The organism is Pseudomonas lalkuanensis (assembly GCF_008807375.1).
Taxonomy (GTDB): Bacteria; Pseudomonadota; Gammaproteobacteria; order Pseudomonadales; family Pseudomonadaceae; genus Metapseudomonas; species Metapseudomonas lalkuanensis.
In genome coordinates this window covers 1,783,368-1,839,198 of the sequence record NZ_CP043311.1, presented here as the reverse complement: position 1 = coordinate 1,839,198, position 55,831 = coordinate 1,783,368, and the positions used below count along the sequence as shown (strand labels likewise).

Genomic DNA, 55,831 nt, shown 5'->3' with positions numbered 1-55,831 from the left:
TCAGCTGTGGCGCAGAAACTGAGGTCGGCCCCTTCGGCGATGATCCGCTGGTAGCGCACCAGCCGCGCGAAGCCTTCCTTGAGGGTTCGGCTGGACATCAGCGCATACCCCACCACGTGGAAAGATGCCGGGCGCACCACCTTGGCCATGTTCAGGCCGATGGCCGGATTGCCGGACAGCTCGACCGCTCGCAGCCACAGCCGGGTCATGCCGTCCTGGGGGAAGCGGGCATCGGGATCGCTCAGTGCCTGATAGTCGAGGCCAAGTTCGGGAAACAGGTTGCGGCAGTCCACTCCACCCATTTCCAGTGCCTGGACGATTCCCAGGGCCCAGCTCGAAGAAGTCGTGCGTTCGCTCATGGCGCCTTCTTGTTCTGAAGTTCGAGGCCGCCGCCAGCAGGGCGACGTGCCGGCAAGGATACTAAAGTGGCGCCCATTGTCACTGGCCTCAGGAGACACCCGTCCTACACTGCTCCAGACAACAAGAACCTGGAGCAGCCACCATGCCCGCCGAGTCCGTCCAACGCTTCCAAAGCTTCGCCGAGTTCTACCCCTACTACCTGCAGGAGCACAGCAACGACACCTGCCGCCGCCTCCACTACGTGGGCAGTCTGCTGGTGCTTGGCATCCTCGGTTACGCCCTGGCGACCCAGCAGTGGCTCTGGCTGCTGGCCATACCTTTCGCCGGCTACGGCTTTGCCTGGGTCGGGCATTTCGCCTTCGAGAAGAACAAGCCCGCCACCTTCAAGTATCCGTTCTACAGCTTCATGGGCGACTGGGTGATGCTCAAGGATGCGCTGACCGGTCGCATCCGCTTCTGAGAACGAAGGGACTGGTGCCAGCTTGGCCGCCGGTCCCTCGCTTGGTTATGATCCCGCGCCAGCCGAAGCCATGGCCCAGGACTTGCAGCGTTCCCCCAACGCCGCAACCCGGCGTCAAGAAAGCACCAGGGACAGACCCAAGCCATGAAGCCCACCTTGCTCGACCCCTCCACCGCGACGCCCGTGCTGCGTGAGTACTACTCCCGCGTGCTGGCCTACATGGCCGTCGCCGCCAGCATCGCCGCCGGCACCTACGTCCAGCATTTTGGCTTCGACATCCTCTGGATGGTCCCCTACGCCCTGCTCTACCCGCACCTGGCCCACCACCTGAGCCTGCGCTTCCCCGGGCAGCGTACCGACCGCATCCTCCTCGGCGTGGACACCTTCCATGCCGGCGCCTCCGTCGTCCTGCTGGGATTCTCGGTGGTCCCCACGCTGATGGTGGTGCTGACCCTGTGCTTCAGCGCCATGATCCTCGGTGGCCTGCGCCAGATGACCCTGGTGCTGGGCGGTGCGCTGATCAGCATGGCCGTCGTCGGCCTGGCCCTGCAGCCCGCATTCAAGGCGGGCACGCCGGCGCTGGTGACCGTCGTCAGCGTGCTCTTCACCACCCTCTACATCTGCATTACCGCCTTCTTCGTGCACCAGCAGGGCCTGCGCCTGGCCCAGGCCCGCAGCGAGATCAAGCGCGAGCAGGAAAAGGCCGCCCGACTGGCCCGCAACCTCGCCAAATATCTGTCGCCCCAGGTCTGGGAAATGATCTTCAGCGGCAAAAAGAGCGTGCGCCTGGAAACCCAGCGCAAGAAGCTCAGCGTGTTCTTCTCCGACATCAAGGGCTTTACCGAGCTGTCCGAGGAACTGGAAGCCGAAGCCCTGACCGACCTGCTCAACAACTACCTCAACGACATGTCGAAGATCGCCCTGAAATACGGCGGCACCATCGACAAGTTCGTCGGCGACAGCGTGATGGTGTTCTTCGGCGACCCCGCCACCCAGGGCGCCAAGAAGGACGCGGTAGCCGCCGTCTCCATGGCGGTGGCCATGCGCAAGCACATGAAGGTGCTGCGCCAGCAATGGCGCGCCCAGGGCATCACCAAGCCCCTGGAAATCCGCATGGGCATCAACACCGGCTACTGCACTGTGGGCAACTTCGGCGCGGACACGCGCATGGACTACACCATCATCGGCCGCGAAGTGAACCTGGCCAGCCGCCTGGAAAGCGCTTCGGACGCCGGCGAAATCCTCATCTCCCACGAGACCTATTCGCTGGTGAAGGATGTGATCATGTGCCGCGACAAGGGCCAGATAAACGTCAAGGGCTTCACCCGCCCGGTGCAGATCTACCAGGTGGTGGACTTCCGCCGCGACCTGGGCGCCGCCTCCAGCTACGTCGAACACGAGCTGCCAGGCTTCTCGATGTACCTGGATACCAACAGCATCCAGAACTACGACAAGACCAAGGTCATCCAGGCCCTGCAACAGGCCGCCGAGAAGCTGCGGGACAAGATCATTCCCTGACGGGGACGGGACACTCTTGCAGGCCCGTCGAGTCAAAGCTCGGCGATTGGATTGAGCGCCACACAAGGCTCCCCATCCAGCAACGGCTGGTGCGCCAGGAACTCCAGCGCCGAAGCCCGCCAGGACAACCGCCCCGCCCACTCCGCGCAACGCTCACGGTCCAGTTCCAGCGCGGCCAGGCAGGCACGTTGCAGGTCATCGTCCAGGCAACCGGTGACGCCCGGTTCCAGCACATCCAGCGGACCGGCCACAGGGAAGGCCGCCACCGGCGTACCACAGGCCAGCGCCTCGAGCATCACCAGGCCATAGGTATCGGTCAGCGAAGGGAACACCAGCACGCTGGCCTGGGCGTAGAAGCGTGCCAGCTCCTCGCCCTGGCGATAGCCGAAGAACTGCGCAGCGGGATAGCGCACCTCCAGCTCCGCACGAAGCGGACCATCACCCACCAGCCACTTTTCCCCCGGCAGATCCAGGTCGAGGAAGGCCTCCAGGTTCTTCTCCGTGGCCAGGCGGCCGACACAGAGGAACACCGGCCGCTCGGGCCTGGTCAGCGCCAGCGGGCGGAATAGCGCCGTGTCCACCCCCTTGCGCCACAGGTTGAGCCAGACCAGTCCGTGGCTGGCGAAGGTCTCGCGCATGCGCTCGGTGGTCACCAGCACCGCCTGGCTGGGACGGTGGAACAGGCGCAGGAAGGCATAACCCCAGGACAGGGGCACCCAGGGCCAGCGGCCATGGATGTATTCGGGGAAGCGGGTGTGGATGGCGCTTGAAAAGGCCAGCCCACGCTTCACCAACCAGCGACGCGCGGCCCAACCGAGCGGACCTTCGGTCGCAAGGTGGACGCAGTCCGGCTGGAACGACTCGATCATCGGACCGATCCGCCAGAGGTCCCAGGCCAGCGGTATCTCCGGGTAGCTCGGGCAAGGCCGGCAGCGGAAGCCCTGGGGCGACAACAGCAGCACCTGGTGACCCAGGGCCTCGAGTTCGGCCATCAGCGCCTGCAGGCTGGTGACCACGCCATTTACCTGGGGCGACCAGGCATCGCTGACGATCAGTATCCTCATGCCGCCGGCTCGACCAGCTCCACGGCCCGGGCTTCCATCTCGCGCGCCTGGGCATCGGCCAGGCGATAGAGCTCGATGCTGCCATCCCAGTGCTCGATCAGGGCCGTGCAGGATTCCACCCAGTCGCCGCAATTGAGGTATTCCACGCCGCCGACCTTGCGGATCTCCGCGTGGTGGATGTGGCCGCAGACCACGCCATCGAGGCCGCGCTTGACGCATTCGTGGGCGATGGCTTCCTCGAAGTCGCTGATGAAGTTCACCGCGCTCTTCACCTTGTGCTTGAGGTAAGCCGACAGCGACCAGTAGCCGTAGCCCCAGCGCTCGCGCCAGTGGTTGAGCCAGCGATTGAGGGTCAGGGTGAACTCGTAGGCGGAGTCGCCGAGGAAGGCCAGCCACTTGTGGTAGCGGGTGATCACGTCGAACTGGTCGCCGTGGATCACCAGCATGCGGCGGCCATCGGCGGTTTCGTGGATCGCCTCGTCCACCAGCTGGATATTGCCCAGCATCAGCGCCGAGTAGCGGCGCAGGAATTCATCGTGGTTACCGGTGACGTAGATCACCTCGGTGCCGCGCTTGCTCATGGTCAGCAGGCGGCGGATCACGTTGGTGTGCGCCTGGGGCCAGTAGATACCGCCGCGAAGCTTCCAGCCATCGATGATGTCGCCCACCAGGTAGATGCGGTCGGCATGGTACTGCTTGAGGAACCGCGCCAGGTGCTCGGCCTGGCAGTCGCGGGTGCCCAGGTGGACGTCGGAAATCCACAGGGTGCGCACATGCTGCTTGCGGGGCTTGGTCTTGGTGACGGGTTCCAGGCGTTCGACGCTGCTCATGGGCGACCTCCGGCGGGGTTTATCCGATGGTGAGCCCTTGGGGTGAATCGAGAATGAACGTGAGGTTGCAGGCCTGTGACAGCGCACGGCGTGCCGCCGGGAGTAGAATGGCCGCCTGCCCCGAGGTGAGCGCCATGCATTCGATCCTGTCCCTGCGCCAGTACAACCATGACCTGCTGGTCCACAGCCACAGCCACGCCCAGTTGGTGTTCGGCCTGAGTGGCAGCCTGGATTTCGAAGTGGACGGCCGTGGCGCGCGGGTGCAGCGGCAGACCCTGGCGGTGGTGCCGCCTGAAGCGCAGCACGCCTGCGGCAGCCCCGGTGGGAGTCTTTGCCTGGTCGTGGACGTGCCCGACGACGACTGGCTGCGACTCACCCTTGGCCGGCATTTCGACGCTGGCCGGCGCCTGTTGGAACGCCCCGGTGCGCTGAACCTGAACCCGGCGCAGAGCCAGCTGGTCAGTTGGATCGCCGCCAGTCCCCTGGCCGATGAGGTGATTTCCGGGCAATCCGCCGGACTGCTGCTGGCCAGCCTGGCCGTCCCCGGCACCCAGGTAGAAGACAACGGCGCCCTGCCCCTTGCGGCACTGGACGCCCATATCGACCAACACGCCGCCCGCCCCCTGCAAGTGGCCGACCTGGCACGCCTCAGCGGTCTTTCGGTGGCGCGCTTTCACGCCCGCTTCCTGGCCGAAACCGGGCAGACCCCCATGGACTACGTGCGCGCCCGGCGCCTGCGGCTCGGCCGCCAGTTGCTGCTGGAAAGCCGACTGGCCGTGGGAGAGATCGCCGCCAGGGTCGGCTACAGCTCCCAGAGCGCCTTCACTGCCGCCCTTTCCCGAGAGTTCGGGATCACCCCGCGCGCCCTGCGCAATGGCCGCGAGTAACGCGACAAAGCCCGCGAGCCTGGCGACAGACAAGGCAGTTCGTCCTCACTAGACTGGTGGCGGTCGTTATCAGGGAGAACCTTATGTCCACCATCGAATGGGGCGACTTCGAGCGCGTCGAACTGCGCGTCGGCACCATCCTTTCCGCCGCCCCCAACGCCAAGGCGATCAAACCGGCCTATGTGCTGGAAGTGGACCTGGGCGAACTCGGGGTGAAAACCTCCAGCGCGCAGATCACCGCCCACTACCAGGCCGGAGACCTGGTGGGCCGCCAGGTGCTGTGCGTGTGCAACTTCGCCCCCAAGCGCATCGCCGGCATCCGCTCGGAAGTGCTGGTCACCGGAGTCCATGACGACGAGGACAAGGTGGTACTGGCCGGCTTCGACAAGCCGCTGCCCAACGGGGCTCGCCTGGCATGAAGGAGCGCAACGCGCTGCTGGCGATCCACCTGGGTGCCCTGCTGTTCGGGCTCTCGGGCATCTTCGGCAAGCTCGCCAATACCGCGCCGATGATCATCACCTTCGGTCGCGGGCTGTTCGCTGTGATTGCGCTTGCGCTCTTCGCCCAGCTCATCACCCGGAGCAAGAGCCGGAATCCCAACCTGCGCCAACTGACCATGCTGGCGCTCGGCGGCCTGCTGCTAGGGGCTCACTGGATCACCTTCTTCCACGCCGTGCAGGTGGCTGGCGTCGCCATCGCCACTCTCGGCTTCGCCAGCTTCCCGGCCTTCACCCTGCTGCTGGAGGGCCTGCTGTTCCGCGAACGCATCCGCGCCCAGGAAATCCTGATCGTCGGTCTGGTCAGCTTCGGCCTGGTGCTGGTAACGCCCAGCTTCGACTGGGGCAGCGAGGCCACCCAGGGTCTGCTGTCGGCCATCCTTTCGGGCCTTCTGTTCTCCCTGCTCTCACTGCTCAACCGCGTCAGTGTGAAGGGCCTGGACCCGGTGAAGGCCGCGCTCTGCCAGAACCTCACCATCGTGCTCTGCCTGGCGCCGTTCAGTTGGCCGCTGCTGCACGAGGTGAAACCCATGGACTGGTTCTGGATCGCCCTGCTCGGGGTGTTCTGCACGGGCCTGGCCCATAGCCTGTTCGTGGCCAGCCTGAAGGTGCTGAAGGCACGCACCACGGCGGTGATCTTCGCCCTGGAGCCGGTCTATGGCATCGCCTTCGCCTGGTGGCTGTTCGACGAGCAACCCGGCCTGCGCATGCTGGCGGGCGGCGCGCTGATCATCTTCGCCATCGCCCTGTCGGCGCGCAAGGGTGCGCCGGCCGAAGCCAAGGCAGCCCCTGCGACGCCATGACTCAGTGGGAGCGAATTCATTCACGAAACGGCAGAAAGGGCTGGCGCAGGAGGTTCACGAACAAGCTCGCTCCTGCAAGGTCTGCCTCGGGATCGCGAAACGGGACAAACGAGCAGCGCCCTCTGCCTGCCTTCATCGGACTCGCGCTCCCTGCCCCGTTCCGCGAAACACGCTCAGGCCGCCTGGCCCATCTCAGGCAGCCAACCACCCGCCTCCTGCTCCAGCAACCAGTGGCAGTAGCGCTCCACCCCCTGCTGCACATCCAGCAGCGGCTGACGGTAACCGGCCTGGCGCAGGAGGCTGATGTCGGCCTGGGTGAAGCACTGGTACTTGCCACGCAGGGCATCGGGGAAGTCGCTGTATTCCAGCAAGCCCTCCTCGCGCATGGCCACAAGGCTCAACGGCGGCAGGCCGTCGTGGGCGCGCAGGGCGTTGACCATGCTCCACGCCACGTCATTAAACGGCTGGGCGCGGCCCGTGCCGAGGTTGAAGATGCCGGAGCGCTGCGGCTGGTCGAGGAAATGCAGGTTGACCCGCGCCACGTCCTCCACCGAGACGAAATCCCGCAGATGTTCACCACCGGCGTAGCCGTCATAGCCACCGAACAGGCTGACCTTGCCGTCGGCGCGGTACTGCCGGAAGCAATGGAACGCCACCGAGGCCATCCGCGCCTTGTGGCTCTCACGCGGGCCGTAGACGTTGAAGTAGCGCAGTCCCACCACCTGGCTGCGCGCGCCGGGCAGCAGGCGGCGTACGCGCTGGTCGAAAAGGAACTTGGAGTAGCCGTAGACATTCAGCGGCCGTTCCGCCTCGCGCTCCTCGCGAAACACCCGGTTGCCGCCATAGACCGCCGCCGATGACGCATAGATGAAGGGCACGCCCTGGGTCAGGCAGGCGTCCAGCAGCTCGCAGCTGTAGCGGTAGTTATTGTCCATCATGAAGCGCCCGTCGCCCTCCATGGTGCTGGAGCAGGCCCCCTGGTGAAACACCGCGCGCGGCCGGCCGAGGCGGCCTGCGCGCAGTTGCGGGAGCAGGTCGCGCTTGTCCAGGTAATCGGCGATTTCGGCGTCGGCGAGGTTGCGGAATTTGTCGCCTTCGGTCAGATCGTCCACGGCGATGATATCGGTCTCGCCGCGGGCGTTGAGGGCCTGGACCAGGTTGCTGCCGATGAAGCCGGCGGCACCAGTGACAATGATGCTCATGACGGACTTCCTCCAGAAGGTGGAAACCCCGTCAAGCTATGCCTCGGCCCCTGCTCACCTGTTGATCTGTAGCAAAAGACGACGGATCAGGAGCGATCGTTGTGGCCCAGGTCCCGCGCCGGGTCGATCTGGTCACGAACCCGCTGCTTGAGGACCTTGGCCTCGGGAAAACCGCCATCGGCCTTGCGTTCCCAGATCTGCACGCCCTCGCAGGTGATGCGGAACACCCCGCCGGTGCCCGGCTCCAGGCTCACCTTGCCGAGGTCGTCGCTGAAGGTGCTGAGCAGCTCCTGGGCCAGCCAGGCGGCGCGCAGCAGCCACTGGCACTGGGTGCAATAGGTGATGACGATTTCGGGCTTGCTGGCTGACATGTTGGGCTCGGCGACAGGTTGGGCGCCCTATAATAGCCGGCTTCGGATCTTCGCCTGACCAGGGATGCGTTATGCGCCGCCTTCTGCTTTGCCTGCTGTTCCTTCCCCTCCTCTGTTTCGCGCAACCCGAACCCCGCATCGGCCTGGTGCTGTCCGGCGGTGCCGCGCGCGGCCTGGCCCATATCGGGGTGCTCAAGGCGCTGGAGGAACAGGGCATCAAGGTCGACGCCATCGCCGGCACCAGCATGGGCGCGGTGATCGGCGGGCTCTACGCGGCGGGTTACAAGGTGGAAGAGCTGGAAAAGATCGCCATCCACCTGGACTGGCAGCAGGCACTCTCCGACAACCCGCCACGGCAGGAGGTCCCCTTCCGCCGCAAACAGGACGACCGTGATTTCCTGGTCAAGCAGCGCCTGAGCTTCCGCGACGACGGCAGCCTGGGCCTGCCGCTGGGCGTGATCCAGGGGCAGAACCTCGCCCTGCTGCTGGAAAGCCTGCTGGTACACACCAGCGACACCCGCGACTTCGACAAGCTGGCCATTCCCTTCCGCGCAGTGGCCACCGACATCGCCACCGGCGAAAAGGTGGTGTTCCGCAAGGGCCACCTGCCCCAGGCGATCCGCGCCAGCATGTCGATTCCCGCCGTGTTCGCGCCGGTGGAAGTGAATGGCCGCCTGCTGGTGGACGGCGGCATGGTGGACAACATCCCGGTGGACGTGGCGCGAGAGATGGGCGTCGATCGGGTGATCGTGGTCGACATCGGCACGCCGCTACGCTCGCGCAAGGAACTGGCCACCGTGGTGGATGTGCTCAACCAGTCGGTCACCCTGATGACCCGCACCAATTCCGAGGCCCAGCTGGCCACCCTCAAGCCCACCGACCTGCTGATCCAGCCGCCGCTGGCCGGCTACGGCGCCACCGACTTCGGCCGCTCCCGCGAGATGATCGACGCCGGTTATCGCGCCGCGCAGATTCTCGCTCCTCGCCTGGCCGAACTGCGCCCGTTGTCCAGCAGCCGTGACCTGGCCCTGGACAGCGCGCGCCTGCCCAGCGAACGCACGCCGGTGATCCGCGGCATCCTCATCGAGAACGACTCGAAGGTCAGCGACGCCGTCATCCGCCGCTACATCCGCCAGCCCCTGGGCGCACCGCTGGACCTGGAGCGCCTGCAGAGCGACATGAGCACGCTCTACGGCCTGGACTACTTCGAGCAGGTGCATTACCGCGTGGTCCGCCGCAAGGATGGCAACGCCCTGGTGATCAATGCCCGAGGCAAGCGCGCCGGCACCGACTACCTGCGCCTGGGGCTGAACCTTTCCGACGACATGCGCGGCGATAGCGCCTTCAACCTGGGCGCCAGCTACCGCAAGAACGGCATCAACGAACTGGGCGCCGAATGGCTGACGCGCCTGCAGCTGGGCGATCACCAGGAGCTCTACAGCGAGTTCTACCAGCCGCTGGATGCCGGCTCACGCTACTTCGTCGCTCCCTACCTGTTCGGCGAAGCGCAGAACATCGAGGCCATCCTCGACAACGACCCAATCGCCGAATACCGCCTGGAACGCTACGGCTACGGCCTCAACCTCGGCCGGCAGATCGCCAACAACGGCGAAATCCGCTTCGGCGTCGGCCAGGCCTGGGGGTCGGCCGACGTGCGGGTGGGCGAACGCGACCTGCCCAGCTTCGACTTCTCCGAGGGCTACTACGAGCTGAAGTACTCCTTCGACACCCTGGACAACGTCGATTACCCCCATGCGGGCGAGGACATCGGCCTCAGCCTGCGCCAGTACGATCCGGGCCTCGGCTCGGACGACCGTTACCGGCAGTGGCAGCTGAGCCTGGACAAGGCCTTGAGCTCGGGGCCGGACACCTTCGTCCTCGGCGGCCGCTATGGGCGCACCATCGACGATGCCGAAGTGGTCACCTCGAGTTTCCTGCTGGGCGGCGCGCGCCAGCTTTCGGGCTTCCGCCAGGATTCCATCAGCGGCCAGAACATCAGCCTGGCAAGGGCGGTCTATTACCGCCGCCTGACCCGCCGTTCGTTCCTGCCGCTGGACTTCCCGGTGTACCTCGGCGGCAGCCTGGAACGTGGCCGCGCCTGGAACAACGACGACAGCTTCGACAGCGGCTACATCAACGCCGCCAGCGTCTTCATCAGCTTCGATACCCCCCTGGGGCCACTGGACTTCAGCTACGGCCTGAACGACGAGGCGGAGCGCGCGCTCTACCTCAACCTGGGCCGCGTCTTCTGATGGACTTCCGCAGGATGGTGCGGAGCGCAGCCACGACCTACCAGAGCAGGTCGTGCAAAACGGAAATAACCAAATGAATTTTCAGTATTAAAAGGACATATGCCGTTCCGCTATAGTCGGACGCCCAAACTGCCCAGAAGGAACGCCCTGTGAAACGACTGTTCTCCGCCTCCCTCCTTGCCGCCGGCCTCGCCCTGGCCAGCGCCGCCCACGCCGCGCCCACGCTGCTCAACGTCTCCTACGACGTGATGCGCGACTTCTACAAGGACTACAACGCTGCCTTCCAGAAGCACTGGAAAGCGGAAAAAGGCGAGAACATCACCCTGCAGATGTCCCACGGCGGTTCCAGCAAGCAGGCCCGCGCGGTGATCGACGGCCTGCCCGCCGATGTCATCACCATGAACCAGGCCACCGACATCAACGCCCTGGCCGACAACGGCGGCCTGGTGCCACAGGACTGGGCAACCCGCCTGCCGAACAACAGTGCCCCCTTCACCTCCGCCACCGTATTCATCGTGCGCAAGGGCAACCCCAAGGGTCTGAAGGACTGGCCGGACCTGCTCAAGGATGGCGTTCAGGTAGTGGTCCCGAACCCCAAGACTTCCGGCAACGGCCGCTACACCTATCTCTCCGCTTGGGGCTACGTCCTGAAGAACGGCGGTGACGAGAACAAGGCCAGGGAATTCGTCGGCAAGCTGTTCAAGCAGGCGCCGGTGCTGGATACCGGTGGCCGTGCCGCTACCACCACCTTCATCCAGAACCAGATCGGCGACGTCCTGGTGACCTTCGAGAATGAGGCCGAAATGATCGCCCGCGAATTCGGTCGCGGCGGTTTCGAAGTGGTCTACCCCAGCGTTTCCGCCGAGGCCGAGCCTCCGGTGGCCGTGGTCGACAAGGTGGTGGACAAGAAAGGCACCCGCGCCGCCGCCGAGGCCTACCTCAAGTACCTGTGGAGCGACGAGGGCCAGACCATCGCCGCCAACAACTACCTGCGCCCGCGCAATCCGGAAATCCTCGCCAAATACGCCGACCGCTTCCCCAAGGTAGAATTCCTTTCCGTGGAGAAGACCTTCGGTAACTGGCGCGACGTACAGAAGACCCACTTCAACGACGGCGGCATCTTCGACCAGGTCTACACCGCGCAGTAATCGCTCCCTGACCTGCCCGCATCAGCGGGCAGGTTTCCATCCCAGGCCTTTCAATGCCTCCAGCAGCAGATCCCCGCTCATCGCCGGCACTTTTCGGCCATCGGCACAGGTCATCTCATACCCGGCCAGCAACGCATTGACGATGGCTTCCTCCACCGCTTCCGCGGCTGCCGCGAACAACGGCGAGATGTGATCGTTGTTGACCATGGCGAGTGGCGTGCTGAAGGGCAGGTCCTTGCGCGCGTAGTCCGCCGGCGGCAAGTCCCGGTTTCCGGTGGCAAAGGCCAGGAAGATGTCGCCGCTGGAGTCCTCCGTGCCACCGCCGGTGCGGGCGATGCCGATGGAGGCGCGCTGGGCCAGGCGCTGGCACTGGTGCGGCAACAGTGGCGCGTCGGTGGCGAGGATCACCACGATGGAGCCCATGCCGGGGGTGTCGCGCTCGGCGAAGGGCGACTCGATCCCCTGCAACAGCCGCCCCACCGGGTAGCCGTCCACACGCAGCTCACGACGCACGCCGTGGTTGGCCTGGACCAGGGCGCCCACCGTCCAGCCGCCCTGCTCCGCCGCCAACTGCCGCGACGAGGTGCCGATGCCGCCCTTGAACTCATGGCAGATCATGCCGGTTCCGCCACCAACCGGCCCCTCGGCCACCGGGCCTGTGCCAGCTTCGGCCAGCGCCGCCTGCACCTGGGCCGCACCGACGTGCTGACCCCAGATGTCATTCAACAGACCGTCAAAGGTCTCCATCACCACCGGCATGCACCAGTAGACCGAATCTCCGGCGTCGTCCCTTTCCGCCGCTACCAGCGCATCGCGCACCACGCCGACGCTGTGGGTATTGGTGATGGCGATGGGCGTGGTCAACAGACCCGCCTCGCGGATCCATTCCAGTCCGGTGGCATCACCATTCCCGTTGAGTACGTGACAGCCGGCGAAGCAGGGCTGCTCGCGCGCCGAACCGTCCCGGGGCTGCACCACCGTCACACCGGTGCGGACCGGCTTTCCGTCACGCCCCTCGCAGATCGTGCTGTGCCCGACCCGAACCCCCGGCACATCCGTGATGGCGTTGAACTCACCCGGCGTACCGAGTCCGATGCTGATACCAAGTTGACGCGCGCGCATGGCGACTCCTGTGACTCAGAGTTTCTGGAAGGCAGGGCTGAGCTTGCCGTAGATACCGTAGAGAAGGATCGATACGGCCAGTAGCCCGAAGATGATCGAAAGGTCCTGCAGGGAGGCTTCCAATACGAGGTTGAGCAGCAGATAGCCCGCACCGGTGACCGCGAGCACGGCGGGTAACGGCCAGAGCGGCATGCGGTAGCTGTGCTCCACGTCGCGCCGCAGCGCGCGGCTGAACAGCGCGCAGAGGGCAATGATCAGATAGACCATGAGAATCAGCAGCACGGTGAAGGACGTCATTTCCGCAAGGTTGGAACTGAAGCTGAGAAGCGCCGAGGGGATCGCCAGGAACAGCGTGGCCAGCCATGGCGACTCCCAGCGGGGGTGGATACGGGTGAAGGCACGGTTCAGGGCCGGCATCCACAGCTCGTCGCGGCCGCTGCTGAAGATCACGCGGCCGATCTGGATGACGATGGCGATGATGGCGTTGAACACCGAGAGGAAAATACCGGCGCTGACCAGTCGGGACAGCGTCTCGTTGCCGTGGCTCGACAGCAGGTAACCGATGGGGTCGGGACTGGCGATCATCGCCTGGAGCGAGGGTGCGCCGATGAGAATGGCGGTCAGCGGAATCAGCTCGATGGCCACCACCAGCAGCAATGACCAGAGAACCGCCCGGGGAACGCCACGACCGCCGCACTTCATGTCCTCGGCCATGAGCACCGCGCCACCGAAACCGTTGTAGGAAAACAGAGCCGTGCCGACGGCCCCCAGTACCAGCGCCATCGGGGCAACCCCCATCACGCCGTTCTCCACGCTCTGCGGATGCAGCAGCACGCTGGCGGGCTGCGTTGCATTGCCGAAGCCCAGCGCGACTATGACCAGCAAGGCCGCCACTTCCAGCAGCAAGCAGGCCCCGGTGACCCAGGCATTGAGCTTGATATTGAGGATCCCCAGCAGATAGCTGGCCGCCACGACCAGCAGGGCCACGTGCTGTGAGTCGAGATCGGTTCCGAGGGCGACGTTCAGGTAGGTCGCCGCTCCCGTGGCCAGCACCGGCGGAATGAACAACAGCATCGCCAGCACCATGAGGAAAGTCGCGTAGCCCGCCATGCCGCCGAACACGCGCTTGGCATAGACGTACTCGCCACCAGCGGACTTGTGGGCACGCCCCAGTTCCGCGTAGCACCAGGCAAACATCAGGGCCAGCAAGGCAGCCAGCACGAACGACAGGAACGCGCCACTGCCGGCCTGCTGGATGGCAAAGGGGGCGATGACGAAAACCGAGCTGGCGGGGGTAACGCTGGAAACCGTGATGGCGACGACATCGGCGGTGCTCAGCCTGGGCTTGAGCACCCCATTCTCCGGGGTGGAAGCGGTCATATCCTGATCCTCTGGTTGTTATTGGCAGTTGAGGCAGTAGGAAACGGCGACGTGTGTCGCCTCTTGGGGACGCTGTGGTTGTGGGGCGATTCTCGGCAGAGCGCCACGCAGCGCCAATCACCCTATTGGAGTACGCCACTTGACGATGACCGCCCCGGATCAGCCAAGCTTGGGTCCCCCTGCCCCACGAAATCGGAGAACCGGATGGACAGCCTGTTCAGGGAAGCGGCCCTGCATGCCAGCCTGGGTCGAGCCATCGAGCAGATCGGCGCCGACCGCTTCTGGAAGCAGCTGATCCTGCTGCTGCACCACTGCCTGCCGTTCGACAATGCCCTGGCCACCTTCTACCCCACCGGCGGCGCGCCACAGCCCCTGGAGGAGTTCGACACGGAACCCCAGGCCGGCCCGGCGTCCATGCCCATCTACCTGGATGGCCTCTACCTGCTCGATCCCTTCTACCAGGCCTGCCGCGAAGGCTTGCCCAGCGGCTTCTACCGGCTGGAAGAGATCGCCCCGGATCACTTTCGCCAGAGCGAGTACTACCTGAGCTACTTCCACGACAACGTGCTGGAAGACGAAGTGCAGTTCATCCACCAGTTGCCAGGCCTGGGCAACCTGTCGCTGTCGCTGGGGATGCGCCGGCGCTTCGCCACCGAGGAGTGCGGGATGCTGGGGTTGCTGTCGAGCTGGGTGCTGGCGCTGATGGGGCAGCACTGGCAGCGGTGCATGCAGGTGTCGCAATCACCACGCCGGAATGACATGGCCTCGCAGGTGCGCGACGCCCTGAGCCATTTCGGCGCGGGCGTGTTGTCGGAGCGGGAACTGGAAATCGCCCGGCTGATCCTGCGGGGCTACTCCTCCAAGGCGATGGCCGAGCGGCTGGCCATCTCACCGGAAACGGTGAAGGTCCATCGCCGCCATCTTTACGCCAAGCTGGACATCTCGTCCCAGCCGGAGCTGTTCTCGCTGTTCATCCAGGCCCTTGGCCACGATCCGCAGAATCCCTGATCCACTGGCGCCTTTCCCCACGGGCGCCGAGGCCAGCGCCCGCCTTCCCCCGCCAGCACAAATTGGAACGATCGTCATCCGATATTCATTTGACCCTAATAATTATTTACAAATAACATCGCCGCCCCTGCGGTAATGATTCTCGGTTCTGAGCCGCAGCAACCCGCGTTTCTTCCGACGCGGGACGGGGATGGCGATTTCATAGAACAAGAGACAAAGCATGGAATTCTTTCACCTGGTCACTGCTCTGCTGAAGCAGGAGGCCAACCTCGAACTGGTTCGCCTGGCGATCGTCTACATGCACCTGATCGCATGCTGCGTGGCAGTTGGCCTGGTGGTCACCAGCGACCTCGCCATGGCCAGACAACTGCTGCGAGGCGACGACTCGGCACATTGCCGGCCGTCCCACCTGGAATCCCTGCAACGCACCATTTCCCTGGCCCTGCTGGTGCTCTGGGTGACGGGCGCCGCCATCATCCTGCTGGACATGTCCGTGAAAGGCTGGACCTACCTGCTCAATCCCAAGTTGCAGGCCAAGGTCATGATCGTTGCACTGCTGACCCTCAATGGCATGCTGCTGCATCGCGCCGTACTGCCCGCCCTGGCACGTGCAGGCTCGCTGCTGGCGCTGCAGCCCGCGATGCGCAGCCTGACAATGTTCGCCGGCACGGTTTCGGCGGTGTCCTGGTTCTACGCCGCGTTGCTCGGCGTGGGACGGCCACTGGCCTGGAAGTACAGCCTGGCCGAACTGATGGCGGCCTATCCGCTGCTGATCATCGCCGGCTACGGAGCCATGCGTTTACTGGTCGCGCTGGCCCGCAAGCGCAGCCGGGCAGAAACCATCACCACCTCCCTCCCCGACCACCAGTAACTCTCTCGCCTTGGGGCGCTCATGCGCCCCGGCAACTATCGGAACGTCTCCGCCCACTCGGCAAATTGCATGCATTGGCCGAAGGTCAGCACGTCGGGCGTGTCGGCCAGGCAATCGATGGACGTCCGGCTCTTCTCGCTGGCCACGTAATCGCTCACGCACTCGCGCTCGTTACGCTTCAGGCCCTTGTAGAAGTCGTCCATCTTGTACATGGCCTTGTCGAGCTGGTCCTGGCTGATCTTCTGCTTGCGCACCGCATCGCGACCGAGCTTCTGCGTGTCGTTTATCAGCGTAGGCATGCGCACGATGGCGGCGGAGCACTGCTGCGTGCCCTTCTCGTGGAGCTGGCTGGTGTTGGACGCAGGCACCTGCGACGGGGCTTCCGCCATGGCCTCGGGCTGCGCAAGCGGTGCGGCAGTGAGGCTCTCGACCCGCTGATGATCGCTCTCCACCGCGTGGCTCTGTGGCGGTGGCGTGTCGGTGAAATGCACCTTCCCATCGGCATCGCGCCATTGGTAGACCTGGGCGGCAAGGGACTGGGACAACAGCAACGCAAGAGCGGCAAACGCGAAACGGGGCAGCATCCGTGACCTCCGAGATAGCGGAATGCCAGCACGTTACAGAAGGCCAACGGCAGGGGCAACCGGAGGCATTCCAATTGAATTTGGGAAACCGCCTCCTGAGGACCTGATCAAGAGTCGCCGGCTCTGCCTATGACGCTTCGAATCCCCGGGTCAACCGGATGAAGCCGATCCAGTAGGGTGTGCCGCGCTTCTTGAAGGGGGGCGGAATTGATCCCGGAATCGGTGCGCGCAGCACACCCTACGATCCACACCGAGCTGAAGAGGACGGCTTTGTGCTCGGGGCCACTGAAAGTCCACGTCTACGAACGTGGATCTTTACTCGCGAAGCGGGCCGCAGGCCCGCCCCGTCATGGAAGCATCAGCGGAAATGCCGTCCCAGGCCGGCTGGAACGCCGCTGGAATCTGTAGGCTGCCAGGGCCCCTGGGGACTGTTGGAATAGCTCCAGCCGTTGTCCCAGCGGTAGTAGACGCGCTCGCGGTAGAAGACATTGCGCTGGCCCTCGAGCACATAGACACCGAGGCCGGTGTCCCAGTAGCAGTTGCCGCCCGGCGGCGGCGCAAAGCGCGGGTGGGCCTTCATGCGCGGAGCCTGCTTGGGTGGTTGCGGCTCGGCTGGCGGCATCGGGCGATTCTGCGGCGGCGGGGTCTGGACCGCTGGCGGCTTGCGGGAAGGTTCCCAGTCCGGTTCACCGGGTTCCTGGTACGGACCCTGGCCGGCACAGCCGGCCAGGGTCAGGAGGAGGCAGATCAGGGGCAGGCCGAAGCGGGTGCTCGGCGCTGCCGGGAGTGCGGTGTGGGCTGTCATTTCTTGTCCGGGCTGTCGATGGTCAGTCGTTGGGTATCCGACGAACCAGTAGACAGCGGCGAACTGCTTCCTATCCATTCGCCTGCGGTCGCATTGCCACTACGTGAGATCCGGGCGACCAGCTGCACCTGCGGGAAGTTGGAGAGCTTGAGTTGCGGCATCATGGCGTCCGCGTCGCTCAGGCTGACTTCCACCGGCAGGTCGGCGACGGTCATGCGCTTGACCGCCAGCGGCATGGGCGGGCCGGAGGTGGCGCGGGCGAAGATGAATACGCTGTCGTCAGGCTGCACCTTGTCTTTCAGGTCCGCAGCCAGGTCCACCCGGACCTTGAGCTGGGCACCGGCCGGTGCAGGGGCGGCCTTGGGTTCTTCGACCGCCACACCACTTTCCTTGAGCTTCTCGCGGGCCTTGTCGATCCCACCCTGCAGGGCGCCACGGGAAGGATCATCCACCGGTAGCTGGCCGATCAGGCGCTCCCAATAGGTGATCGCATCCTGGTAGCGGCCTTCCTCGAAGCCGGCGATGCCCAACAGGCCAAGGCTGGTGATTTCGTTGGGGTCGGCTTTCAGCGCTTCCTCGGTCAGGGCCTTGACCTCGGGGGTCAGTTTCTTCTGGCTGGCGAAGTACAGCGCCTGTGCCCACTGGCCCAGCAATTCGGGCTCGCGGCCACCACGCTTGACCGCCTGTTCATAGGCGCGGGCGGCGTCGGCGGCACGGTCCTGGGCCATGTAGGTACGCCCAAGGAAGTACCAGCCCTCGGCGGATTCCGGCTGTGCCTCGACCACACGCTCGAGGCGCGAGGTCATTTCCTCGATGCTGCGCGGTTGCTCGCGCAGTTCGCGTGCCAGTTCCACCTTGTCGCTGGCGCCCCAGTGCAGGTAAAGGCCGAAACCCAGCGCCGGCACGATGATGGCGGCCAGCAGCGGCAGGGCCTTGCCCAGGCGCGAGGTACGACCATTGTCGGCGCCCTCGGTATCGGCCAGCAGTTCACGGGCAGCCTCGGCGCGGCCGGCATCGAACTGCTCGGCGGTGAGGGTGCCGGCGGCACGCTGGCTTTCCAGCTCGTCCAGGCGCTCCTGATAGAGGGCGACGTTGAGGGAGGTACGGTCTTCCTCGGTCTGGGCCTTGCGGCCACGCAGCACGGGGATCAGCAGGAAGGCCAGGGCGACCAGCAGGAGCAGGCCGGCGGCGAGCCAGAAATCGATCATGAGTCTTTCTTGTCCTGGTTCTCGGAGTTCAGCAGGGCGTCGAGGCGCGCCTGCTCATCGGCGGATAGCAGTACCTGGGCCGGACTGTTCTCGACCCGGCGGCGACGCACGACGATGATGCCCAGCACCACCAGGCCGCCCACCAGCAGGCCCGCAGGGCCGTACCAGAGCAGCAGCGTGCGGGCGTTGACCGGCGGCTTGTAACGCACGAAATCGCCATAGCGGGCCACCAGGAAGTCGACGATCTCGTCGTTGCTCTTGCCCTCTTCCAGCATGCGGAAGATTTCCCGGCGCAGGTCGGTGGCAATGGGTGCGTTGGAGTCGGCGATGTTCTGGTTCTGGCACTTCGGGCAGCGCAGTTCCTCGGTCAGGACGCGGAAGCGCTCGCGCTCGGCCTCGTCCTTGAACTCGTAGGTATCGATGGCGGCGCGGGCGATGCCGGTCAGGGCCAGGCCCAGCAACGCGGCGGCGATCAGGCGCTTCATTTGCCGGCCTCATCCACCAGCGACTGGTACAACGGCGCCAGCTGCTCGCGCCAGACGGTGTCGTCGATCACGCCGACGAACTTGTGGCGGATGATGCCGTCCTTGTCGATCAGGAAGGTCTCCGGTGCGCCGTAGACGCCCAGGTTCAGACCGAGGCTGCCCTGCTCGTCGCGGATGTCCAGCTGGTAGGGGTTGTGGAACTCCTTCAGCCATTTCAGCGCGGCGGCGTTGTCGTCCTTGTAGTTGACGCCGTAGATGGTCACGCCCATCTGCGACAGCTTGTTCAGCACCGGGTGCTCGACACGGCAGGACACGCACCAGGTGCCCCAGACGTTGACCAGCGCGGGCTTGCCCTTGAGGTCGGCCTCGGTGAGGGTGCGCTCGCCGGTGACGTTGGGCAGCGAGAAGGCTGGGAACGGCTTGCCGATCAGCGCCGAGGGCAACTCCGCCGGATCGAGGAACAGCCCGCGGTAGAGGAACACCGCGATGGCGAGGAAGCCCACCAGGGGCAGGACGAGGATCAGACGCTTCATGCTTGGGCTCCAGCCATGCCCAGCGCCTCGCGGACGCGGGTCTTAACCTTCACCCGGTAGCGCCGGTCGAAGGCCGCCAGCAGGCCGCCGAGGCCCATCAGCAGGCCGCCGAACCAGATCCAGCGGACGAAGGGTTTTACGTGTACGCGTACGGCCCAGGCACCGTTGTCCAGCGGCTCTCCGAGGGCGACGTAGAGGTCGCGAGTGAAACCGGCCTGGATACCGGCCTCGGTCATCACGGATTGCTGCACGGTGTAAAGGCGCTTTTCCGGATGCAGCACAGAGATCTGCTTGTCGCCGTCGAAGACGATCAGCGTGCCCTTGTCGGAGGTGAAGTTCGGGCCCTCATGGTGCACCGCGCCTTCGAAGAGGAAGCGGTAGCCCCCCAGTTCAACCGACTCACCCGGCGCCAGGCGCAGGTCACGCTCGGCGCTGTACTGGCTGGAAAGCACCACGCCCAGGGCGCAGACGGCGATACCGGCGTGGGCCAGCTGCATGCCCCAGTAGCTGCGGGTCAGGCCAGCGGCGCCCTTGAGCATGCCCTTGTGACGGGTCTTGTCGATGAAGTCGCGGACACCGGCCAGCACCACCCAGGCGGACAGGGCCCCCACGGCCAGCACGGCCCAGTGGAAGTCGCCGAAGAGGAAGGTGGCCAGGCCGCCGAGCAGGAGGCTGCCGATCAGGACCGGGCCGAGCATGCCCAGCAGCCACTTCAGCGGCGTGTCCTTCCAGCGCACCAGCACGCCGACGGCCAGGGCCAGCATCAGCACGGCCATCAATGGCAGGAACAGGGCGTTGAAGTACGGCGGGCCGACCGACAGCTTGGCGCCGGACAAGGCATCCAGCACCAGCGGGTAGAGGGTGCCCAGCAGGATCATCGAGGCCGCCACCACCAGCACCAGGTTGTTCACCAGCAGCAGGGTCTCGCGGGACCAGAGGGCGAAGCCCACCTGGCTCTTGACCACCGGTGCACGCACGGCGAACAGCGCCAGGGAACCGCCCACCACCAGCAGCAGGAAAGCCAGGATGAACACGCCGCGCTCCGGATCGGAAGCGAAAGCGTGCACCGACGTCAGTACGCCGGAACGGACCAGGAAGGTACCCAGCAGGCTCAGGGAAAAGGCCGCGATGGCCAGCAGCACGGTCCAGCTCTTGAACACGCCGCGCTTCTCGGTCACCGCCAGGGAGTGGATCAGCGCGGTACCGACCAGCCAGGGCATGAAGGAAGCGTTTTCCACCGGGTCCCAGAACCACCAGCCGCCCCAGCCAAGTTCGTAATAGGCCCACCACGAGCCGAGCACGATGCCGACGCTGAGGAAGGCCCAGGCGATGATGGTCCACGGCCGCGACCAGCGCGCCCAGGCGGCGTCGAGGCGGCCGCCGAGCAGTGCGGCGATGGCGAAGGCGAAGGCCACCGAGAAGCCCACGTAGCCCATGTAGAGCATCGGCGGGTGGACGATCAGGCCGAAGTCCTGCAGCAGCGGGTTGAGGTCGTTGCCGTCGGCCGGCATGTTCGGCAGCAGGCGGTTGAACGGGTTGGAGGTGATGATCAGAAACAGCAGGAAGCCGATGCTGATCATGCCCATCACGGCCAGCACTCGGGCCAGCATCACTTCCGGCAACTGCCGGGAGAAGATCGACACGGCGAAGGTCCAGCCGCCGAGGATCAGCGCCCAGAGCAGCAGCGAACCCTCGTGGGCGCCCCACACGGCGCTGAACTTGTAGTACCAGGGCAGCGCACTGTTGGAGTTGCTGGCCACATAGGCGACGGAGAAATCGTCCGCCATGAAGGCGTAGGTCAGGCAGCCGAAGGCGAAGGCCAGGAAGGCGAACTGCCCCCAGGCGGCCGGCTGGGCCAGGCTCATCCACTGGCGATCACCGCGCCAGGCGCCGATCAGCGGCAAGGTCGCCTGCACGACGGCCATGCACAAGGCAAGAATCAGGGCCAGGTGGCCGAGTTCGGGAATCATCGAATCAACCCTCTTTCTTGGGGAGCTGGCCGCTTTCCTTGAGGGCCTTGGTCACTTCCGGCGGCATGTAGTTCTCGTCGTGCTTGGCCAGCACTTCGTCAGCCACCAGCACGCCGTCGCCATTCAGCTTGCCGAGGGCGACGATGCCCTGCCCTTCGCGGAACAGGTCGGGAAGGATGCCGTGATAGCGAATGGTCACGCTCTTGGCGAAGTCGGTCACCACGAACTGCACGTCCAGCGAATTGCCGCTGCGCTGCACCGAGCCCTTCTCCACCATGCCACCGGCGCGGATGCGGGTGTCCTGGGGGGCTTCGCCGTTGGCGATCTGGGTGGGGGTGTAGAACAGGTTGATGTTCTGCTGCAGCGCGGACAACGCCAGCGCCACCGCGACTCCCACACCGGCCAGGATGGCCAGGATGATGTACAGGCGCTTCTTGCGAACCGGATTCACTTCGACTCCTCCCGGCGCAGACGGCGCGCCTCGTCTTGCAGGTAACGGCGCCGCGCGATCAGCGGCATGGCGACGTTGATGGCCAGAACCACCAGGCTGATGCCATAGGCGGTCCAGACATACAGGCCATGGTTGCCCATGGCGAGAAAATCGGTGAAGGAAGAAAAACTCATCAGACCTTACCCACTTGTGCCTGAATCTCGGCCTTGGCCCAGCTGGCGCGGGACTCGCGCTTGAGCACTTCCAGGCGCATGCGCATCAGCGTCACGGCGCCGAAGAAGCAGTAGAAGCCGAGCACCATGATCAGCAGCGGCACCCACATTTCCGGCGGCATGGCCGGTTTCTCGGTGATCTTGAAGGTGGCCGGCTGGTGCAGGGTGTTCCACCACTCTACCGAGTACTTGATGATCGGGATGTTGATCACCCCGACTATGGCCAGCACCGCACAGGCCTTGGCGGCGCTGTCACGATTGCTGATCGCCTGGCCGAGGGCAATCACACCGAAGTACAGGAAAAGGAGGATGAGCATCGACGTCAGTCGGGCATCCCACACCCACCAGGCGCCCCAGGTCGGCTTGCCCCAGATGGCGCCTGTGACCAGCGCCACGAAGGTCATCCAGGCGCCGATGGGCGCAGCGGCCTGCAGGGCGACGTCGGCGATTTTCATCTTCCAGACCAGGCCGACCACCCCGCACACGGCGAGCATGATGTAGCAGGACTGGGCGAGGAAAGCCGCCGGCACGTGGATGTAGATGATGCGGAAGCTGTTGCCCTGCTGGTAGTCCGGCGGCGCGAAGGCCAGGCCCCAGACCAGGCCGACGGCGATCAGGATCACCGCGCCCCAGGCAAGCCAGGGCAGCCAGCGGCCGCTGATCCCGTAGAACCATTTCGGCGACCCGAGCTTGTGGAACCACGTCCAGTTCATCGGGGCCACCTGCTCGGCGCTTGAGCCTGTTCGGACATCGGCAGTTTTCTCATCAGGACAACTCTGTTTCTTATTCACCGACGCTGATGGTCAGGCCGGCGGCAATGGCAAAGGGTGTCAGGGTCACCGCCAGGGCGGTGAGACTCGCCAGCCACAACAGGTGGCCGGCGGTCGGCAGTCCTTGCAGGGCCGCCTGCAACGCCCCGCTGCCGAGAATCAGCACCGGGATGTACAGCGGCAGGATCAGCAGCGCCAGCAGCAGGCCACCGCGCTTGAGCCCCACGGTCAGTGCGGCGCCGACGGCGCCCAGCAGGCTCAACACCGGGGTACCGAGCAGCAGAGAGAGCAGCAGCACCGGCAGGCAACGCGCCGGCAAACCGAGCATCAGCGCCAGCAACGGCGCCAGCAATACGAGGGCCAATCCGGAAAAAAGCCAGTGTGCCAGCACCTTGGCCAGGACCAGAAGCGGCAGGGGGTGCGGCGAAACGACCCACTGTTCGAGGGAGCCGTCCTCGAAATCACTGCGGAAAAGCCCGTCCAGCGAGAGCAGCACGGCCAACAGGGCCGCCACCCAGACCAGGCCGGGGGAAAGGCTTTGCAACAATTGGGTCTCGGGGCCGACGGCCAGCGGGAACAATGCGACCACTATGGCGAAGAACACCAGCGGGTTGGCCAATTCCGCCGGACGGCGCACCAGCAGGCGTGCTTCGCGGGCGACCAGCAGGGTGAAGACATTACTCATGCGCGGCGTTGCCCCAGGTCGAGTTCGCGATATCCGGCGGGCACCTGCCCCATGGTGTGGTGGGTGGTGAAGACCACCAGTCCGCCCTGTTCGCAGTGCGCCGCAAGATGCGCCTCAAGCTGGGCGACACCCTGCTTGTCGAGGGCGGTGAAGGGTTCGTCGAGAATCCACAGGGGCGGCGCGTCCAGGTACAGGCGTGCCAGGGCGACACGGCGCTGCTGGCCAGCGGACAGGGTGTGACAGGGCACGTCTTCGAAGCCACGCAGGCCCACGGCTTCCAGCGCCTCCCAGATGGCGTCGCGTTCGGCGGGCTGGTGCAGGGCACAGAGCCAGCGCAGGTTTTCCTCCGGGGTCAGCAATCCCTTGATGCCAGCGGCATGGCCGATCCACAGGAGATTGCGCGCCAGTTCGCTGCGCTGGCTGGCCAACGGCTTGCCGTTCAGGCGGACTTCCCCGGCGGTGGGCTGCATCAGGCCGCAGAGCAGGCGCAGCAGGCTGGTCTTGCCGCTACCGTTGGGCCCGGCCACCTGGAGCATCTCGCCCCGGGCCAGTTGCAGGTCCAGCCGCTCGAACAGCAGACGCCAGTCCCGCTCGCAGGCGAGGGCCACGGTCTCGAGATAGGGACTGGTCACGGCATGGGTACCCGGGGTGTATTCAAGTCAGGGAGGTGCCGGCCGCTATACTGGAGAACTCCAAGGCTCGCAGCCGGCCCGGACGGGGCGGCATTATACATGCCAACCCCCACCCCCGAAGCGAGCTTTTTCGACAGGTTGTAACCCCTTCCATGACCGAAATCAGCGGTACGCGCCCTCTCCCTCCGACCCAGCCCGCCGTCCGCCCCGCGCAGAACCCCGTGGACATGGCGCTCAAGCTGCTGCAACCACTGGACGGCCTGCTCTCTGCCGGGGAAAGCGCCGATGCCGAAGTCATTGCGCTGAAGGAAACGGCACAGAGCTTCCAGGTCCTGCTCAAGCTGACCCTGGGCAACGGCAGCCAGGCCACCCTGGAGGCCAGCAGCCCGCGCCCGCTGGTCCAGGGCAGCCTGCTCAGCGTAACCGCCCTGTCCGATACCCGCCTGACCATGGCTCTCAAGGGCGGCGAACGCGCCCTTGGCAGCCTCGACCTCGACCTGTTGCCGGTGGGAACCCTGGTCCAGGGCAAGGTGGTGTCCAGCGAGCTGGCCGCCCAGGGCAAGGCCCAGGCGGTGGTCTACAAGGTGCTGGTCAATGTGCTCAATACCCCGCTGGCCGGTAGCCAGCTCAGCATCGAAAGCCCTCGCCCACTGGCCATCGGCAGCCTGCTCAGCGCGCAGGTGCAGGGCAGCCAGATGCTGCAGTTCCTGCCTCTTGCATCACAGCTCGATCAACTCGAACTCACCCAGCAACTGACCGGACAACAGAACCGCCAGGGCTCCCTCGATGCCCTGGTCGGTGCATTGCAGTCCACCAGCCGTGAGAACCTGCCGGACAGCCTGCGCGCAGCCATGGACAAGCTGCTCGGCGCCCTGCCCGACATCCGTCAGCTCGGTGATTCCAAGGCCCTGGCCGCCGCCCTGGAGAACTGCGGCGCGCTGCTGGAATCGCGCCTGCTGGCGGGCCAGGCCGGCGCCCTGCCCCAGGACTTCAAGGCCAATCTGCTGCGCCTGATCGCCCAGTTGCTACCGGCCCTGCCGACGCCCACCAGCCTGCCCACCACCGGCACCAGCAATGCCATGGCCCAGGCCCTGCCGGCCTTCATCCGCAGCGCCCTGGGCGCCCTCAGCCAGGCCACCGCACGCCAGCAGGCCCTCAGCTTCCCCCTGCCCTCGCGCCTGGCGCAGACGGCCGAAGAAGAAGGCGACCTGGAAACCCTGCTCAAACTGGCCGCGGCCGCGGTCTCCCGGCTGCAGACCCACCAGCTCTCCAGCCTCGCCCAGACCCAGGTGACGCCCGAAGGCAACCTGCTGACCACCTGGCAACTCGAAGTGCCGATGCGCAATCAACAGGAGATCGTGCCGCTGCAGATCAAGCTCCAGCAGGAGCAGGAAGGAAAGCAGGAGAAGAGCGAGCGCAAGGAAAGCCTCTGGCGCATCGAACTGGCCTTCGACCTGGAGCCGCTGGGGCCGCTGCAGGTCCAGGCGCAACTGGTCCAGGGCAGCCTGTCCAGCCAGCTCTGGGCGGAGCGCGCCGACACCGCCGGACTGATCGATCGCGAACTGCCGAACCTGCGCGACCGCCTGACGGCGGCCGGTCTCACCGTCGGCGAGCTGGCCTGCAACCAGGGCAAACCACCGCGCGGGCAACGCACATCACTTGAACAGCGCTGGGTGGACGAGACCGCATGAGCAAGAAACCCCGTCAGGCCATCGCCCTCTCCTACGACGGCGCCAGCACTCCCAACCTGACCGCCAAGGGTGACGACGAACTGGCCGAAGCCATCCTCGCCATCGCCCGCGAGTACGAAGTGCCCATCTACGAAAACGCCGAACTGGTGCGCCTGCTGGCACGGCTGGAACTGGGCGACGCCATTCCCGAAGCGCTCTACCGCACCATCGCGGAGATCATCGCCTTCGCCTGGTACCTCAAGGGCAAGTGCCCGGCCGGCTTCGACCCGGACGCCGAACGCGACGTCTCCCCGGCCCCGCCGCTGCTCACGGGGCCGGGCGGCTGAACACCAGCCGTTCGCCCTCCAGGCCCTTGCCTTGCGGGAAGTCCAGCAACTGCCAGGCGAAATAGCCTTCGCGGAAGTAGAAGACCTGCCGGTAACCCCAGCTCACGGCCATTTTCACCGCATGGGCGCCGTGGAGGCAGACTTCGCTGTCGCAATAGATCACCAGCGGCATCTGCCGCGGCCATTGCGGCTGGGCAAGGTCATTGAAATGATCGAGCAGGTCAAGGTGCAAGGCACCGTGGATATGGCCCCAGGTCCATTCGCGTGTGGGCCGCACGTCGATGAAAATTGCCCCGCGTTCATACAGGTAACGTGCCTGCAGCACGTTCACCGTCATTGCGCCCTCTACTTCCATGGGGGCCTCCTGGGCTTGCAGATAGGGCACCAGGCAGAAGAACAGAATCGGAAGTAGACGCATCGCCGGACCTCCCCGGAGAGAAGCCCCGGAATTTAAGCTTAGGTCAGTCCGCATGCCCGGACCCGGTGTATCCAGAGCGGTCCGACGACGGGCTAAGAACACTCCGCGCTAAACCACTTCCAGACAACTCCGAAATAGCTGGAACCCGCGTCCCAAGCGGCCTCCAGCCGATGAGCGGCCTTTTACAGCAGCCACTGCGGACCCATAATTTTTGACGTCATGCGATTGTCGCCGTGCATGACCCGACCCCATCGAAGGAGACAAATTCAAGGGCACCGTACCGGAAGTGCAGTCGCTCGCGTGCAAGCTGGATTCCACGGGCAGGGTGCGCCCCTTGTTGAATAGGAGTGTTCGACGTGTCCAACCTGCCAGAACAAAACAGCGTCCCCCCCATGCCCGACCTGATCCTGCCGACCCAGGAAGACGGTCCCGCCCCCGCCACCGCAGCCCTCAACCCCAACCTGCCGCTACCGGTCCCGGGACGCATCACCTTGCCGCCTATCCGCAGCGTGCGCGCTGGCTGCTGGCTGCTGAACTACAAGCCGAGCGGCGCCCCGCTGGTGTCCTACGACGGGACGCTGCGCGTGGAAAGCCACAGCGACGGGCGCACAGCCAGCGGCGACCTGTACCAGCGGCCGGTGATCTTCCTGCCGATCCCCATCCCCACACCCTTCCCGGTGCTCCAGGGGCAGCCGGTCCTCACCCACGACCTGCCGCTCAAGCCGATCCTCCTCGCCGGGCCCAATCCGGCATCGGGCATCCCGATCCTGGCGCGCTCGCGCTACCGCTATTACATCCGGGTGACTGCGCTGCCGGAGTACTTCTACCTCGGCAACAGCTTCGGCCTCACCTTCCAGCTCTACCGCTTCACCGCACCGAACAGCTGGGCGCTGGACTCCACCCTCACCGCACAGATGACGCGAATGACCGCACCGGCTGGCTATCCCTCGCCATCCGACTACGCCGAAGGCGACGTGAAGAATGCCGCCAACACGGTGGTCGGACGCCTGACCATGGGCTGGCTGTCGAGCTACTTCCGCCGCTGCAGCATCGAGATCGACACAGTGTCCGGCTCCGAACGGCCCACCAACAGCGGCATCGGCCACACCTGGGCGACCGTGATGGACGCCATCGGCTGGCAGACTGCGGTGAACCTCAGCGACACCAACGTCGCCGAACCCTCCGGCAACTCCTGGTCCGACGCCGAGATGCACGCCGCGATGCTGGCGCGCCGCGCGGTGGTGAACCTCGACAATGAATGGCGCTATCACATCCTCGCGGTGAAGAACATCGACTCCACGCCGCGCGGGATCATGTACGACGCCAGTGGCACCGACTCCAACAACGTGCCCCGCGAAGGGGTCGGCATCTCCTCGCACTGGATCATCGACCCCGGCTGGGGCACGGTCAGCGGCCAGCGTTTCGGTACAGCGGCGGCGCCTTACTTCCGCACCGCCGTGCATGAACTGGGGCACGCCATGGGGCTCTATCACAACTTCGCCGACCACGGCTTCATGTGCACCAGCGACGTGATCGCCAGCGCCGGCACCCCGGCCACGCCCTTCCCCAACAACATCCAGTGGTCCTTCCACCCGGACAACCTCAAGCAACTGCGCCACTACCCCGACCCCTTCGTGCGTCCCGGTTCGGTGGCCTTCGGCGGTGCGTCCACCGGCACCCCGAGCATCACCCCGACCGACCTCGAAGCCGAAGTATTCGGCCTGGCGGTGGAGGTCACGCCGCTGCTCGGCGAAGTACCGCTGGGTGCCCCCGTGCGTGTTGGCGTGGCCCTGGTCAACCGAGGGGAGCAACCCATCCGGGTACCCGCGACCCTGAGCCTGAAGAGCGACTTCGTCAGCGGCAGCGTCGCAGACCCGGCAGGCAGCGTGCGCAGCTTCCGCACCATGGTGCACTGCATCGAAGACCGCCCATTCCGCGTACTGCAACCCGGCGAGCGCCTGGAAGACTCCATGACCCTCCTGCGCGGGGCCGAAGGCGCACTCTTCGGTGTGCCGGGCATCCATGACGTCCGGGTCGAGGTGCACTGGGAGATCGACGGCATGGTCGCCCACGCGGCCGGCAGCACGACCGTGATGGTCACCGCTGCGGTGGACGCCCGCCACGCAGAAGCCGCGCACAAGGTGCTCGCCACGCCCGACCTGCACCTCGTGCTCGCACTGGGTGGAGACCACCTCGACGAAGGCCTGGCGGCACTGGACGCGGCCCTCGGTTCGGCGGTGCTGAGGCCCCACTTCGCTGCGGTTGCCGCCAAGCGGCTGGCGCGGCGCTTCCTCAAGCGCAAGCCCGACGCCAAGGCCGCCGCGGCACTGCTCGAGCACGACGTCGTGATGAGCGATGCCGAGCGCGACAGGCTGGCCTCACTGATCGATGACGCGGGCGGCGCCGCCACCAAGGACCTGGCAAAAGCGCTCAAGGGCAAGGCCAAGCCGGCCACACTGGCACGCGCCAAGTAACGCGTAGCGGAAACCTGGCGCGTCGGTCTGGGCCGGCGCGCCAGCCTTTACGGAGTCACACGAATGACAGAGCTGGATACGCGACTGATAGGCCAATGGCGAAGGAGCACGGAGGCCGCCGCTGCGAAAGGCTACGCGAGCCACCTTCACTTCCAGGCCAACGGACTCTATTTCGGGCAGGCCTCCCCTCCCGACACCTTCACCTGGTGGGACGGCGGCACCTGGGCCATCCACGCACCAGGCAGGCTCGCGCTCTCCACCGCCAATGACGCCGTGGTCGCCTACAGCTACCAGCTGGACCACGACATCCTCACCATCACCGATGCCTCGGGTTGCCGCATCACCTATCACCGCGACGCCTGAGACGCCGGCCTGAATCATTGCCAGGAGGGCGATATGCCAGGCCCCTACCCCACCACGATCTTCTTCGATCTGGGCGACACGCTGGTCACCACGGTGGGTGGCGTGCGCCAACGCTACGCCGACACCCTCGACTGCCTGCAGATCCTCAAGGCGCGCGGCTACCGCCTGGGCCTTTTGAGCAACCAGGCGGCCGGCACCACGGTCGCTGCCGTCCAGGCGCAACTCGACCAACTGCACCTGGGCCGATACATCGAACCCGGCCTCATCACCCTGTCGACCGAAATCCCCGGCAATGTCGGCAAACCGGCACAACCCGTCTTCGACCTGGCCCGGCAAAAGGCGAAGCATGACGCTGCCAGTGAACGCGCAATCTTCATCAGTGAATCTGCCTCGGACGTGCTCGCTGCACGTGGCTATGGATGGCGCGCGATACTGAAGCGCAATGGCAGCGCCTGTGTGCCTGGCGACGGCGAATGTGCCACCGGCCTCGCTGGACTGCTGCATCTGCTGCCATCCCTGGCTGATGCCTCAGGCGGCAACTTCGACCTGGCGCCGCCGCCCCGCCTCGTGGATGGGCTCTGGGCCGTTCCGGTGGACATCGCCCGAATCGAGGCGGCGCTCACTTTTGACGCGGCGACCCAACAGGCCAGCGGCGACGCAACCATCGAATTCCGTTTGGGCTTCAATGCCGGCTGCCCCATCTTCGACCTGCGCCAGACGCCCACCGGCGCCTGGCTGGACGGCGCTCCCGTCCCGCTCGCCGACGTGGCCGCACACGATTTCGGCGGCGGCCCCGACGCCAGCCTGCGCGTGCTCGCCCGAGTGCTGGAAGCCGGCAGCACCCACAGCCTGCGCCTGACCTACACGGTCGGCATGCCGCAAGCGTCGACTGCGGGTTCCTACGCGCCGCAGATCACCTGGAGCGCAGGTCCCCGACTGGTATTCAACTTCGGCTTCACCGACCTCGGCGCCGGCCGCTACCTCGAAGCGTTCGTCCCGGCCAACCTGATCTATGACCAGTTCGAGCTGCTGCTCGATCTGCAGGTACTGAACACGCCCGTCGCCCACACGCCCATCAGCAACGGTACGGTCAGCACCCTCGGCAGCAATCACTGGAGCATCGCCTTTCCGGCACGCGGCACGGCCTTCTCGCCCTTGCTGGAACTGCGCCCGAGCGACAGCCTGCAGAGCGCCACGGTCAATACCGTGCTGCCGGTCTCGGGCAGCGCCGTGGCGGTGACGGCCTGGAAACTCGCCAGCAGCGCGGTGAACGTCGCCGCCCAGGCCAGCACCATTGCCGGATTCCTCACGGACAACGAGAGCAGCTCCGGGCGCTACGTCCATGGCGGGCGCTTCACCGCCTTCATCCATCAGGGCGGCATGGAGTACGACGGAGGCACCACCAGCGGCACCGGCCCGCTGCGCCACGAGGCGTACCACAGCTGGTGGGCACGCGGCCTGAAGCCGGCGAGCCAGCCCGACGCCTGGTTCGACGAAGCCTGGACGGTCTACAACGACAACGGCGCCGGGGGCGTGCAGCCTCTCGACTTCACAGCCCCTGCCCAGGCCTTGCGCCCCCGCAACCCCTGGGTCAGGGTCACCCACCTCGACGCTTATGGCGCCGGTGAACGCCTCTGGAAAGGCATTGCCGCATTGACCGGGGCGGCCGCCTTGCGCGACCAGATGCGCGCCTTCTACCTGGCTCGCCACGCGCGCCCGGTGCGCAGCGAAGACATCGAATGCCACCTCCTGGCGCGCACCGGACAGCCGGACTGCGTGGACGCCTTTCACCGCTTCGTCTACGGCTTGGCCGACCCAGCGCCGCTACCCGACCTCTGGCTGCGCGATGACGCGGCCGATCCCGGCGCCAACGATTGGCCCGGCCGTTTCTGGGACTCACCCGACCTCTGGGTGCGCAACCGGGACGACGACGGACTGGAGCACCAGAACCTGGAATACGGCCAGGACAACTGGATCCACGCGCGCGTGCGCAATCGCAGTGCTACCGCCACCGCGCGCCACCTGGTGGTCAGCTTCAACATCAAGCAATACGCCGGCAGCCAGTTCACCTATCCGTCCGACTTCCTGCCTGCCGTGACGGCAGCCGCCGCCTTCGACCTCGGTCCCGGCGAGAGCCGCATCCTCAAGGCGCGCCTGCCACGCTCGGCGATTCCCCCCACCGGCAGCCATCCCTGCCTGCTGGCCAGCGTCTTCACCCGCTTCGACCGCCCGCAGGCGGGGCGCCATGTCTGGGAGCAGAACAACCTGGCGCAGAAGAACCTGACGGTGGTCGACCTGGCACCCAATGCCTGGATCGTACTGCCCCTGCTGGCGATCAACCTGCGACCGCGACTCTCGCGCACCGTCCAGCTTGAGCTGGTGCGGCCGAAGGGGCTCGAAACACTGGCGGCGGGACTGTTGCTGGAGAAACGCGCGCTGCCAACCGCAGTCCGGGGCAGTGCCAGGATGCTGCCGGTAGCGCCGCCGCACCAGGACGCCTCGCGCCTGGATTGCGCCTGCAGCCATCAGGACAACGGGACGGCCTTGGCCGCGACGATGCTCACCAGCCGCGCGCCGGAACGTCTCGCCGAACAGTTTCCGGGGGCACTGGAACTCGCCTTCGCTCATGGCGAGCGGACAGGGTTTCCGGTACTCCTGCGGCCGTCGGAAGCGCTACGTGTCGGATTGCGGGTGCAGGTCCCGGGCAACGCGAAGCGCGGCTCACGCTTTACCGTCGATCTGCTGCAGCGGGAAAACGGCAGGATCGTCGGCGGCGTGGCGATGGAGGTGCGGGTGATCCAGGGATAGATTGGCGCCCCGTGAATGGGGCGCCCGGACGAGACGAACGCAACGCGTCCGGGGATGGCTCAGTCGTGATCTTTCCGGGCCTGGTGCAGCTTGCTCACCAGTTCGGCTTCGGCCTTGGTCAGGCCGCAGGATTGGGTGAGGTCGTCGACGCTGGCGCCGAGTCCCACCAGACGCGCGGCCTGGGAGAAGGAAAGATTGCTGGGGTCGCGTTGTTCGAGCTGGCTGAGCTTGTCCGGCAGGGGCGCAACCACGCGGCGCAGTTCGTGGAGTTCTTCGCCCATGCGTACGCTGCCTGCCAGGTAAGCCTCGAGGCAACGCGCCAGCTCCTTGAACTTCTGGTCACGCACCGCATCGCGCGCGGCCTGCGCCTCGACCTCCTGGCGCAAGCGCTGGGCCAGCCGGTGACAGGTCCAGCCCAGGACCGCGCAGGCCAGGGCGAGGGCCGCCGCGAGCAGTGCAATCCAGATCAACTCAGATGCTCTCCAGCTCGGACCACTCTTCCTCGCTCATCATCTTGTCCAGTTCGACGAGGATCAGCAGTTCGCCGTTCTTGTTGCAGACGCCCTGGATGAACTTGGCGGACTCTTCGTTGCCGACGTTCGGCGCGGTCTCGATCTCGGACTGACGCAGGTAGACCACCTCGGCCACGCTGTCGACCAGGATGCCCACCACCTGCTTGTCCGCCTCGATGATGACGATACGGGTGTTATCGGTCACCGGCGCCGGGCCGAGGCCGAAGCGCTGGCGGGTGTCGATCACGGTCACCACATTGCCGCGCAGGTTGATGATGCCGAGCACGTAGCTCGGCGCCCCCGGCACCGGCGCGATTTCGGTGTAGCGCAGGACTTCCTGCACCTGCATCACGTTGATGCCGTAGGTTTCGTTGTCCAGGCGGAAAGTCACCCATTGCAGGATGGGATCTTCGGCACCTTGAGCGGACGATTTCTTCATGTTCCCTAGCCTCTCTTGAGCCACCCTGGGCGGCGTTCGCGGGTTGACCCGCTGTCTTATTCACAGGGCCCCGCAGCCTGCAGGACCTCTCCCCTCAATTCAGCGACATGCGCTTGATGGCGCCGCTGGCGATCAGCTCGGCAAGGGCCGAGACATCCAGCAACGCGCACATGTGTTCGATCACGGTACCGGCCAGCCAGGGTCTCTGGCTACGCTGGCTGCGCCATTTGATCTCATTCGGGTCCAGGCGGATGGAGCGGCTGACCTGATGCACCGCCAGTCCCCACTCGTAGCCCTGTACCGAAATGACGTACTGCAGGCCCTCGCGGAAGTCGTCGCGATAACGCTCGGGCATCACCCAGCGCGCGGTATCCAGCACCTTCAGGTTGCCCGCCTGGCAGGGCAGTATGCCGAGAAACCAGTCCGGTTGGCCGAACAGCGGCGTCAGTTCCTGGCCGGCCAGGGCATAGATGGACCCCAGGGACACCAGGGGCACGGCCAGGGTCAGGCCGGCGACGTCGAACAGCAGGCACTCGAAGGGCTCCTCGCCCCAGGCGGGACGGCCTTCGGCAATGAGCAACGGCACATCGGCCTGCGATGCATTGGAAACGCCAAGCTCCACCAGCGGCTCGACGCGCGCCTGCACCGGCAGCGCCTCGGGCTCAACAGGCGCCGGCGCCAGGAGCTCGGGCTCCAGCACCAGCAGCGGTTCCACTTCCGGCTCGACGGCCAGCGCCACCGGCGCGGCCAATAGCTCGGGTGCCGGCAGGGTCGCCTCGGCCAGCACGCGGGTCAGGCGAGCATCACGAACCTGCTCCTCCAGCACCGCGGCTTCGAATTCGTCCCGGCTGATGCTTTCGGCCAACTCGACCGAGGCCTCGTGCAACAGCGCATCCAGGTAGGACTGCAGGGCCAGTTGCGGGCGGGTGGCGGTGGCGACGGGACGACTCATGTTGGGAACCCACGGGATTGATCTGTAGAGCCTATCGGCAGGCGGCGCCCTTCACTTGAGCCCCGGCGATCGACGACACGCGGCATGTCAGGCCACCTGGGCAGCCAGTTGCTGGCTGAGCAGGTGCTTGAGCAGGGCGCGGTAGGCAATCACGCCACGGCTGTTGGCATCGTACTGGGACGGCGTGACGCCAGCGCGACTGGCATCCCGCAGGCGAGTGTCCACCGGGATGTAGGCCTGCCAGAGGTTTTCCGGGTAGTTGTTGCGCAGCACCTTGAGGGTGTTGAGCGACGCCTGGGTCCGGCGGTCGAACAGGGTCGGCACGATGGTGTAGGGCAGCGCCTGCTTGCGCGAACGGTTGACCATGGAGAGGGTGCTGACCATGCGCTCCAGGCCCTTCACCGCGAGGAACTCGGTCTGTACCGGGATCACCAGCTGCTGGCTGCCCGCCAGGGCATTGACCATGAGCACGCCGAGCAACGGCGGGCTGTCGATGATGGCGTGGTCGAACTGCTGCCAGAGCTGCGCCAGGCTCTTGGCGATCACCAGGCCAAGGCCGTTCTGTCCCGGCGACTGACGCTCCAGGGTGGCCAGTGCGGTGCTGGAGGGCAGCAGGGAGATGCGTTCGTGGCTGGTCTGCAGCAGCAGTTCGCGCGGCAGGCCATCGGGCACGCCGCCCTGGTGCAGGAACAGGTCGAAGCAGCTGTGTTCCAGCGTGTCCGGGTCATGCCCGAAATAGCTGGTCATCGACCCGTGGGGGTCGAGGTCGACCACCACGACGCGCTTGCCGGCATCCGCCAGCAGGCCCGCGAGGGCGATGGATGTGGTGGTTTTGCCGACTCCACCTTTTTGGTTGGCTACTGCCCAGACTCTCATCTTCTTCATCCTCCCGGCTGCGCTGGTGCACCGAGACTCTTCACCGGCCCTGGGGGGCGGGCGACAGGGAATTGACGGCCCCCGTTCCAGGGGCCGGTGCTGCCGCTGCTGGTGCAGGTTGCGTGCCAGCCCGTTTCAACGCGGCATCCGCTTTTGCATGGGCGCTGCCGACACCGCTCACGCTGCGGCGCACATCGAGGTTGCGGGAAATCACCAGCACCACGCGGCGATTGCGCGAGCGCCCTTCGGCGGTGGCATTGTCCGCCACCGGCTGGAATTCACCATAGCCCACCGCCGCCAGGCGGCTGGGTGCCACGCCGTCCATCGCCAACATCCGCACGATGCTGGCGGCCCGGGCGGTGGACAGCTCCCAGTTGGACGGGAATTGCGAAGTGGCGATGGGCAGGTTGTCGGTGAAGCCTTCCACATGCACCGGGTTGTCGTAAGGCGCCAGAATCCTGGCGACCTTCTCGATCAGGCTGAACGCGACGTCATTGGGAACCGCATCGCCGCTGGGAAACAGCAGGCTGGAGTTCATCTCGATCTCCACCCAGAGTTCATTGCCGCGCACGTTCACCTGGTCGGAACTGATCAGCTCGCCAAAGGCGTCACGCATGCTCTGGGCGATCTCCTGCAAAGGATCGGCGCCCGGATCGTCGATCGACGACTGGGTGCGTTCGCTCTCCTCCACCATGGAACGATCCGACTCGGTGGTGCGCGGCTTCTCCTCGCCCACCGGGATCGGCTTGATCGAACGGTCCGGCTGGTTGAACACGCCCACCAGGGTTTCGGAAAGGATCTTGTACTTGCCTTCGTTGATCGAGGAGATGGAGTACATCACCACGAAGAAGGCGAACAGCAGGGTGATGAAGTCCGCGTAGGACACCAGCCAGCGTTCGTGATTCTCGTGTTCTTCCTGATGCCGCCTGCGCGCCATGGCCCGCTCCTCAATCCATGAAGCCTTGCAGCTTGAGTTCGATGGAGCGCGGGTTCTCGCCTTCGGCGATGGACAGGATGCCCTCCAGCAGCATCTCGCGGTAACGCGACTGGCGTATGGCGATGGATTTCAGCTTGTTGCCGATGGGCAGCAGCAGCAGGTTGGCGAAGCCGACACCGTAGATGGTGGCGACGAAGGCCACGGCGATGCCGCCGCCGAGCTGGCTGGGATCGGCCAGGTTGCCCATGACGTGGATCAGCCCCATGACGGCACCGATGATGCCGATGGTGGGCGCGTAGCCGCCCATGCTCTCGAACACTTTGGCGGCCTGCAGGTCGCGGCCTTCCTGGGTGAAGAGGTCGACTTCGAGGATGCTGCGGATGGACTCCGGCTCGGCGCCATCCACCAGCAGTTGCAGGCCTTTGCGAGCGAAGGGATCGGGTTCGCCGTCCGCCACCGGTTCCAGGCCCAACAGGCCCTCCTTGCGCGCGGTCATGCTCCAGTTCACCACGCTGGTGATGCCACCGGCGAGGTCCACCCGGGGCGGGAAGAGAATCCAGCGGATGATGGCCAGGGCACGCTTGAAGATGCTCATGGGCGTCTGCAGGAATGCAGCGCCCAGGGTGCCGCCCAGGACGATCAGCGCCGCCGGCCCGTTGAGCAGGGCCGCGGCGTGGCCGCCTTCGAGGTAATTGCCGCCGATGATGGCGACGAAGGCCAGGATTACCCCGATGAGGCTCAGTACATCCATTACCTGGGTTTCTCCATCACATGCACGCCTCGACCAGATGGCGACCGATATCGTCCAGGCCATAGACGGCGTCGGCCAGGTTGGCCTTCACCACCGCCATGGGCATGCCGTAGATCACGCAGCTGGCTTCGTCCTGGGCCCAGACCTGGCTGCCGCCCTGCTTCAGCAGGCGCGCACCTTCACGTCCGTCGGCGCCCATCCCGGTCAGCACCACGGCCAGGACCTTGTCATTGTAGGACTTGGCCGCCGAGCCGAAGGTGATGTCCACGCAGGGCTTGTAGTTGAGGCGCTCGTCGCCGGGCAGAATGCGGACCACGCCACGGGCATCGACCATCATCTGCTTGCCGCCGGGCGCCAGCAGGGCCAGGCCCGGGCGCAGCACGTCGCCATCCTCGGCTTCCTTGACGGAAATCCGGCAGAGCTTGTCCAGGCGCTCGGCGAAGGCCTTGGTGAAAGCCGCCGGCATGTGCTGGATCAGCACCAGGGGCGCCGGGAAATTGGCCGGCAGTTGGGTAAGCACGCGTTGCAGGGCAACCGGCCCGCCGGTAGAGGTGCCGATGGCGACCAGCCGGTAGGCCTTACGCTTTGGGGCGGCGGAGCTGGCCGGGGCAGCCGGCGCAGCGTGGCTCGGCTGGGCCGGCACATGGGCCGGACGCACCGGGGCACTGCTGGCCGGAGCCGGGCCCGGCTGGGCCGAGTGCGCCGGGGCGCTGAAACTGCTGTAGCGGCGGTTGCTGCGGGCGATGCTGTGCACCTTCTCGCAGAGCAACTGCTTGACCTTCTCGGGGGTGCGCGAGATGTCCTCGAAGTTCTTCGGCAGGAAGTCCACCGCACCGGCATCCAGGGCGTCGAGGGTGACGCGGGCGCCTTCGTGGGTCAGCGAGGAGAACATCAGGACCGGCGTCGGGCAGCGCTGCATGATGTGCCGCACCGCGGTGATGCCGTCCATCATCGGCATCTCGTAGTCCATGGTAATGACGTCGGGCTTGAGCGCCAGCGCCTGGTCAATGGCTTCACGCCCATTGGTGGCGGTACCCACCACCTGGATATTGAGGTCGGAAGAGAGGATTTCCGAGACGCGGCGGCGGAAGAACCCGGAGTCATCCACCACCAGAACCTTGACTGCCATAAGAAAAAAGCTCCTAGCGGGCGGCCATTGCTGGCCGCCCCAGATCAACCACGGCGTGCGTAATGCTTGAGCATGCTCGGCACGTCGAGGATCAGCGCGATACGGCCGTCGCCGGTGATGGTGGCGCCGGACATGCCCGGCGTGCCCTGGAGCATCTTGCCCAGCGGCTTGATCACCACTTCCTCCTGGCCTACCAGCTGGTCGACCACGAAGCCGATGCGCTGGGTACCCACGGAGAGAATCACCACATGGCCCTCGCCCTGCTCTTCCACCGCTGCGTCACGTACCAGCCAGCGCTTGAGGTAGAACAGCGGCAATGCCTTGTCGCGGACGATCACCACCTCCTGGCCGTCCACCACGTTGGTGCGGGACAGGTCGAGGTGGAATATCTCGTTGACGTTGACCAGCGGGAAGGCGAAGGCCTGGTTGGCCAGCATCACCATCAGGGTCGGCATGATCGCCAGGGTCAGCGGAACCTTGATGACGATCTTCGAACCCGAGCCCTTCTGCGAAAACACGTTCACCGTGCCGTTGAGCTGGGAGATCTTGGTCTTCACCACGTCCATGCCGACGCCACGGCCGGACACGTCGGAAATCTCGGTCTTGGTGGAGAAGCCCGGGGCGAAGATCAGGTTGTAGCACTCCAGTTCGGTCAGGCGCTCGGCGGCGTCCTTGTCCAGCAGCCCCTTCTCCACCGCCTTGGCGCGCAGCACGGCTGCGTCCATGCCCTTGCCGTCGTCGGTGATCATCAGAAGGATGTGGTCGCCTTCCTGCTCGGCGGACAGCACCACACGGCCGGTACGCGGCTTGCCGGCGGCCTCGCGCTCGTCCGGGGACTCGATGCCGTGGTCGACGGCGTTGCGCACCAGGTGCACCAGCGGGTCGGCCAGGGCCTCGACCAGGTTCTTGTCGAGGTCAGTGTCCTCGCCCACCAGTTCGAGGTTGATTTCCTTCTTCAGGTTGCGCGCCAGGTCGCGGACCAGGCGCGGGAAGCGGCCGAAGACTTTCTTGATCGGCTGCATCCGCGTCTTCATCACCGCGGTCTGCAGGTCGGCGGTGACCACGTCCAGGTTGGACACGGCCTTGGCCATGGACTCATCGCCGCTGTTGGCGCCCAGGCGCACCAGACGGTTACGCACCAGCACCAGCTCGCCGACCATGTTCATGATCTCGTCCAGGCGCGCGGTATCCACCCGCACGGTGGTTTCCGCCTCGCTGGCCACGGCTGGGCCGGCCGCGCCGTTACCGGCAGCGGGCGCTGCAGCCTGGCGCGGTACGGGGGCGGGTTCTGCCTTGGCCGCCGGCTTGGGCGCAGGTGCGGGAGCCGGACGGCTCACGGCAGGCGCGGGCACCGGCTCCTCGCTGGCACTGCTGAACTTGCCCTTGCCATGCAACTGGTCGAGCAGCGCTTCGAATTCGTCGTCGGTGATGTGTTCGCCACCGGCAGCGGGAACGGCCGGGGGGGTGGGAGCCACGGGCGCAGCCGGGGTATTGGCGGCCGCTTCCACGGCACCGTTGAACTTGCCCTTGCCGTGCAACTGGTCGAGCAGGTCTTCGAATTCGTCATCGGAGATATCGTTACCCGCACCGGCAGTGGCCAGCGCCGACACCGGGGCGGACGCATGGGCAGCGACAGCGGCTTCCGGCTCCGCGGCACCGGCGAACTTGCCTTTGCCGTGCAACTGGTCGAGCAGCGCTTCGAACTCGTCGTCGGTGATTTCATCAGCGGCAGCGGCGACCGGTTCGGCGGCCTTGCCGGCGCTGTCACCCAGCGCGTCGAGCAGCTGCTCGAACTCGCTGTCGGTGATGTCGGCGGTTGCTTCGACGGGAGCCGGTGCTTCGACAGGCGCGGGGGCCGCCGGCGCCGCAGCGACGGGTGCAGGCTCGGCGCCGGCCGGTTCGGCCAGGCGCGCCAGGGCAGCCAGCAGCTCCGGCGTGGCGGGCGTCGGCTCGCTGCGCTCGCGCACCTCGCTGAACATCTCATTGACCGTGTCCAGGGCCTGCAGCACCACGTCCATCAGTTCGGCATCCACGCGGCGCTCGCCCTTGCGCAGGATGTCGAAGACGTTCTCGGCGATGTGGCAGCACTCCACCAGCGCATTGAGCTGGAGAAAACCGGCACCACCTTTCACGGTGTGGAAGCCACGGAAAATCGCGTTGAGCAGGTCCATGTCGTCAGGGCGGCTTTCCAGCTCGACCAGCTGCTCGGACAGTTGCTCCAGAATCTCGCCGGCCTCTACCAGGAAGTCCTGGAGGATTTCTTCATCGGCGTCGAAGCTCATATGAGCGCTCCCTAAAAGCCTAGGCTGGATAGCAGATCGTCGACGTCGTCCTGTCCGGACACTACGTCCTCACGTATATCGGCATGGATCTGCGGACCTTCACCCCTGGAAGGATTTTTTTCTTGTTCCAGCTCTGCACGTAGCGCGGCGTGGTCGTGCTCGATGCCGGCGTAGCGATCCACCTGGCTGGCCATCAGCACCAGCTTGACGAGGTTGCTCTCCACCTCGGTGACCAGTTGGGTCACGCGCTTGATCACCTGGCCGGTAAGGTCCTGGTAGTCCTGCGCCAGCAGGATGTCGTTGAGCTTGCTCGACAGGGCATCGGTATCGCGCTGGCTGCGGGCAAGGAACTGCTCGATGCGGCGAGCCAGGTCGCGGAACCCGTCCGCGCCGATTTCCCGGCGCATGAAGCGGCCCCACTCCGCGCCCAGCTGCTGGGCTTCGTCGCTCAGGCCGTTGAGCAGCGGCGCGCTTTCCTCCACCAGGTCCATGGTGCGGTTGGCGGCCTTCTCGGTCATGTGCACCACGTAGGAAAGGCGATCGGTCGCGTCCGCGATCTGCGACATTTCCTGGGCGTGGGGCAGATGCGGGTCGATCTGGAAGTTGACGATGGCGTTGTGCAGCTCACGGGTGAGCTTGCCGACTTCCTGGTAGAGGCCGCGATCACGGACGTGATTGAGTTCGTGGATGAGTTGCACGGCGTCGGTGAAGTTGCCTTTCTCGAGACTTTCCACCAGTTCCCGCGCACGGTCTTTCAGGGTCGACTCGAAGTCTCCCAGCAGGTGTTCATTCTGGTCCATGGTGCCCCCGCGGCTGACATTCAGCCGTTGACCCGCTCGAAGATCTTCTCGATTTTTTCTTTCAGCACCTGGGCAGTGAAAGGCTTGACCACATAGCCGTTCACGCCGGCCTGGGCGGCCTCGATGATCTGGTCGCGCTTGGCCTCGGCAGTCACCATCAGGACCGGCAGGTGCTTCAGGCGCTCGTCGGCACGCACGGCGCGCAGCAGGTCGATGCCGGTCATTCCGGGCATGTTCCAGTCGGTCACGAGGAAATCGAAGTTGCCGCTGTGCAGCATCGGCAGGGCCGTGGTGCCGTCGTCGGCTTCGGCGGTATTGGTGAAACCCAAGTCGCGCAAGAGGTTCTTGATGATGCGTCTCATCGTCGAGAAATCGTCAACGATGAGGATTTTCATGTTCTTGTCCAAGTCGACCTCCGTACAGTCTCAAACGCCCCTCTTGCCGGGTGCGCCGTTCAAATCTGGAAGCGGTGTGCCGTTCAGCGTGCTCGCCATTCGCCAAGCCGTGCGCGCAAGCGTGCCGCGCACTGGCTATGCAACTGGCTGACCCGCGATTCGCTGACCCCCAGCACTTCACCGATTTCCTTCAAGTTCAGTTCTTCGTCGTAATACAGCGCCAGTACCAGGCGCTCACGCTCGGGCAGGTTCGCGATGGCATCGGCCAGCGCGGCCTGGAAGCGTTCGTCTTCCAGATCATGGGAAGGTGAAAATTGGGTGACACCGGCGTCCTCGCGCAGACCGCCCTGCTCGCCTTCCTGCAACAGGTCGTCGAAGCTGAACAGGCGGCTGCCCAAGGTGTCGCTCAGAATGCCGTAGTAGTCTTCGAGACTCAATCCAAGTTCGGCAGCAACTTCCTGATCTTTAGCGTCGCGTCCTGTTCTCGCCTCGATGGTGCGGATGGCCTCGCTCACCATGCGGGTATTGCGGTGCACCGAACGCGGCGCCCAGTCGCCCTTGCGGACTTCATCGAGCATGGCTCCGCGAATGCGGATACCGGCGTAGGTTTCGAAGCTGGCGCCCTTGCTGCCGTCGTATTTCTTCGAAGCTTCGAGCAAGCCGATCATCCCGGACTGCATCAGGTCTTCCACCTGTACGCTGGCTGGCAGGCGCGCGAGCAGGTGATAGGCGATGCGCTTGACCAGGGGGGCATAGCGCTCGATCAACTGATGTTGCGAATCCCTTGCCTGAGCCTTGCCGTACATACGCAGTCCAGTGGCGGGTGTCATACAGGGGTTTCCGCGGAGGGCTGCTTGACCAGCCGCTCGACGAAGAACTCCAGGTGGCCCCGCGGATTGGCCGGCAGCGGCCAGCTATCGACCTTCTGCGCGATGGCCTTGAAGGCCAGCGAGCACTTCGAACGCGGGAAGGCTTCATAGACCGCGCGCTGCTTCTGCACGGCCTTGCGCACCGACTCGTCGTACGGAACGGCGCCCACGTACTGCAGGGCGACGTCGAGGAAACGGTCGGTGACCTTGGTCAGCTTGGCGAACAGGTTGCGCCCTTCCTGCGGGCTGTGGGCCATGTTGGCCAGCACGCGGAAGCGGCTCATGCCGTAGTCGCGGTTGAGCAGTTTGATCAGTGCGTACGCGTCGGTGATCGACGTGGGTTCATCGCAGACGACCACTATCACTTCCTGGGCCGCACGGACGAAGCTGACCACCGAATCGCCAATGCCGGCGGCGGTGTCGATCACCAGTACGTCGAGGTTGTCGCTGATTTCGCTGAATGCCTGGATCAGGCCGGCGTGCTGCATGGGCGAAAGCTGCACCATGCTCTGGGTGCCGGAGGCGGCGGGGACGATGCGGATGCCCCCCGGCCCCTGCAACAGCACGTCGCGCAGGTCGCATTCGCCATTGATCACATCAGCCAGTGTGCGCTTGGCGGTGAGGCCGAGCAGGACGTCGACGTTGGCGAGTCCCAGGTCGGCGTCCAACAACATGACGCGGCGTCCGAGATCGGCCAATGCCAGCGAGAGGTTCACCGACACGTTGGTCTTGCCGACGCCACCCTTGCCGCCGGTCACCGCGATCACCTGTACGGGATGCATACTACCCATTTCAAATACCTTGCCTTAGGTCGACTGGGCCATTTGGCTGTCCAGCACCGCCCCTCTGGGCGGCTTACAAATTCTTCAACCGGCGCGCCGCGCCGGATTCTGATAGAGCCCGGCGAACAGGTCGGCCATGGCTTCTTCACTCGGGTCTTCCGGAGCCTGCAGGCTGACCGCACGGCTCACCAGCTGGTGGCTGCGGGGAACCTGCAGATCATCCGGGATTCGCGGGCCGTCGGCCAGATAGGCTACCGGGAGATGCTGGCCGATAGCCAGTCCCAAAACCTCACCCAGGCTGGCCGCTTCGTCCGCCTTGGTAATGATGCAACCGACCAGGCCGCAACGCTTGTAGCTGTGATAGGCCGCCTTGAGCACCTGGCTCTGGCTGGTAGCCGCCATCACCAGGTAATTCTTCGCGTTTATCGCCCGGCTGGCCAGCGCTTCGAGCTGCATGGTCAGGGCCGGATCGTTGATTGGCAGACCAGCGGTATCGATCAGCACCACGCGCTTGCGCGCCAGCGGAGCCACGGCCTGGGTCAGGGATTGGCCCGGATCGACCAGGGTCACCGGCACATTGAGGATGCGGCCAAGGGTCTTGATCTGCTCCTGGGCGCCGATGCGGAAACTGTCCATGCTCACCAGGGCGACGTTCTGCGCGCCGTACTTGAGCACGTAGCGGGCTGCCAGCTTGGCCAGGGTGGTGGTCTTGCCCATGCCGGCCGGGCCGACCAGGGCGATCACACCGCCCTCTTCCATCGGCTCGACCTGAGGAGTGCGGATGGCGTGGGCGAGATGCGCCAGGAGCATGCGCCAGGCCTGGCGCGGGTCGCTGACGTTGGCCACCTTGTCCAGCAGGGCGCGGGCCAGTTCGGCCGGCAGGCCCATGCGCTGCAGGCGGCGCCAGAGGCTGGCCTGCTGCGGACGGCGGTTCTGCATCTGGCTCCAGGCGATGGAGCCCAGCTGCACTTCGATCAGTTCACGCAGACCGCTCAGCTCGAAACGCATGGCGTCCAGGGCGGCCTGGTCCACGCCGGCAGATTTCGGCGCGCTGACCGTCTCCACCGGACGCGGCACGGCGCGCGGACGCTCGATAGCGGCGGCCAGGGCGGATTCCGGCAGTTCCGGTTCGATGGCGGTCAGCGGCTGGCCGGCGAACAATTGACGGTCCTTGCCGGCATCGGCGATGGCACGGGTCGTCAGTTCGGCCTGAGCCTGGGCGATGCGCGCCTGGGTCTTGCGCAGTTCGGCTTCAAGCGCCGGGTTCGGCTTGCTCGGGGCCGGCGCGGGCAGCGGGTAGTCCAGCGCCGCGGTCAGCTCGACACCGCCGGCAACCCGACGATTACCGATGATGGCGGCATCCGCGCCCAGTTCATCACGCACCAACTTCATGGCTTGACGCATATCGGCGGCGAAGAAACGTTTGACCTGCATGGCCCTTGACCTCGGTTAGTTCTGCCCCACAGTCGCGACTATGGTGACCTGCTTGTTGTCCGGTATTTCCTGGTAGGCGAGCACGTGCATGGTTGGCACGGCGAGCCTTGCGAAGCGCGACATCATCGCCCGGATCGGCCCGGCCACCAGCAGGATCGCCTGCTTGCCGAGCATTTCCTGACGCTGCGCCGCTTCCACCAGGGAACGTTGCAGCTTCTCGGCCATTCCGGGTTCGAGGAGAACGCCATCTTCCGAACCCTGTCCGGCCTTCTGCAGGCTATTCAGCAATATCTGTTCCAACCTGGGTTCCAGAGTGATCACAGGCAGCTCCGGCTCTAGTCCCACAATGCTTTGCACAATTGCACGGGACAGCGAGACACGAGCCGCCGCCACCAGCGCGGCGGGATCTTGACTCTTGGGTGCCACGTTGGCGATGGCTTCGGCGATGGTGCGGATATCGCGCACCGGCACCTGCTCCTGCAGCAGCGCCTGGAGCACCTTGAGCAGCGTCGACAGCGACACCATGCCGGGCACCAGCTCTTCGGCCAGGCGCGGCGAACTCTTGGCCAGGTTCTGCATCAGTTGCTGGACTTCTTCGTGCCCCAGCAGCTCATGGGCGTGCTTGTGCAGCACCTGGTTGAGGTGGGTAGCGACCACTGTGCTGGCATCCACCACCGTGTAACCCAGCGATTGCGCCTGGTCACGCTGGCTGGCGTCGATCCACACCGCTTCCAGGCCGAACGCCGGATCCTTGGCGGCGACGCCGTTGAGGGTGCCGAATACCTGGCCGGGGTTGATCGCCAGTTCGCGGTCCGGATAGACCTCCGCCTCGGCCACGCTGACGCCCATCAGCGTCAGGCGGTAGGCGTTGGGCAGCAGGTCGAGGTTGTCGCGGATGTGCACCGAGGGCATCAGGAAGCCCATCTCCTGGGACAGTTTCTTGCGCACGCCCTTGATCCGTGCCAGCAACTGGCCGCCCTGGTTGCGGTCGACCAGCGGAATCAGCCGGTAACCCACTTCCAGGCCCACCAGATCCACCGGGGTCACGTCGTCCCAGCCCAGCTCCTTGGTCTCCTGGGCGCGCTGGGCCGGCAGCAGTTCCTGCTGGCGCTTCTCTTCCTGTACCGCCTCTTCCTTGACCTGTTTCTGGCGATGCCAGATGAACCAGGCACCGGCGGCTGCCACCAGGCCCAGGCCGATGAAGGATACATGCGGCATGCCCGGCACCAGGCCCATGGCGATGAGGATGCTGGCCGACACCGCCAGAGCCTTGGGCGAGGCGAACATCTGGCGGTTGACCTGCTGGCCCATGTCTTCGGAGGAGGACACGCGGGTCACCATGATGGCGGCCGCGGTGGACAGCAGCAGCGAGGGGATCTGCGCCACCAGTCCGTCACCGATGGTCAGCAGCGAGTAGATGCGGCCGGCGTCGCCGAAGCTCAGACCGTGCTGAAGCATGCCAATGGCCATGCCGCCGAGCAGGTTGATGAAAAGGATCAGCAGGCCGGCGATGGCATCGCCACGGACGAATTTGCTGGCACCGTCCATGGAGCCGTAGAAGTCGGCTTCCTGGGAAACCTCGGAGCGGCGTTTCTTCGCTTCGGCCTGATCGATCAGGCCGGCGTTGAGGTCGGCGTCGATCGCCATCTGCTTGCCGGGCATGGCGTCCAGGGTGAAGCGCGCGCTCACCTCGGAGATACGGCCCGCACCCTTGGTGACCACCACGAAGTTGATGATCATCAGGATCGCGAAGACCACGGCACCGACCACATAGTTGCCACCGACCACCACGTCGCCGAAGGCCTGGATCACCTTGCCCGCGGCGTCGTGGCCGTCCTGGCCGTGGAGCAGCACCACGCGGGTGGAGGCGACGTTCAGTGCCAGGCGCAGCAGGGTGGCGACCAGCAGGATGGTCGGGAAAACGGCGAAGTCCAGCGGGCGCATGGCGTACACGCACACCAGCAGGACGACGATGGACAGGGCGATGTTGAAGGTGAAAAAGACGTCCAGCAGGAACGGCGGCACCGGCAGGGTCATCATGCCCAGCATCACCAGCACCAGCAGCGGCACCCCGAGGTTGCCACGACCGATGCCCAGCAGGTTGTTGCGGACATTGCCGATCAGTTGCGTACGATCCACTGCTACTCCCCTACCCCTTTCACGGAGCCCCGCTCCGCTCATCCAATCTTTTGACGCGTCGATGCGTCCTGATCCCCCTTGTGCAAGAAGCTTTCCAACTTCATTAAGGGGTTGATTCGGATGGGAGAATTCGCAGGCGGGGAAATTGTGGGAGCGAATTCATTCGCGAATGAATTCGCTCCCACAACAAGAGCGGGGCTTGGCGCTCAGACCATCACTCGTCGCGCCGCAAATCCGGCGGAATCGGCAGGTCGTGCAGCGGCGCCGGGCGTTTGCCGCGACCGGCGCGGAACTGCTTGAGCTGGTAGACGTAAGCCAGCACCTGGGCCACGGCCAGGTAAAGGCCGGCAGGGATTTCCTGGTCCAGCTCGGTGGAGTAGTACACCGCCCGCGCCAGCGCCGGAGACTCCATGACCGTCACCTTGTTGTCCTGGGCGATCTCGCGGATCTTCAACGCGGTGAAGTCGTTACCCTTGGCCAGCAGGACCGGCGCACCGCCCTTCTCGGCGTCGTACTTCAGCGCCACGGCGAAGTGGGTCGGGTTGGTGATCACCACGTCGGCCTGGGGCACCGCGGCCATCATGCGGCGCTCGGCCATTTCCCGCTGCAGGCGGCGGATGCGTGACTTGACCTCGGGCTTGCCCTCGGAATCCTTGTATTCGTCTCGCACTTCCTGCTTGGTCATCATCAGCTTCTGCTTGTTGTCCCAGAGCTGGAAAGGCACGTCCACGGCGGCGATCAGGATCAATCCACAAGCCAGCCAGACCGCGCTCCAGCCCACCACCTGGACACTGTGCAGGATGGCCATGTCCAGCGGCTCATGGGCGATCGCCTGCAGGTCGTCACGGTCGGAGTTGAGCACCGCCAGCGCCACCAGCAGGATCAATGCGAACTTCGCCAGGGCCTTGAGCAGCTCCGCCAGGGCGTGCAGCGAGAACATCCGCTTGAGCCCGGACAAGGGGTTCATCCGGCTGAACTTGGGCATCAGGGCCTCGGTGGAGAACAGCCAGCCGCCGAGGGAAATCGGGCCGACGATCGACACCACCAGCAGGGTGATCAGCAGCGGCAGCAGCGCATCGAGCGCCATCTTGCCTGAGGCCAGCAGGAACAGCCCCATGCTGCGCTCGTCCATGAGCACCGCCCGTGGCAGGTCGAAGTTGGACTGCATCATCTTCATCAGCATGTCCGCCATGCCGCCGCCGGTGGCCAGCACGCCGCCGGCCCCCGCCAGGGTCACGGCGAGGGTGTTGAGCTCCCGGGAACGGGCGATCTGGCCCTTCTCGCGGGCCTCCTGCAACCGTTTACCTGTGGGCTCTTCGCTCTTGTCCGCCCCGCTGTCACTCTCTGCCATGGATCACCTCAGCAGTAGGCCCGGGAAACCGCCGGGACGGATAAGGGGTTGTTCATCGCGCCCTCGCCAGCTCGCGCATGAGCTGCAGGGCATCGCTGGCCAGTACCTGGTACTGAGAGAGGACGTCGGCCATGCCGATCCAGACGATTACCAGGCCAAGGGCCAGGGTCAACGGGAAACCGATGGAGAAGATGTTCAATTGCGGCGCGGCGCGGGTCATTACGCCGAAGGCCAGGTTGACCACCAGCAGCGCGGTGATCGCCGGCAGCGACAGCAGCAAGCCCGCCCCCATCACCCAACCGAGCTTGCCGGCCACTTCCCAGTGATGGTTGGTCAGCAGCCCGCCCCCTACCGGCAGGGTGACGAAGCTTTCGGCGAGGATCTCGAACACCACCAGATGACCGTTCATGGCCAGGAACAGCAGGGTCACCAGCATCAGGTAGAACTGGCCGAGCACCGGCACCGAAACGCCGTTGGTGGGGTCGACCATGGACGCGAAGCCCAGGCCCATTTGCATCGAGATGATCTGCCCCGCCACCACGAAGGCGTGGAAGAACAGCTGCAGCACGAACCCGAGCAAGGCGCCGATCAGAATCTGCTCGCCGATCAGCAGGACGTTGCCGAGGTTGATCGCATCCACCTGCGGCATGGGCGGCAGGGTCGGCACCAGCACCACGGAGATGGCCAGCGCGAGATACAGGCGGACCCGCGTCGGCACGAGCTGGGTGCCGATGATCGGCATGGTCATCAGCAGCGCGGCAATGCGGAACAGTGGCAGCACGAAGCTGCCGACCCAGCCACCGATCTGCGCGTCGCTGAGTTCGAGCATGGTCAGCCGATCAGCATCGGGATGTTCTGATAGAGCGTCTGGATGTACTCCATCAGTTGGCGGGTGAGCCAGGGGCCGGCCCAGATGAGGGTGAGCAGCATCACCAGCAGGCGCGGCAGGAAGCTCAGGGTCTGTTCGTTGATCTGGGTGGCCGCCTGGAACATGGCGACGATCAGGCCGACCACCAGACTCGGCACCACCAGGATGCCGACGATCAGGCAGGTCAGCCAGAGCGCGTCACGGAACAGGTCGACAGCAACTTCCGGGGTCATCGCAAGCCTCCTAGACGCCGCCGAAGCTGCCGGCGAGCGTCCCGATGATCAGCGCCCAGCCATCCACCAGGACGAAGAGCATGATCTTGAACGGCAGAGAGATGATCAGCGGCGAGAGCATCATCATGCCCATCGCCATCAGCACACTGGCCACCACCAGGTCGATGATCAGGAAGGGAATGAAGATCATGAAGCCGATCTGGAACGCCGTCTTCAGCTCGGAGGTGACGAAGGCCGGCACCAGGATGGTCAGCGGCGCCGCGTCCGGGCTGGGGATGTCGGTGCGCTTGGACAGGCGCATGAACAGGTCCAGGTCGCTGGAGCGGGTCTGCGCCAGCATGAAGTTCTTGATCGGCACTTCCGCCTTCGCCACCGCGTCCTGGGCGCTCATCTGCTCGTTGAGATAGGGCTGCAGGGCTTCGCGATTCACCTGGTCGAACACCGGCGCCATGATGAACAGGGTCAGGAACAGCGCCAGGCCGATGAGGATCTGGTTCGACGGCGTCTGTTGCAGGCCCAGTGCCTGACGCAGGATGGAGAAGACGATGATGATCCGGGTGAAGCTGGTCATCAGCATGACGAACGCCGGGATGAAGCTCAGCGCTGTCATGATCAGCAGGATCTGCAGGCTTACCGAGTATTCCTGCTGGCCTTCCGGATTGGTGGAGAGGGTGATGGCAGGCACCGAAAGCGGATTGTCGGCGCCAAGGGCCAGGGGCGCGGCCAGCACCAGCAGCAGCGCGATGAGGAGGCGGTGCAGGGGCATCAGTGCTTGTCCTTGCCGAGCAGTTCCATCAGGCGTTGGGCGAATTCCGGGGGCGCAGCCTCGGTGTCGGCCTGATGCACGGGTTCCTTCAGTACATGCAGCGGCGTGATGCGCCCGGCACTGATGCCGAGCAGGATCTGTTCCCCACCCACCTGTACCAGCACCAGTCGATCACGCGGGCCGAGGGCTTGGCTCGCCACCAGCCTGATCACCTGGCCACCGCGTGGACCGAGCTGTTGCACCCGGCGCAGCAGCCAGGCAAGCAGGAAGATCAGCCCCACCACCAGCAGCAGGCCGACGGCCAGTTGACCGAGTTGCGCGGCCATGCCGCTGCCGGCCTGGGTCACGGTGGCGGCCGCAGCAGGCGCCGGAACGGTCGCGACGGGCTCGGCGGCGAAGCCGCTCAGGGGCAGCAGCAACAGCCCCGCGGATAAGAGTCGACGCATGGTTTCAGCGCAGCTTCTTGATGCGTTCGCTCGGGCTGATCACATCGGTCAGCCGGATACCGAACTTCTCGTTGACCACCACCACTTCGCCGTGGGCGATCAGGGTGCCGTTGACCAGCACGTCCAGCGGCTCGCCGGCCAGGCGATCGAGTTCGATCACCGAGCCCTGGTTGAGCTGCAGCAGGTTGCGGATGGTGATATCGGTGTTGCCCACTTCCATGGAAATGGACACCGGGATGTCCAGGATCACGTCCAGGTTGGGGCCGTCCAGGCTTACCGGACCGCTGGCCTTCGGCACGCTGCCGAACTCCTCCATGGGCGCACGCGGCGAGCTGGGCGCGGGGGAGCCCTGGTTCATCAACGCATCGATATCGTCCTGGGACGCATCGCCGGCCTCGGCCAGGGCGGCGGCCCATTCATCGGCCAGCGCCTGCTCTTCGGGAGTGGGGGTATCCATGTCGTTTGCCATCGCTTGACCTCGGCTGGCTCTGAATTCGTGGGACGCGCGCGATCAGCGCTGACGTTCGATCGGTTCGAGGATCTGCAGGGACAGGTTGCCCTTGTGCGACCCCAGCTTGGCCTTGAAGGCCGGCACGCCGTTGGCGCGCATGATCATGTGTTCGGGCATTTCCACCGGGATCACGTCGCCCGGCTGCATGTGCAGGATGTCCCGCAGCTTGAGCTGGCGGCGCACCACAGTGGCGGCCACCGGAACGCTGACATCGAGGATGTCCTCGCGCAGCGCCTTGATCCAGCGCTCGTCCTGGTCGTCGACGTCGGACTGGAAGCCGGCGTCGAGCATCTCGCGGATCGGCTCGATCATCGAATAGGGCATGGTGATGTGCAGGTCGCCGCCACCGCCGTCCAGTTCGATGTGGAAAGTGGACACCACCACCACTTCGCTGGGGCTGACGATGTTGGCCAGCGCCGGGTTCACTTCCGAGTTGATGTACTCGAAGTTCACATCCATCACCGCGTGCCAGGCCTCGGCCAGGTCGACGAAGGCCTGGTCCAGCACCATGCGCACTACGCGCAGTTCGGTGGGGGTGAACTCGCGGCCTTCGATCTTGGCGTGACGGCCGTCGCCGCCGAAGAAGTTGTCCACCAGCTTGAACACCAGCTTGGCATCGAGGATGAAGAGCGAGGTACCGCGCAGCGGTTTCATCTTCACCAGGTTGAGGCTGGTGGGCACGTAGAGCGAATGCACGTACTCGCCGAACTTCATCACCTGCACGCCGCCCACCGCCACGTCGGCGGAGCGGCGCAGCAGGTTGAACATGCTGATGCGGGTGTAACGGGCGAAGCGCTCGTTGATCATCTCCAGGGTCGGCATGCGCCCCCGGACGATGCGGTCCTGGCTGGTCAGGTCGTAGCTCTTGACGCTCGTCGGGTCCGCATCGGTTTCGGTTTCAACCAGACCGTCGTCGACGCCATGCAGCAGCGCGTCGATCTCGTCCTGGGACAGCAGGTCTTGAACAGCCATGGTCGTACCTTGCCTACTGCAATACGAAGTTGGTGAAGAGCACTTGTTCGACGGTCATCGCGCCGGTTTCCTGCTTGGCCAGTTCCTGCACGGTGGCGGTGGCCTGCTGGCGCAGCATCTCCTTGCCGACGGGGGTGACCAGGGTGTCGAAATTCTGTCCGGAGAAGAGCATGACCAGCTTGTTGCGCAGCACCGGCATGTGCACCTTGAGCGCGTCCATCTGGGCCTGGTCACGGGCCATCAGCGAAACGCTCACCTGCATGTAGCGCTGGCGACCGTTCTGGTTGAAGTTGACCACGAAGGCTGGGGCCAGGTCCTGGTAGATGGCCGGCTGCTTGGCAGGCGCGGCGGCGGCCGCGTCCTCCTTGGCGGGCTCGGCGGCCTTGTCGCCGCGGCTGAGGAAGTACCAGGTGGCCCCCACTGAAAGGCCGATCGCCAGCAACAGCGCGACAACGCCCAGAATGATGAGCTTCAGCTTGCCCTTGCCGCCTGCCGCAGCAGCGCCCTCTGCCGGGGCCTTCGCTTCTTTCTTCGCCATGCCAATAATCCGTCGCCGAGCGGGATGGGCCCGCCATTTCCAGGGGAGTGAGCAAGTGTTATGCCAGTTCGCCGGCCAACCGGCGGCTCAGGCAATTGCTACAGGGCTGCGGATATACCAGTGTCGAGGGGCGGCTGTCACGAGGGGTTGCCGGAAATCTTGGCGCGGGGGAACACCTTCTCCCCCGCCCCTCAGGGAGAGGGGCGGGGGAGAAGGAGAGCGAAGTCAGGCGTAGAAATCCACCAACCCGCGCGCCCCAGCCGTCGAGGCCGGACGGATTTCGCTGTGGCTCACGCTGATTTCTTCGTCGCTGCCACTGCCGAAGTCGGTGCGGCCGCCAGCGGAACGACGCTCGCCATCACTGCCCTGCCCTTGCCAGCCACGGTTGAGGGACTGGTCGGAGACGTTCACGTCGAGCTGGTTCATGCCCTGCTGGGCAAACATGTCGCGCAGGCGATGCATTTGCCCTTCCAGAGCGTCACGGACGTTGGCGTTGGGACTGGCGAAGGTCACCTGGGTCTGGTCCTGGGTCATATGCACCCGGACTTCGAGCCGGCCAAGCTCTTGCGGATCGAGCTGGATCTCGGCGGACTTGAGGTTCTGGCTGGACAGCCACATCACCCGATCCACCACGGCTTCACTCCAACCGCCCTGCTGCATGTTCACCGGTTGCCCCGGCACCAGGGCAGGGGCGCGCTGGGTTTGCGCAGTCTGCTGGCTGATGGCCTGGCTCAGGGCGTTGAGGCGGTTCGCCAGCAGTTCGTTGCGCACCTCGGCCTTGTTCTCGCCCACACCCTCGGTCAGTTCCACCGAGAGTTCGGCAGACGACAGCGCCTTGTCCAGCTTGCCCTCGCCCGCCTCAAGCGACTTGTCGGACAAGGCGGCCATGGCATCGGCGAAGTCCTGGTCGGCCGTGGGTGCGGTTTGCGCCGCCCGGGTAGCGTTTTGCACCTGCTGGGCGGCCTGAGCCCCCTGGTCCAGTGCCATCTTCACCGCCGGCAAGCCGTTGAGCTGATCCAGGTCCGGATCGAGGCTGGCGTCGGTCAGGGTCGCTGGCGCACCGCTGTTCACCTGCGGCGTCACAGGCATGGCCGGCAAGGCTTCGGCGGCGCCTTCCGCCTCGACTGGCGCATCGGCCGGCAGTTGCCCGGTCATGGCCATGAGCAGCAGGGGATCGATCACCGGCTCGTCGGAGGATTCCTTGGCTTCGCCTTCTTCGGCCGGCAAGGGCTTGCCGCTTTCGGCAACGGCCGCCTGGCCAGCGGCAGGTTCAGCCGCCGGCTTGTCCTGGCTTGCCGCCTCATCGGCCTTGGCCTTGGCCTGCCTGGCAGCCGCTTCGTTACGCTCGGCGGCCTTGGCATGACGCTCTTTCGCATACATCTGGGCGAAGCTGGAAGCCTCGCCCTTGCTGGTTTCCGCCGGTTTTTCCGGGGCTTTTGCGGCCGGTGCTTTCGGCTTCACTTCAGGCCTGGCCTGAAGAAGCAGATCGGGGGCAACGGGCATGGGCACTCTCCGCTCGGGTTGGTTCGTGCCGGGAGGATTGCAAGGGATGGGCCAACATTCTGGCCCAGGTAACAGGACGTCGATCAGCGCGCCAGGCCGCGACGCGCTTCCAGCAGCAGATCATGGACGATCCGGAACTCCTGCTCGATCAGCAGGATGATGCCGGGCGCATCGGCAAGCTGCTCGCGCCGGGCGATGTCTTCCAGTTGCTTGCACAGGGCGGCCAGTACGGGGGCCCCCATGTTGCTGCAGCTGCCCTTGAAACTGTGGGCGGCCAGGCGCAGGGCCTGGCAGTCGGACACCGCGTGGGCCTGCTGGATCTGCCGCAAGCGTTCGATGGAATCCGTCAGGAAGGTATCCAGAAGCACCGGAAACTCGTCCTCCATGACGTCCCGCAGGGCAGAAAGCACAGAATGGTCGAGATGGATATCGGACAAACCCTTCGCTCCCTGTACTGAACCTCGGAAAATTATGCCCTAACGGGCCAGTGGAATTCGACGTGGACTCCCTTGCCGTTCTCGGCGGGTTCACAGCGCGCCGTGAGTTGATTCACCAGGCTCAGGCCCCGGCCACAGAAGCTTTCCATCGACGGTTGGCTGGCCAGCGCAGCGCCCAGGTCGAAGCCCTCGCCGCTGTCCTCCACCTCGATCAGCAACCGCCCTCCCCGGCCCTCGGGAACCAGCTGCAGGTTGAAGCGCACATACCCGGTTTCCAGGCTGGCGAGGCGTTCACTGCGCTCGCGGTAGTAGCGGGCGAACCCCTCGGCATTGCTCTTGAGGGAGGAGTCCAGCCCCAGCACGCCGTGTTCCAGGGCGTTGGAGTACAGCTCGGCAAGCACCGTATAGAGGGCGCCACCCTGATCACGCAGCCCCTGGACCTCAAGCAGCAGCTGCAGGAGGAATGGCAGCGGATTGAAGCGCTTCAAGGTCTGCGCACGGAATTCGAAGGTGGCGGACCAGTCCAGCGGACTGGCCTGGCCGCTGTCGGTGAAGGCCAGTTTCGCGCGCTCGGTGGCCTCATCGAGCATGCGAATCTCGATCATGCTCACGTCGTCCTGGGCATGGCCGCGGAAAGCACTCAGGGCCAGCTGGATTTCGTCGAACAGCCGATTGCCGTCGCGATTGGCGTCGAATACGGCGCGCAGGCGTTCGTCGCCAAAGGTCTCGTCGCTGTCATTGCGAGTTTCCAGCACGCCATCGGACACCAGCAGGATGCGGTCGCCAGTCTCGATGGGGTAGGACTCGAAGTGCGCATTGAAGCTGCCCTGGTCAAGTACGCCCAGCGGCAGGTGGCGCGACACCAGCGGCAACAGCTCTCCGGTCTCGGCGCGGCGCAGGTACCCCTCGGGCAGGCCACCGTTCCACACCTCGACCATGCGCCGCTGGAAGCTCAGATTGAGGAAAGTGGCGCAGCAGAACACGCCGACCGGAAGAATGCGTTTCAGCTTGGCGTTCATCTCCCGCAGGATGTCCGCCATGGCGTAACCCTTGGCGGTCATGCCGTAGAACACTTCGGCAAGGGGCATGGCACCGATGGCGGCCGGCAGGCCATGACCGGTGAAATCGCCAAGCAGCACGTGCATGCCGCCGGAGGGCTTGTAGGCGGCCAGCAAAAGGTCGCCGTTGAACAGCGCGTAGGGCGATTGCAGGTAGCGGATATTCGGGGCGCTCAGGCAGCCGGAGTGCGCCACCTTGTCGAACACGGCCTTGGCCACCCGCTGTTCGGTCACCAGGTGCTCGTTGTGCCGGGCGATCAGGTCGCGTTGCTGCAGCACGGTATCCTGCAGGCGGCGCAGGCGGTCCAGGGCCTTGATCTTGGCTTCCAGGATGACCCGGTTGTAGGGCTTGGCGAGGAAATCGTCGCCGCCCGCTTCCAGGCAGCGCACCAGGGCTTCGTTCTCCGTCAGCGAGGTCAGGAAGATGATCGGCACCAGCGCCTCGCCCGCCAGTTGCTTGATCCGGCGGGCGGCCTCGAAACCGTCCATCTCCGGCATCAGGGCATCCATCAGCACCAGTTGCGGCTGTTCCTGCCGGAACAGCGCCACGGCCTCGCGGCCATTGGCGGCGGTCAACGCACGATGGCCCTGGCGGCTGACGATGGTGGACAACAGCAGCCGGTCCGCCGCGTTGTCCTCGGCAATCAGGATCGTCAGCGGCGA

General features: G+C 65.4%; 58 protein-coding genes (2 of these 58 only partly in view). 14 read left to right on the top strand and 44 right to left on the bottom strand.

The features are described from left to right. A protein-coding gene (locus FXN65_RS08685) for an AraC family transcriptional regulator (RefSeq protein ID WP_151132680.1) crosses the window boundary here: on the bottom strand, positions 1–359 show its 5' portion. 652 nt of this gene lie to the left of the window's left edge; 359 of the gene's 1,011 nt are visible here — the first part of the coding sequence; it begins with the start codon at positions 357–359; the stop codon falls past the left edge of the window. A gap of 143 nt (positions 360–502) precedes the next feature. Here FXN65_RS08685 and FXN65_RS08680 point away from each other — a divergent pair, with 143 nt between their 5' ends. Both FXN65_RS08680 and FXN65_RS08675 read left to right on the top strand, forming a co-directional pair. Then, complete coding sequence (locus FXN65_RS08680) at positions 503–820, top strand: Mpo1-like protein (protein WP_151132679.1); 318 nt, start codon at positions 503–505, stop codon at positions 818–820. A 144-nt stretch (positions 821–964) separates the two neighbouring features. Next, on the top strand, positions 965–2,338 hold the full coding sequence (locus FXN65_RS08675; protein ID WP_151132678.1) for an adenylate/guanylate cyclase domain-containing protein: 1,374 nt from the start codon (positions 965–967) through the stop codon (positions 2,336–2,338). A 32-nt stretch (positions 2,339–2,370) separates the two neighbouring features. Here the strand turns inward: FXN65_RS08675 and FXN65_RS08670 are convergent, their stop codons facing one another. Continuing rightward, complete coding sequence (locus FXN65_RS08670; protein ID WP_151132677.1) at positions 2,371–3,402, bottom strand: glycosyltransferase family 4 protein; 1,032 nt, start codon at positions 3,400–3,402, stop codon at positions 2,371–2,373. Then, positions 3,399–4,232: a UDP-2,3-diacylglucosamine diphosphatase gene (locus FXN65_RS08665; protein ID WP_151132676.1), complete on the bottom strand. Its 834-nt coding sequence runs from the start codon at positions 4,230–4,232 to the stop codon at positions 3,399–3,401. Before FXN65_RS08665 ends, FXN65_RS08670 begins: the two co-directional genes overlap by 4 nt. A 134-nt stretch (positions 4,233–4,366) precedes the next feature. Here FXN65_RS08665 and FXN65_RS08660 point away from each other — a divergent pair, with 134 nt between their 5' ends. The 3 genes from FXN65_RS08660 (at position 4,367) to FXN65_RS08650 (ending at position 6,419) form a co-directional block, all read left to right on the top strand. Then, a complete protein-coding gene (locus FXN65_RS08660) occupies positions 4,367–5,119 on the top strand; it encodes an AraC family transcriptional regulator (RefSeq protein ID WP_151132675.1) in 753 nt (250 codons plus the stop codon). An 83-nt stretch (positions 5,120–5,202) separates the two neighbouring features. Beyond that, entirely contained in the window at positions 5,203–5,538 is a 336-nt protein-coding gene (locus FXN65_RS08655) for a tRNA-binding protein (protein ID WP_151132674.1), read from the top strand. Then, on the top strand, positions 5,535–6,419 hold the full coding sequence (locus FXN65_RS08650; RefSeq protein WP_151132673.1) for a DMT family transporter: 885 nt from the start codon (positions 5,535–5,537) through the stop codon (positions 6,417–6,419). The genes FXN65_RS08655 and FXN65_RS08650 overlap by 4 nt, the downstream gene beginning before the upstream one ends. 173 nt (positions 6,420–6,592) lie before the next feature. On the opposite strand, the gene rfaD is transcribed toward FXN65_RS08650, so the two are convergent. Both rfaD and FXN65_RS08640 read right to left on the bottom strand, forming a co-directional pair. Continuing rightward, positions 6,593–7,621, bottom strand: coding sequence for an ADP-glyceromanno-heptose 6-epimerase (rfaD, locus tag FXN65_RS08645; RefSeq protein ID WP_151132672.1), 1,029 nt, complete (start codon positions 7,619–7,621; stop codon positions 6,593–6,595). An 86-nt stretch (positions 7,622–7,707) separates the two neighbouring features. Continuing rightward, positions 7,708–7,992, bottom strand: coding sequence for a SelT/SelW/SelH family protein (locus FXN65_RS08640; protein ID WP_151132671.1), 285 nt, complete (start codon positions 7,990–7,992; stop codon positions 7,708–7,710). A gap of 71 nt (positions 7,993–8,063) precedes the next feature. Here FXN65_RS08640 and FXN65_RS08635 point away from each other — a divergent pair, with 71 nt between their 5' ends. Beyond that, on the top strand, positions 8,064–10,244 hold the full coding sequence (locus FXN65_RS08635; RefSeq protein WP_151132670.1) for a patatin-like phospholipase family protein: 2,181 nt from the start codon (positions 8,064–8,066) through the stop codon (positions 10,242–10,244). A 149-nt stretch (positions 10,245–10,393) separates the two neighbouring features. Then, positions 10,394–11,392 (top strand): sulfate ABC transporter substrate-binding protein, encoded by a 999-nt coding sequence (locus tag FXN65_RS08630; protein ID WP_151132669.1) that lies wholly within the window; start codon positions 10,394–10,396, stop codon positions 11,390–11,392. A 21-nt stretch (positions 11,393–11,413) separates the two neighbouring features. Here the strand turns inward: FXN65_RS08630 and FXN65_RS08625 are convergent, their stop codons facing one another. Continuing rightward, positions 11,414–12,514 (bottom strand): DmpA family aminopeptidase, encoded by a 1,101-nt coding sequence (locus tag FXN65_RS08625; RefSeq protein ID WP_151132668.1) that lies wholly within the window; start codon positions 12,512–12,514, stop codon positions 11,414–11,416. A gap of 15 nt (positions 12,515–12,529) precedes the next feature. Beyond that, entirely contained in the window at positions 12,530–13,894 is a 1,365-nt protein-coding gene (locus FXN65_RS08620) for an APC family permease (RefSeq protein ID WP_151132667.1), read from the bottom strand. 204 nt (positions 13,895–14,098) lie between these two features. Between FXN65_RS08620 and FXN65_RS08615 the strand changes: the two genes are divergently transcribed. Together FXN65_RS08615 and FXN65_RS08610 are read left to right on the top strand one after the other, a co-directional pair. Next, positions 14,099–14,902 carry a helix-turn-helix transcriptional regulator gene (locus FXN65_RS08615; protein WP_151132666.1) on the top strand — a complete coding sequence of 268 codons (804 nt, stop codon included), beginning with the start codon at positions 14,099–14,101 and terminating at the stop codon, positions 14,900–14,902. A gap of 220 nt (positions 14,903–15,122) precedes the next feature. Next, complete coding sequence (locus tag FXN65_RS08610) at positions 15,123–15,773, top strand: hypothetical protein (protein ID WP_151132665.1); 651 nt, start codon at positions 15,123–15,125, stop codon at positions 15,771–15,773. 35 nt (positions 15,774–15,808) lie between these two features. Here FXN65_RS08610 and FXN65_RS08605 read toward each other — a convergent pair whose 3' ends face one another. The 11 genes from FXN65_RS08605 to ccmA form a co-directional block, all read right to left on the bottom strand. Further along, positions 15,809–16,357, bottom strand: a complete 549-nt coding sequence (locus FXN65_RS08605; protein WP_151132664.1) for a DUF4124 domain-containing protein — start codon at positions 16,355–16,357, stop codon at positions 15,809–15,811. Between the two features lie 358 nt (positions 16,358–16,715). Beyond that, positions 16,716–17,162: a hypothetical protein gene (locus tag FXN65_RS08600; RefSeq protein ID WP_151132663.1), complete on the bottom strand. Its 447-nt coding sequence runs from the start codon at positions 17,160–17,162 to the stop codon at positions 16,716–16,718. Next, positions 17,159–18,370, bottom strand: coding sequence for a c-type cytochrome biogenesis protein CcmI (gene ccmI, locus FXN65_RS08595; protein ID WP_151132662.1), 1,212 nt, complete (start codon positions 18,368–18,370; stop codon positions 17,159–17,161). Before ccmI ends, FXN65_RS08600 begins: the two co-directional genes overlap by 4 nt. After that, the gene (locus FXN65_RS08590; protein WP_151132661.1) at positions 18,367–18,855 is read right to left on the bottom strand and encodes a cytochrome c-type biogenesis protein; all 489 of its coding nucleotides are present in this window, start codon (positions 18,853–18,855) and stop codon (positions 18,367–18,369) included. The genes ccmI and FXN65_RS08590 overlap by 4 nt, the downstream gene beginning before the upstream one ends. Continuing rightward, complete coding sequence (locus FXN65_RS08585; protein WP_151132660.1) at positions 18,852–19,388, bottom strand: DsbE family thiol:disulfide interchange protein; 537 nt, start codon at positions 19,386–19,388, stop codon at positions 18,852–18,854. The genes FXN65_RS08590 and FXN65_RS08585 overlap by 4 nt, the downstream gene beginning before the upstream one ends. After that, positions 19,385–21,358, bottom strand: coding sequence for a heme lyase CcmF/NrfE family subunit (locus FXN65_RS08580; protein WP_151132659.1), 1,974 nt, complete (start codon positions 21,356–21,358; stop codon positions 19,385–19,387). The genes FXN65_RS08585 and FXN65_RS08580 overlap by 4 nt, the downstream gene beginning before the upstream one ends. A gap of 4 nt (positions 21,359–21,362) precedes the next feature. Next, entirely contained in the window at positions 21,363–21,809 is a 447-nt protein-coding gene (gene ccmE, locus FXN65_RS08575) for a cytochrome c maturation protein CcmE (RefSeq protein WP_151132658.1), read from the bottom strand. Further along, positions 21,806–21,982 (bottom strand): heme exporter protein CcmD, encoded by a 177-nt coding sequence (gene ccmD, locus FXN65_RS08570; RefSeq protein WP_151132657.1) that lies wholly within the window; start codon positions 21,980–21,982, stop codon positions 21,806–21,808. Before ccmD ends, ccmE begins: the two co-directional genes overlap by 4 nt. Next, positions 21,982–22,734, bottom strand: a complete 753-nt coding sequence (locus FXN65_RS08565; RefSeq protein ID WP_151132656.1) for a heme ABC transporter permease — start codon at positions 22,732–22,734, stop codon at positions 21,982–21,984. The genes ccmD and FXN65_RS08565 overlap by 1 nt, the downstream gene beginning before the upstream one ends. A gap of 70 nt (positions 22,735–22,804) precedes the next feature. Next, positions 22,805–23,476, bottom strand: a complete 672-nt coding sequence (gene ccmB / locus FXN65_RS08560; RefSeq protein ID WP_151132655.1) for a heme exporter protein CcmB — start codon at positions 23,474–23,476, stop codon at positions 22,805–22,807. Next, positions 23,473–24,108, bottom strand: a complete 636-nt coding sequence (gene ccmA / locus FXN65_RS08555) for a cytochrome c biogenesis heme-transporting ATPase CcmA (protein ID WP_151132654.1) — start codon at positions 24,106–24,108, stop codon at positions 23,473–23,475. Before ccmA ends, ccmB begins: the two co-directional genes overlap by 4 nt. Positions 24,109–24,260: 152 nt before the next feature. Here ccmA and fliK point away from each other — a divergent pair, with 152 nt between their 5' ends. After that, entirely contained in the window at positions 24,261–25,799 is a 1,539-nt protein-coding gene (gene fliK / locus FXN65_RS08550) for a flagellar hook-length control protein FliK (protein WP_151132653.1), read from the top strand. Continuing rightward, a complete protein-coding gene (locus tag FXN65_RS08545; protein WP_151132652.1) occupies positions 25,796–26,125 on the top strand; it encodes an EscU/YscU/HrcU family type III secretion system export apparatus switch protein in 330 nt (109 codons plus the stop codon). The genes fliK and FXN65_RS08545 overlap by 4 nt, the downstream gene beginning before the upstream one ends. Here the strand turns inward: FXN65_RS08545 and FXN65_RS08540 are convergent. After that, complete coding sequence (locus tag FXN65_RS08540) at positions 26,106–26,543, bottom strand: rhodanese-like domain-containing protein (RefSeq protein WP_151132651.1); 438 nt, start codon at positions 26,541–26,543, stop codon at positions 26,106–26,108. The two genes, FXN65_RS08545 and FXN65_RS08540, sit on opposite strands and share 20 nt — an antisense overlap. 356 nt (positions 26,544–26,899) lie before the next feature. Here FXN65_RS08540 and FXN65_RS08535 point away from each other — a divergent pair, with 356 nt between their 5' ends. The 3 genes from FXN65_RS08535 (at position 26,900) to FXN65_RS08525 (ending at position 32,188) form a co-directional block, all read left to right on the top strand. Then, positions 26,900–29,017: a zinc metalloprotease gene (locus FXN65_RS08535; protein WP_212632329.1), complete on the top strand. Its 2,118-nt coding sequence runs from the start codon at positions 26,900–26,902 to the stop codon at positions 29,015–29,017. 63 nt (positions 29,018–29,080) lie between these two features. After that, positions 29,081–29,380, top strand: coding sequence for a hypothetical protein (locus FXN65_RS08530; RefSeq protein ID WP_151132650.1), 300 nt, complete (start codon positions 29,081–29,083; stop codon positions 29,378–29,380). A gap of 33 nt (positions 29,381–29,413) precedes the next feature. Further along, positions 29,414–32,188 carry an HAD family hydrolase gene (locus FXN65_RS08525; RefSeq protein WP_151132649.1) on the top strand — a complete coding sequence of 925 codons (2,775 nt, stop codon included), beginning with the start codon at positions 29,414–29,416 and terminating at the stop codon, positions 32,186–32,188. Positions 32,189–32,247: 59 nt separating this feature from the next. Here the strand turns inward: FXN65_RS08525 and FXN65_RS08520 are convergent, their stop codons facing one another. The 25 genes from FXN65_RS08520 to FXN65_RS08400 all read right to left on the bottom strand — a co-directional run. Further along, positions 32,248–32,658 carry a DUF2802 domain-containing protein gene (locus tag FXN65_RS08520; protein WP_178119288.1) on the bottom strand — a complete coding sequence of 137 codons (411 nt, stop codon included), beginning with the start codon at positions 32,656–32,658 and terminating at the stop codon, positions 32,248–32,250. 1 nt (position 32,659) lies between these two features. Next, positions 32,660–33,139, bottom strand: coding sequence for a chemotaxis protein CheW (locus FXN65_RS08515; protein WP_003457037.1), 480 nt, complete (start codon positions 33,137–33,139; stop codon positions 32,660–32,662). A gap of 94 nt (positions 33,140–33,233) precedes the next feature. Further along, complete coding sequence (locus FXN65_RS08510) at positions 33,234–34,091, bottom strand: CheW domain-containing protein (RefSeq protein WP_151132648.1); 858 nt, start codon at positions 34,089–34,091, stop codon at positions 33,234–33,236. Positions 34,092–34,178: 87 nt separating this feature from the next. After that, positions 34,179–34,967, bottom strand: coding sequence for a ParA family protein (locus FXN65_RS08505; protein ID WP_151132647.1), 789 nt, complete (start codon positions 34,965–34,967; stop codon positions 34,179–34,181). A 40-nt stretch (positions 34,968–35,007) separates the two neighbouring features. Further along, positions 35,008–35,904, bottom strand: a complete 897-nt coding sequence (gene motD, locus FXN65_RS08500) for a flagellar motor protein MotD (RefSeq protein WP_151132646.1) — start codon at positions 35,902–35,904, stop codon at positions 35,008–35,010. 10 nt (positions 35,905–35,914) lie between these two features. Beyond that, positions 35,915–36,655: a flagellar motor protein gene (locus tag FXN65_RS08495; RefSeq protein WP_151132645.1), complete on the bottom strand. Its 741-nt coding sequence runs from the start codon at positions 36,653–36,655 to the stop codon at positions 35,915–35,917. A gap of 16 nt (positions 36,656–36,671) precedes the next feature. Continuing rightward, positions 36,672–37,784, bottom strand: a complete 1,113-nt coding sequence (locus FXN65_RS08490) for a protein-glutamate methylesterase/protein-glutamine glutaminase (RefSeq protein ID WP_151132644.1) — start codon at positions 37,782–37,784, stop codon at positions 36,672–36,674. A gap of 44 nt (positions 37,785–37,828) precedes the next feature. Beyond that, complete coding sequence (locus FXN65_RS08485) at positions 37,829–40,066, bottom strand: chemotaxis protein CheA (RefSeq protein WP_151132643.1); 2,238 nt, start codon at positions 40,064–40,066, stop codon at positions 37,829–37,831. A gap of 11 nt (positions 40,067–40,077) precedes the next feature. Next, complete coding sequence (locus tag FXN65_RS08480) at positions 40,078–40,866, bottom strand: protein phosphatase CheZ (protein ID WP_151132642.1); 789 nt, start codon at positions 40,864–40,866, stop codon at positions 40,078–40,080. Between the two features lie 20 nt (positions 40,867–40,886). After that, positions 40,887–41,261 carry a chemotaxis response regulator CheY gene (locus tag FXN65_RS08475; protein ID WP_003083073.1) on the bottom strand — a complete coding sequence of 125 codons (375 nt, stop codon included), beginning with the start codon at positions 41,259–41,261 and terminating at the stop codon, positions 40,887–40,889. Positions 41,262–41,344: 83 nt separating this feature from the next. Continuing rightward, positions 41,345–42,091, bottom strand: a complete 747-nt coding sequence (gene fliA / locus FXN65_RS08470; protein WP_151132641.1) for an RNA polymerase sigma factor FliA — start codon at positions 42,089–42,091, stop codon at positions 41,345–41,347. Beyond that, on the bottom strand, positions 42,088–42,921 hold the full coding sequence (gene fleN, locus FXN65_RS08465) for a flagellar synthesis regulator FleN (RefSeq protein ID WP_178119287.1): 834 nt from the start codon (positions 42,919–42,921) through the stop codon (positions 42,088–42,090). The genes fliA and fleN overlap by 4 nt, the downstream gene beginning before the upstream one ends. A gap of 75 nt (positions 42,922–42,996) precedes the next feature. Then, a complete protein-coding gene (flhF, locus tag FXN65_RS08460; protein WP_151132640.1) occupies positions 42,997–44,346 on the bottom strand; it encodes a flagellar biosynthesis protein FlhF in 1,350 nt (449 codons plus the stop codon). 15 nt (positions 44,347–44,361) lie between these two features. Next, on the bottom strand, positions 44,362–46,485 hold the full coding sequence (gene flhA, locus FXN65_RS08455) for a flagellar biosynthesis protein FlhA (RefSeq protein ID WP_151132639.1): 2,124 nt from the start codon (positions 46,483–46,485) through the stop codon (positions 44,362–44,364). A 214-nt stretch (positions 46,486–46,699) separates the two neighbouring features. Further along, the gene (flhB, locus tag FXN65_RS08450; protein ID WP_151132638.1) at positions 46,700–47,836 is read right to left on the bottom strand and encodes a flagellar biosynthesis protein FlhB; all 1,137 of its coding nucleotides are present in this window, start codon (positions 47,834–47,836) and stop codon (positions 46,700–46,702) included. A gap of 52 nt (positions 47,837–47,888) precedes the next feature. Then, positions 47,889–48,665 carry a flagellar biosynthetic protein FliR gene (fliR, locus tag FXN65_RS08445; protein WP_151132637.1) on the bottom strand — a complete coding sequence of 259 codons (777 nt, stop codon included), beginning with the start codon at positions 48,663–48,665 and terminating at the stop codon, positions 47,889–47,891. Positions 48,666–48,667: 2 nt separating this feature from the next. Beyond that, positions 48,668–48,937 carry a flagellar biosynthesis protein FliQ gene (gene fliQ / locus FXN65_RS08440; protein WP_151132636.1) on the bottom strand — a complete coding sequence of 90 codons (270 nt, stop codon included), beginning with the start codon at positions 48,935–48,937 and terminating at the stop codon, positions 48,668–48,670. A gap of 10 nt (positions 48,938–48,947) precedes the next feature. Next, entirely contained in the window at positions 48,948–49,703 is a 756-nt protein-coding gene (gene fliP, locus FXN65_RS08435) for a flagellar type III secretion system pore protein FliP (RefSeq protein WP_151132635.1), read from the bottom strand. Further along, positions 49,703–50,149 (bottom strand): flagellar biosynthetic protein FliO, encoded by a 447-nt coding sequence (gene fliO / locus FXN65_RS08430; protein WP_151132634.1) that lies wholly within the window; start codon positions 50,147–50,149, stop codon positions 49,703–49,705. The genes fliP and fliO overlap by 1 nt, the downstream gene beginning before the upstream one ends. 4 nt (positions 50,150–50,153) lie before the next feature. Beyond that, positions 50,154–50,618 carry a flagellar motor switch protein FliN gene (gene fliN / locus FXN65_RS08425; protein WP_151132633.1) on the bottom strand — a complete coding sequence of 155 codons (465 nt, stop codon included), beginning with the start codon at positions 50,616–50,618 and terminating at the stop codon, positions 50,154–50,156. 42 nt (positions 50,619–50,660) lie between these two features. Further along, positions 50,661–51,632: a flagellar motor switch protein FliM gene (gene fliM, locus FXN65_RS08420; RefSeq protein WP_077521914.1), complete on the bottom strand. Its 972-nt coding sequence runs from the start codon at positions 51,630–51,632 to the stop codon at positions 50,661–50,663. Positions 51,633–51,645: 13 nt separating this feature from the next. Beyond that, positions 51,646–52,170 carry a flagellar basal body-associated protein FliL gene (gene fliL, locus FXN65_RS08415; protein WP_151132632.1) on the bottom strand — a complete coding sequence of 175 codons (525 nt, stop codon included), beginning with the start codon at positions 52,168–52,170 and terminating at the stop codon, positions 51,646–51,648. 225 nt (positions 52,171–52,395) lie between these two features. Beyond that, the gene (locus tag FXN65_RS08410) at positions 52,396–53,673 is read right to left on the bottom strand and encodes a flagellar hook-length control protein FliK (protein ID WP_151132631.1); all 1,278 of its coding nucleotides are present in this window, start codon (positions 53,671–53,673) and stop codon (positions 52,396–52,398) included. An 83-nt stretch (positions 53,674–53,756) separates the two neighbouring features. Further along, on the bottom strand, positions 53,757–54,110 hold the full coding sequence (locus FXN65_RS08405) for an Hpt domain-containing protein (RefSeq protein ID WP_151132630.1): 354 nt from the start codon (positions 54,108–54,110) through the stop codon (positions 53,757–53,759). Positions 54,111–54,142: 32 nt separating this feature from the next. Further along, positions 54,143–55,831 carry the 3' portion of an ATP-binding SpoIIE family protein phosphatase gene (locus tag FXN65_RS08400; RefSeq protein ID WP_151132629.1) on the bottom strand. 6 nt of this gene lie beyond the right edge of the window, so 1,689 of the gene's 1,695 nt are visible here — the last part of the coding sequence; its start codon lies beyond the right edge, outside the window; the stop codon is at positions 54,143–54,145.

Bases quoted from the DNA above. Each gene is read 5' to 3' on its own strand.
- FXN65_RS08680 (WP_151132679.1), top strand. From the start codon at position 503: ATGCCCGCCGAGTCCGTCCAACGCTTCCAAAGCTTCGCCGAGTTCTAC.
- FXN65_RS08675 (WP_151132678.1), top strand. From the start codon at position 965: ATGAAGCCCACCTTGCTCGACCCCTCCACCGCGACGCCCGTGCTGCGT.
- FXN65_RS08670 (WP_151132677.1), bottom strand. From the start codon at position 3,402: ATGAGGATACTGATCGTCAGCGATGCCTGGTCGCCCCAGGTAAATGGC.
- FXN65_RS08665 (WP_151132676.1), bottom strand. From the start codon at position 4,232: ATGAGCAGCGTCGAACGCCTGGAACCCGTCACCAAGACCAAGCCCCGC.
- FXN65_RS08660 (WP_151132675.1), top strand. From the start codon at position 4,367: ATGCATTCGATCCTGTCCCTGCGCCAGTACAACCATGACCTGCTGGTC.
- FXN65_RS08655 (WP_151132674.1), top strand. From the start codon at position 5,203: ATGTCCACCATCGAATGGGGCGACTTCGAGCGCGTCGAACTGCGCGTC.
- FXN65_RS08650 (WP_151132673.1), top strand. From the start codon at position 5,535: ATGAAGGAGCGCAACGCGCTGCTGGCGATCCACCTGGGTGCCCTGCTG.
- rfaD (WP_151132672.1), bottom strand. From the start codon at position 7,621: ATGAGCATCATTGTCACTGGTGCCGCCGGCTTCATCGGCAGCAACCTG.
- FXN65_RS08640 (WP_151132671.1), bottom strand. From the start codon at position 7,992: ATGTCAGCCAGCAAGCCCGAAATCGTCATCACCTATTGCACCCAGTGC.
- FXN65_RS08635 (WP_151132670.1), top strand. From the start codon at position 8,064: ATGCGCCGCCTTCTGCTTTGCCTGCTGTTCCTTCCCCTCCTCTGTTTC.
- FXN65_RS08625 (WP_151132668.1), bottom strand. From the start codon at position 12,514: ATGCGCGCGCGTCAACTTGGTATCAGCATCGGACTCGGTACGCCGGGT.
- FXN65_RS08620 (WP_151132667.1), bottom strand. From the start codon at position 13,894: ATGACCGCTTCCACCCCGGAGAATGGGGTGCTCAAGCCCAGGCTGAGC.
- FXN65_RS08615 (WP_151132666.1), top strand. From the start codon at position 14,099: ATGGACAGCCTGTTCAGGGAAGCGGCCCTGCATGCCAGCCTGGGTCGA.
- FXN65_RS08610 (WP_151132665.1), top strand. From the start codon at position 15,123: ATGGAATTCTTTCACCTGGTCACTGCTCTGCTGAAGCAGGAGGCCAAC.
- FXN65_RS08605 (WP_151132664.1), bottom strand. From the start codon at position 16,357: ATGCTGCCCCGTTTCGCGTTTGCCGCTCTTGCGTTGCTGTTGTCCCAG.
- FXN65_RS08600 (WP_151132663.1), bottom strand. From the start codon at position 17,162: ATGACAGCCCACACCGCACTCCCGGCAGCGCCGAGCACCCGCTTCGGC.
- ccmI (WP_151132662.1), bottom strand. From the start codon at position 18,370: ATGATCGATTTCTGGCTCGCCGCCGGCCTGCTCCTGCTGGTCGCCCTG.
- FXN65_RS08590 (WP_151132661.1), bottom strand. From the start codon at position 18,855: ATGAAGCGCCTGATCGCCGCCGCGTTGCTGGGCCTGGCCCTGACCGGC.
- FXN65_RS08585 (WP_151132660.1), bottom strand. From the start codon at position 19,388: ATGAAGCGTCTGATCCTCGTCCTGCCCCTGGTGGGCTTCCTCGCCATC.
- FXN65_RS08580 (WP_151132659.1), bottom strand. From the start codon at position 21,358: ATGATTCCCGAACTCGGCCACCTGGCCCTGATTCTTGCCTTGTGCATG.
- ccmD (WP_151132657.1), bottom strand. From the start codon at position 21,982: ATGAGTTTTTCTTCCTTCACCGATTTTCTCGCCATGGGCAACCATGGC.
- FXN65_RS08565 (WP_151132656.1), bottom strand. From the start codon at position 22,734: ATGAACTGGACGTGGTTCCACAAGCTCGGGTCGCCGAAATGGTTCTAC.
- ccmB (WP_151132655.1), bottom strand. From the start codon at position 23,476: ATGAGTAATGTCTTCACCCTGCTGGTCGCCCGCGAAGCACGCCTGCTG.
- fliK (WP_151132653.1), top strand. From the start codon at position 24,261: ATGACCGAAATCAGCGGTACGCGCCCTCTCCCTCCGACCCAGCCCGCC.
- FXN65_RS08545 (WP_151132652.1), top strand. From the start codon at position 25,796: ATGAGCAAGAAACCCCGTCAGGCCATCGCCCTCTCCTACGACGGCGCC.
- FXN65_RS08540 (WP_151132651.1), bottom strand. From the start codon at position 26,543: ATGCGTCTACTTCCGATTCTGTTCTTCTGCCTGGTGCCCTATCTGCAA.
- FXN65_RS08530 (WP_151132650.1), top strand. From the start codon at position 29,081: ATGACAGAGCTGGATACGCGACTGATAGGCCAATGGCGAAGGAGCACG.
- FXN65_RS08525 (WP_151132649.1), top strand. From the start codon at position 29,414: ATGCCAGGCCCCTACCCCACCACGATCTTCTTCGATCTGGGCGACACG.
- FXN65_RS08515 (WP_003457037.1), bottom strand. From the start codon at position 33,139: ATGAAGAAATCGTCCGCTCAAGGTGCCGAAGATCCCATCCTGCAATGG.
- FXN65_RS08510 (WP_151132648.1), bottom strand. From the start codon at position 34,091: ATGAGTCGTCCCGTCGCCACCGCCACCCGCCCGCAACTGGCCCTGCAG.
- FXN65_RS08505 (WP_151132647.1), bottom strand. From the start codon at position 34,967: ATGAGAGTCTGGGCAGTAGCCAACCAAAAAGGTGGAGTCGGCAAAACC.
- motD (WP_151132646.1), bottom strand. From the start codon at position 35,904: ATGGCGCGCAGGCGGCATCAGGAAGAACACGAGAATCACGAACGCTGG.
- FXN65_RS08495 (WP_151132645.1), bottom strand. From the start codon at position 36,655: ATGGATGTACTGAGCCTCATCGGGGTAATCCTGGCCTTCGTCGCCATC.
- FXN65_RS08490 (WP_151132644.1), bottom strand. From the start codon at position 37,784: ATGGCAGTCAAGGTTCTGGTGGTGGATGACTCCGGGTTCTTCCGCCGC.
- FXN65_RS08485 (WP_151132643.1), bottom strand. From the start codon at position 40,066: ATGAGCTTCGACGCCGATGAAGAAATCCTCCAGGACTTCCTGGTAGAG.
- FXN65_RS08480 (WP_151132642.1), bottom strand. From the start codon at position 40,866: ATGGACCAGAATGAACACCTGCTGGGAGACTTCGAGTCGACCCTGAAA.
- FXN65_RS08475 (WP_003083073.1), bottom strand. From the start codon at position 41,261: ATGAAAATCCTCATCGTTGACGATTTCTCGACGATGAGACGCATCATC.
- fliA (WP_151132641.1), bottom strand. From the start codon at position 42,091: ATGACACCCGCCACTGGACTGCGTATGTACGGCAAGGCTCAGGCAAGG.
- fleN (WP_178119287.1), bottom strand. From the start codon at position 42,921: ATGGGTAGTATGCATCCCGTACAGGTGATCGCGGTGACCGGCGGCAAG.
- flhF (WP_151132640.1), bottom strand. From the start codon at position 44,346: ATGCAGGTCAAACGTTTCTTCGCCGCCGATATGCGTCAAGCCATGAAG.
- flhB (WP_151132638.1), bottom strand. From the start codon at position 47,836: ATGGCAGAGAGTGACAGCGGGGCGGACAAGAGCGAAGAGCCCACAGGT.
- fliR (WP_151132637.1), bottom strand. From the start codon at position 48,665: ATGCTCGAACTCAGCGACGCGCAGATCGGTGGCTGGGTCGGCAGCTTC.
- fliQ (WP_151132636.1), bottom strand. From the start codon at position 48,937: ATGACCCCGGAAGTTGCTGTCGACCTGTTCCGTGACGCGCTCTGGCTG.
- fliP (WP_151132635.1), bottom strand. From the start codon at position 49,703: ATGCCCCTGCACCGCCTCCTCATCGCGCTGCTGCTGGTGCTGGCCGCG.
- fliO (WP_151132634.1), bottom strand. From the start codon at position 50,149: ATGCGTCGACTCTTATCCGCGGGGCTGTTGCTGCTGCCCCTGAGCGGC.
- fliN (WP_151132633.1), bottom strand. From the start codon at position 50,618: ATGGCAAACGACATGGATACCCCCACTCCCGAAGAGCAGGCGCTGGCC.
- fliM (WP_077521914.1), bottom strand. From the start codon at position 51,632: ATGGCTGTTCAAGACCTGCTGTCCCAGGACGAGATCGACGCGCTGCTG.
- fliL (WP_151132632.1), bottom strand. From the start codon at position 52,170: ATGGCGAAGAAAGAAGCGAAGGCCCCGGCAGAGGGCGCTGCTGCGGCA.
- FXN65_RS08410 (WP_151132631.1), bottom strand. From the start codon at position 53,673: ATGCCCGTTGCCCCCGATCTGCTTCTTCAGGCCAGGCCTGAAGTGAAG.